This is a genomic window from Streptomyces sp. L500 (genome assembly GCF_054551825.1).
This window is the reverse complement of the sequence record NZ_JBTOLC010000047.1, coordinates 1-43,178: the sequence shown is the minus strand read 5'-3', so window position 1 is coordinate 43,178 and position 43,178 is coordinate 1. Positions and strand designations below refer to the sequence as shown.

Annotated in this window: 39 protein-coding genes; 6 read left to right on the top strand and 33 right to left on the bottom strand. The window is 73.1% G+C overall.

Annotated elements, in window-relative coordinates:
- Window positions 1–20 precede the first annotated feature (20 nt).
- The 6 genes from ACX9I7_RS28155 to purD all read right to left on the bottom strand — a co-directional run bounded on the left by ACX9I7_RS28155 (window position 21) and on the right by purD (window position 8,134).
- Window positions 21–1,400 carry a sensor histidine kinase gene (locus ACX9I7_RS28155; RefSeq protein WP_459388900.1) on the bottom strand — a complete coding sequence of 460 codons (1,380 nt, stop codon included), beginning with the start codon at window positions 1,398–1,400 and terminating at the stop codon, window positions 21–23.
- On the bottom strand, window positions 1,397–2,095 hold the full coding sequence (locus ACX9I7_RS28150) for a response regulator transcription factor (protein WP_387577755.1): 699 nt from the start codon (window positions 2,093–2,095) through the stop codon (window positions 1,397–1,399). Before ACX9I7_RS28150 ends, ACX9I7_RS28155 begins: the two co-directional genes overlap by 4 nt.
- A 184-nt stretch (window positions 2,096–2,279) precedes the next feature.
- Entirely contained in the window at window positions 2,280–3,182 is a 903-nt protein-coding gene (locus ACX9I7_RS28145) for a phosphoribosylaminoimidazolesuccinocarboxamide synthase (protein ID WP_387577757.1), read from the bottom strand.
- A 69-nt stretch (window positions 3,183–3,251) separates the two neighbouring features.
- A complete protein-coding gene (locus ACX9I7_RS28140; protein ID WP_387577759.1) occupies window positions 3,252–4,730 on the bottom strand; it encodes a N,N-dimethylformamidase beta subunit family domain-containing protein in 1,479 nt (492 codons plus the stop codon).
- 174 nt (window positions 4,731–4,904) lie between these two features.
- Entirely contained in the window at window positions 4,905–6,575 is a 1,671-nt protein-coding gene (locus ACX9I7_RS28135; RefSeq protein WP_459388902.1) for a hypothetical protein, read from the bottom strand.
- A gap of 311 nt (window positions 6,576–6,886) precedes the next feature.
- The gene (gene purD, locus ACX9I7_RS28130; protein ID WP_387577761.1) at window positions 6,887–8,134 is read right to left on the bottom strand and encodes a phosphoribosylamine--glycine ligase; all 1,248 of its coding nucleotides are present in this window, start codon (window positions 8,132–8,134) and stop codon (window positions 6,887–6,889) included.
- A 317-nt stretch (window positions 8,135–8,451) separates the two neighbouring features.
- On the opposite strand from purD, the gene ACX9I7_RS28125 reads away from it, so the two are divergent.
- On the top strand, window positions 8,452–9,177 hold the full coding sequence (locus ACX9I7_RS28125) for an SLATT domain-containing protein (protein WP_189455853.1): 726 nt from the start codon (window positions 8,452–8,454) through the stop codon (window positions 9,175–9,177).
- 112 nt (window positions 9,178–9,289) lie between these two features.
- Here the strand turns inward: ACX9I7_RS28125 and ACX9I7_RS28120 are convergent, their stop codons facing one another.
- The 4 genes from ACX9I7_RS28120 to ACX9I7_RS28105 form a co-directional block, all read right to left on the bottom strand.
- A complete protein-coding gene (locus ACX9I7_RS28120) occupies window positions 9,290–9,940 on the bottom strand; it encodes a hypothetical protein (protein WP_189455770.1) in 651 nt (216 codons plus the stop codon).
- A 165-nt stretch (window positions 9,941–10,105) separates the two neighbouring features.
- Window positions 10,106–12,583: a dolichyl-phosphate beta-glucosyltransferase gene (locus tag ACX9I7_RS28115; RefSeq protein WP_459388899.1), complete on the bottom strand. Its 2,478-nt coding sequence runs from the start codon at window positions 12,581–12,583 to the stop codon at window positions 10,106–10,108.
- A gap of 135 nt (window positions 12,584–12,718) precedes the next feature.
- Window positions 12,719–13,387 carry a GntR family transcriptional regulator gene (locus ACX9I7_RS28110; protein ID WP_387577765.1) on the bottom strand — a complete coding sequence of 223 codons (669 nt, stop codon included), beginning with the start codon at window positions 13,385–13,387 and terminating at the stop codon, window positions 12,719–12,721.
- A 182-nt stretch (window positions 13,388–13,569) separates the two neighbouring features.
- Window positions 13,570–14,925 carry an aspartate aminotransferase family protein gene (locus ACX9I7_RS28105; RefSeq protein ID WP_387577767.1) on the bottom strand — a complete coding sequence of 452 codons (1,356 nt, stop codon included), beginning with the start codon at window positions 14,923–14,925 and terminating at the stop codon, window positions 13,570–13,572.
- A gap of 322 nt (window positions 14,926–15,247) precedes the next feature.
- Between ACX9I7_RS28105 and ACX9I7_RS28100 the strand changes: the two genes are divergently transcribed.
- Window positions 15,248–15,451 carry a cold-shock protein gene (locus ACX9I7_RS28100; RefSeq protein ID WP_189455764.1) on the top strand — a complete coding sequence of 68 codons (204 nt, stop codon included), beginning with the start codon at window positions 15,248–15,250 and terminating at the stop codon, window positions 15,449–15,451.
- A gap of 135 nt (window positions 15,452–15,586) precedes the next feature.
- Complete coding sequence (locus ACX9I7_RS28095) at window positions 15,587–17,362, top strand: serine/threonine-protein kinase (RefSeq protein WP_459388901.1); 1,776 nt, start codon at window positions 15,587–15,589, stop codon at window positions 17,360–17,362.
- A gap of 46 nt (window positions 17,363–17,408) precedes the next feature.
- On the opposite strand, the gene ACX9I7_RS28090 is transcribed toward ACX9I7_RS28095, so the two are convergent.
- The 7 genes from ACX9I7_RS28090 to ACX9I7_RS28060 form a co-directional block, all read right to left on the bottom strand.
- Entirely contained in the window at window positions 17,409–17,636 is a 228-nt protein-coding gene (locus tag ACX9I7_RS28090; protein ID WP_126914900.1) for a type II toxin-antitoxin system HicB family antitoxin, read from the bottom strand.
- A gap of 11 nt (window positions 17,637–17,647) precedes the next feature.
- Entirely contained in the window at window positions 17,648–18,199 is a 552-nt protein-coding gene (locus ACX9I7_RS28085) for a Uma2 family endonuclease (RefSeq protein WP_387577772.1), read from the bottom strand.
- A 145-nt stretch (window positions 18,200–18,344) separates the two neighbouring features.
- Window positions 18,345–18,596 carry a hypothetical protein gene (locus tag ACX9I7_RS28080; RefSeq protein WP_358237771.1) on the bottom strand — a complete coding sequence of 84 codons (252 nt, stop codon included), beginning with the start codon at window positions 18,594–18,596 and terminating at the stop codon, window positions 18,345–18,347.
- Window positions 18,596–19,015, bottom strand: coding sequence for a hypothetical protein (locus ACX9I7_RS28075; RefSeq protein WP_459388898.1), 420 nt, complete (start codon window positions 19,013–19,015; stop codon window positions 18,596–18,598). Before ACX9I7_RS28075 ends, ACX9I7_RS28080 begins: the two co-directional genes overlap by 1 nt.
- 247 nt (window positions 19,016–19,262) lie before the next feature.
- Complete coding sequence (locus ACX9I7_RS28070; protein WP_358237773.1) at window positions 19,263–19,457, bottom strand: DUF397 domain-containing protein; 195 nt, start codon at window positions 19,455–19,457, stop codon at window positions 19,263–19,265.
- Window positions 19,454–20,305 carry a helix-turn-helix domain-containing protein gene (locus ACX9I7_RS28065; protein WP_459388897.1) on the bottom strand — a complete coding sequence of 284 codons (852 nt, stop codon included), beginning with the start codon at window positions 20,303–20,305 and terminating at the stop codon, window positions 19,454–19,456. The genes ACX9I7_RS28070 and ACX9I7_RS28065 overlap by 4 nt, the downstream gene beginning before the upstream one ends.
- 103 nt (window positions 20,306–20,408) lie before the next feature.
- Window positions 20,409–21,695 carry an adenylosuccinate synthase gene (locus tag ACX9I7_RS28060; protein WP_189455752.1) on the bottom strand — a complete coding sequence of 429 codons (1,287 nt, stop codon included), beginning with the start codon at window positions 21,693–21,695 and terminating at the stop codon, window positions 20,409–20,411.
- A gap of 177 nt (window positions 21,696–21,872) precedes the next feature.
- On the opposite strand from ACX9I7_RS28060, the gene ACX9I7_RS28055 reads away from it, so the two are divergent.
- Window positions 21,873–22,823, top strand: coding sequence for a diacylglycerol kinase (locus ACX9I7_RS28055; protein ID WP_459388896.1), 951 nt, complete (start codon window positions 21,873–21,875; stop codon window positions 22,821–22,823).
- Between the two features lie 21 nt (window positions 22,824–22,844).
- On the opposite strand, the gene ACX9I7_RS28050 is transcribed toward ACX9I7_RS28055, so the two are convergent.
- The 11 genes from ACX9I7_RS28050 to ACX9I7_RS28000 all read right to left on the bottom strand — a co-directional run bounded on the left by ACX9I7_RS28050 (window position 22,845) and on the right by ACX9I7_RS28000 (window position 33,494).
- Window positions 22,845–23,504, bottom strand: coding sequence for a response regulator (locus ACX9I7_RS28050; protein WP_387577782.1), 660 nt, complete (start codon window positions 23,502–23,504; stop codon window positions 22,845–22,847).
- Window positions 23,501–24,775, bottom strand: coding sequence for a sensor histidine kinase (locus tag ACX9I7_RS28045; protein WP_387577832.1), 1,275 nt, complete (start codon window positions 24,773–24,775; stop codon window positions 23,501–23,503). The genes ACX9I7_RS28050 and ACX9I7_RS28045 overlap by 4 nt, the downstream gene beginning before the upstream one ends.
- A 112-nt stretch (window positions 24,776–24,887) precedes the next feature.
- On the bottom strand, window positions 24,888–26,126 hold the full coding sequence (gene kynU / locus ACX9I7_RS28040; protein ID WP_459388895.1) for a kynureninase: 1,239 nt from the start codon (window positions 26,124–26,126) through the stop codon (window positions 24,888–24,890).
- On the bottom strand, window positions 26,119–26,940 hold the full coding sequence (locus ACX9I7_RS28035) for a tryptophan 2,3-dioxygenase family protein (protein WP_459388894.1): 822 nt from the start codon (window positions 26,938–26,940) through the stop codon (window positions 26,119–26,121). Before ACX9I7_RS28035 ends, kynU begins: the two co-directional genes overlap by 8 nt.
- A 166-nt stretch (window positions 26,941–27,106) precedes the next feature.
- Complete coding sequence (locus tag ACX9I7_RS28030; RefSeq protein WP_358623943.1) at window positions 27,107–27,520, bottom strand: DUF3151 domain-containing protein; 414 nt, start codon at window positions 27,518–27,520, stop codon at window positions 27,107–27,109.
- A 78-nt stretch (window positions 27,521–27,598) separates the two neighbouring features.
- A complete protein-coding gene (locus tag ACX9I7_RS28025) occupies window positions 27,599–29,152 on the bottom strand; it encodes an MFS transporter (protein WP_387577788.1) in 1,554 nt (517 codons plus the stop codon).
- Window positions 29,153–29,290: 138 nt separating this feature from the next.
- Window positions 29,291–30,313, bottom strand: coding sequence for a class II fructose-bisphosphate aldolase (gene fbaA, locus ACX9I7_RS28020; RefSeq protein ID WP_189455738.1), 1,023 nt, complete (start codon window positions 30,311–30,313; stop codon window positions 29,291–29,293).
- A 197-nt stretch (window positions 30,314–30,510) separates the two neighbouring features.
- Window positions 30,511–31,059 (bottom strand): orotate phosphoribosyltransferase, encoded by a 549-nt coding sequence (gene pyrE / locus ACX9I7_RS28015; protein WP_126914911.1) that lies wholly within the window; start codon window positions 31,057–31,059, stop codon window positions 30,511–30,513.
- 10 nt (window positions 31,060–31,069) lie between these two features.
- The gene (locus tag ACX9I7_RS28010; protein ID WP_387577793.1) at window positions 31,070–31,867 is read right to left on the bottom strand and encodes an aldose epimerase family protein; all 798 of its coding nucleotides are present in this window, start codon (window positions 31,865–31,867) and stop codon (window positions 31,070–31,072) included.
- 116 nt (window positions 31,868–31,983) lie between these two features.
- Window positions 31,984–32,754: an SRPBCC domain-containing protein gene (locus tag ACX9I7_RS28005; protein ID WP_387577795.1), complete on the bottom strand. Its 771-nt coding sequence runs from the start codon at window positions 32,752–32,754 to the stop codon at window positions 31,984–31,986.
- A gap of 89 nt (window positions 32,755–32,843) precedes the next feature.
- Complete coding sequence (locus ACX9I7_RS28000) at window positions 32,844–33,494, bottom strand: NAD(P)-dependent oxidoreductase (RefSeq protein ID WP_459388893.1); 651 nt, start codon at window positions 33,492–33,494, stop codon at window positions 32,844–32,846.
- 130 nt (window positions 33,495–33,624) lie between these two features.
- Between ACX9I7_RS28000 and ACX9I7_RS27995 the strand changes: the two genes are divergently transcribed.
- Window positions 33,625–34,536, top strand: coding sequence for a helix-turn-helix domain-containing protein (locus ACX9I7_RS27995; protein ID WP_387577799.1), 912 nt, complete (start codon window positions 33,625–33,627; stop codon window positions 34,534–34,536).
- On the opposite strand, the gene ACX9I7_RS27990 is transcribed toward ACX9I7_RS27995, so the two are convergent.
- The 3 genes from ACX9I7_RS27990 to ACX9I7_RS27980 form a co-directional block, all read right to left on the bottom strand.
- Window positions 34,524–36,086 carry a polyamine aminopropyltransferase gene (locus ACX9I7_RS27990; protein WP_387577801.1) on the bottom strand — a complete coding sequence of 521 codons (1,563 nt, stop codon included), beginning with the start codon at window positions 36,084–36,086 and terminating at the stop codon, window positions 34,524–34,526. The two genes, ACX9I7_RS27995 and ACX9I7_RS27990, sit on opposite strands and share 13 nt — an antisense overlap.
- A gap of 85 nt (window positions 36,087–36,171) precedes the next feature.
- A complete protein-coding gene (locus ACX9I7_RS27985) occupies window positions 36,172–36,690 on the bottom strand; it encodes a DUF2617 family protein (RefSeq protein WP_358623920.1) in 519 nt (172 codons plus the stop codon).
- A gap of 368 nt (window positions 36,691–37,058) precedes the next feature.
- On the bottom strand, window positions 37,059–38,267 hold the full coding sequence (locus ACX9I7_RS27980; RefSeq protein WP_459388892.1) for an aminotransferase class I/II-fold pyridoxal phosphate-dependent enzyme: 1,209 nt from the start codon (window positions 38,265–38,267) through the stop codon (window positions 37,059–37,061).
- A 299-nt stretch (window positions 38,268–38,566) separates the two neighbouring features.
- On the opposite strand from ACX9I7_RS27980, the gene ACX9I7_RS27975 reads away from it, so the two are divergent.
- The gene (locus ACX9I7_RS27975) at window positions 38,567–39,793 is read left to right on the top strand and encodes a hypothetical protein (RefSeq protein WP_459388891.1); all 1,227 of its coding nucleotides are present in this window, start codon (window positions 38,567–38,569) and stop codon (window positions 39,791–39,793) included.
- Between the two features lie 32 nt (window positions 39,794–39,825).
- Here ACX9I7_RS27975 and ACX9I7_RS27970 read toward each other — a convergent pair whose 3' ends face one another.
- Entirely contained in the window at window positions 39,826–40,359 is a 534-nt protein-coding gene (locus tag ACX9I7_RS27970) for a YbjN domain-containing protein (protein WP_240667365.1), read from the bottom strand.
- Between the two features lie 78 nt (window positions 40,360–40,437).
- Entirely contained in the window at window positions 40,438–43,098 is a 2,661-nt protein-coding gene (gene clpB / locus ACX9I7_RS27965) for an ATP-dependent chaperone ClpB (RefSeq protein WP_459388890.1), read from the bottom strand.
- Window positions 43,099–43,178: the final 80 nt, after the last annotated feature.

Below are 43,178 nucleotides of genomic sequence, written 5' to 3'. Positions count from 1 at the left end.
CCGACCGGGCCTTCGTCGTTTCACCCCTCCGGGGCGGGGAAGCGCAGGCGGAAGCACGCGCCGCCCCCGGGGGCCTGTTCGGCGGAGAGCTCGGCGCCATGGGCGCGGGCGATCTGGCGGGCCATGGCGAGCCCGAGGCCGGAGCCGGGCAGGGCGCGGGCCTGCCGGGAGCGGTAGAAGCGGTCGAAGACGTGCGGCAGGTCCTCGGCGGAGATCCCGGGCCCGTGATCGCGGACGGTGAGGTCGAGCGTTCCGCCGGCGCGCGCGAGACGGACCTCGACCACGGCACCGGGCGGGCTGAACTTGGCCGCGTTGTCGAGCAGGTTGGACAGCAGCCGGGCCAGCCGGGCCGGTACGCCCGGGACCGTCGCCTCGGCGAGGTCCGTCGTGAAGACCGCGCCCGGCCAGTGGCCGCGCGCTACGGCCGCGCAGCGCTCGGCGAGGAGGTCGAGGCGGACCTGTTCGACGAGCGGGCGCGGCTCCTCGTCGCGGGCGAGCTCGATGAGGTCGTTGACCATGCCGGTCACCTCGCGCATCTGGCGGCCCAGGGCCTCGGCGGCCCGTTCCCGCTGGGCGGGCGAGAGCCGCTCGGCGCGGGCGAGGAGCTCGGCGTTGGTGCGCAGCGCGGTGAGCGGGGTGCGCAGTTCGTGGGAGGCGTCGGCCACGAGGCGGCGCTGGGCGGCGACGGCCTCCTCCAGTTCGCCGAGCATGGTGTTGAAGCTGGCGGCGAGGCGGGTGATCTCGTCCTCGCGGCGGGCCTGATGCGGGGGAAGTTCGATGCGGTGGGCCGGGTCGCGGGTGGCGGCGATGCGTTCGGCGGTGGCGGTGAGCCGGGTCACGGGCCGCAGCGAGGTCCGTGAGACCACATAGCCGAGCGCGGCGGCGAGCAGCACCCCGGCGCCGCCGACCCAGCCGAGGTACCAGCCGGCCTGGCGTACGCCCTGGTCGACGGCGTCGGAGCGGGCGGCCACCTGCAGGGCGTGGCCTTCGCGGCCCGGCAGGGGCGTGGTCAGCATCCGCATGGGCCGGCCGTCGTGGGTGATGTCGCTGTAGTACGCGCCGAGGGTGCCGGCGGCGACGCGGCGGGTGGCCCCGGTGACGGGCAGCGCGAGGCCCCGCTGGCCTGGGGCGGCGGGGTCGGCGCGGACGATCTGGGCGCAGGCGGGGGCGGCGCGCCAGGCGCACTGGTCGTACAGGACGCCGCTGTCGGCGCCGCCGCGGCTCTGCTGGGAGATCAGGCCGGCCTGCTGCTTGAGCTGGAGGTCGAGCTGGCGGACGAGTTCGTAGCGGATGACGACGTAGGCCGCGCCCAGGACGCCGAGCGCGACGAGCGCGACGGCGGCGGAGGTGACGAGGGCGAGGCGGGCGCGCAGGGTGCGGCCGCGGAGCGGGGTGATCATCGCTCTGCCAGCCGGTAGCCGATGCCGTGCACGGTGTGGACGAGGCGGGAGGCGCCGCCGGCCTCCAGCTTGCGGCGCAGGTAGCCGATGTAGACGGCGAGGGAGTTGGACTCCGGACCGAAGTCGGCGCCCCACACCCGCTCCTGGATCACCTCGCGCGGCAGTACCTGCCCGGGGTGGCGCAGGAACACTTCCAGCAGCGCGAATTCGGTGCGGGTGAACTCCAGGGCGGTCCCGGCGCGTTCGCCGGTGCGGGTGAGGGGGTCGACGGTGAGGTCGGCGAAGGCCAGCTCCGGCGGGGCGTCGGCGGTGCCGGGGGCCGGGGTGGCCCGGCGCAGCAGGGCCCGGAGGCGGGCCAGGAGCTCGTCGAGGGCGAAGGGTTTGACGAGGTAGTCGTCGGCCCCGGCGTCCAGGCCGGCGACGCGGTCGGAGACGGCGTCGCGGGCGGTCAGGACGAGGACGGGGGTGCGGTCGCCGAGCTCGCGGAGGCGGCGGCAGACGGCGAGGCCGTCGAGGACGGGCATGGCGAGGTCGAGCACGATGGCCCCCGGCGGGGTGGCGGCGACGGCGGAGAGCGCGGCGAGGCCGTCGGCGGCGACGCGGACCGCGTAGCCCTCGACGGCCAGGCCGTCGGCCACGGCGGCCCGGACGTCGGGGTCGTCGTCGACGACGAGGACGGACGTCGGCTCGGACACGGCGCGCCTCCGGCGGGGTGCGTACGGGATCTTGTGCGGTCCCCCACGATGGCACGCGCTGTCTGAGAGGGCTCTTAGGGGCGGGGGCGGGCCCGCGCTGACGCGCGTCGTCCTCAAACGCCGGACGGGCTGAATTCAGCCCGTCCGGCGTTTGAGGACCGGGGGCCCGGGGGCGGAGCCCCCGTCAGGACCACTTCGTGCCGGTCAGCCGCTCGTACGCCTCCACGTACTTCTCGCGCGTCCGCTCCACCACGTTCTCCGGGAGCGGGGGCGGGGGGAGTTCGCCCGTGCGGTCCCAGCCGGAGGCCGGGGAGGAGAGCCAGTCGCGGACGTACTGCTTGTCGAAGGAGGGCTGGGGGCGGCCCGGGGACCAGGTCTCGGTGGGCCAGAAGCGGGAGGAGTCCGGGGTGAGGACCTCGTCGGCGATGACGAGCGCGCCCTGGTCGTCGAAGCCGAACTCGAACTTCGTGTCGGCCAGGATGATGCCCCGGTCACGGGCGATGTCGCGCGCGCGGCTGTAGACGGCGAGCGTCGCCTGGCGCAGGACGGCCGCGGTCTCGGCGCCGACCTGGCGGGCGACCTCCTCGTAGGAGACGTTCTCGTCGTGCTCGCCGACCGCCGCCTTGGTGGCGGGGGTGAAGATCGGGGAGGGCAGCTCGGAGCCGTCGTCCAGGCCCTCGGGGAGGGCGAGGCCGCAGACGGTGCGGCTCTCGCGGTACTCGGCGAGGCCGGAGCCGGTGAGGTAGCCGCGGGCCACGCACTCGACGGGGAGCATGTCCAGGGAGCGGCAGATCAGGGTGCGGCCGGCCCAGTCGGCGGGGGCGCCGGCCGGGAGGTCCGTGGAGAGGACGTGGTGGGGCACCAGGTCGGCCAGGCGGTCGAACCACCACAGGGAGAGCCGGGTGAGGATGCGGCCCTTGTCGGGGATCTCGGTGGGCAGCACCCAGTCGTAGGCGGACATGCGGTCGCTGGCGACCATCACCAGACGGCCCGCCTCGTCGCGGTACAGGTCGCGGACCTTGCCCGTGTGGAGGTGCGTCAGCCCCGGCACCTCGACGGGCTTGGGCTTCTCGACGAATCCGGACACGCGGCCTCCTGTTGGTTTGTCCAAACACCTCGATTCTGCCGTACGCCACTGACGGACGGCCGGGAGGGGTCAGCCTCGTTTGCAGATGCGGTCCAGGAGATTGGCCGTGGCCCGCTGGATCCGGGGGTCCGTGTGGCCGGGGCGGTCGAGGGCGGGCGACCAGGCGAAGGTGCCGGAGGCGAAGACGATGGCGCCGCTGGGGGCCCGGTAGACCGAGGTCTCCTGGTGGCGCTTGGCGCCCTCGCCGTCCAGGTAGGGCGAGTGGGCGAGGAGGATGCGGCGGGTGTGCTCGGGCAGGGCCGTACGGGGGAAGTAGCGGTCGGCCTCGCCGGCGACGAGGCCGGGCAGCTCGTCGCCCTCGCCGGCGCCGGTGGCCTCCCAGAGCCAGTGGCCGGCGTTGCGCACGACCATCGGGGCGGGCTCGGGGACGCGGCCCGCGTACTGGATGCCCAGCAGTTGCTGTTCGGGGGACGCCATGTCGCGCCAGAGGGCGGAGCGGCCGGGGCCGCGGCGTTTTCGGCAGGTGAGCAGCTGGTGGGGGCCGGCGGGCGAGGGGGCGAGCTCGACCTGCCAGTACATGGTGTTGGCGGAGAGGAAGACCAGCGACGTGCCGCAGTCGCGGGCGTTCTCGACGGTGCGGCGCATCTCGGCCGACCAGTACTCGTCGTGGCCGGGGAAGACGACGCCCCGGTAGCGTGCCGGATCGATTCGTCCCGCGTGGAGATCGCGGGTCTCGGCGTAGGCGAGGTCGTAGCCGTAGCGCTCGGCCCAGCGGATGAAGTCGTAGGCGTGGCCCACGTGCAGCGGGAGGCCGGCCCCCGCGAAGGGGCGGTCGAAGGAGACCGTGGTGGCGGCGGCGTCCTCGCCGAGGAGCCGGCCCTCCTCGTCCCAGGCGTGGTAGAGGCTGGCGCCGGTGCGGCCGTCCTCGGGGTAGAGGTTGTAGGCCTGCCAGGTGACGTCCGGGAGGACCAGCAGGAGATCCGAGGGATTGCCGTCGCGAACGGTGAAGGGGATGTGGCTGCGGTAGCCGTCGGCGGTGGTGAGCACGGCGACGTACGCGCCGGTGCTCCAGAAGGACGGGATCTGCAGCCGCCAGGAGAGCCACCAGTGGTGGCAGGAGACCGTGCGGTCGACGGTGAGCGGCGGGGGCTGGACGATGCCCGACAGCCGGGGACTGGTGGTGATCTTGGCGGCGCCGACGCCCCCGTAGTGGCCGATGCGGTAGACGTCGACGGCGAACTGCTGCGGCGGGTCCACGGTGATCCGCAGGTCGATGGCCTCGCCGGGGGCGACGGCGCTGGCGGTGGCGAAGCCCTTGATCTGGCAGTGGACGTCGTCGGCCGCGCGGGGGCCGGGCCTGCGGGGCGGCGGCACCCGGGAGCCGGCCGGGGCCGTCACCGGGTCGACGTACCAGGGGATGATCTTCCCGGTGCCGTCGAAGTAGAACTCGCCGCCGCGCAGCCAGGGCAGCGGGCCCTGCCCGAAGGGGTCCGAGACGGCGTGCGCGAGTGCCCCGGACTCCCAGCGGCGGATCTGGTCCATCCCCATGTGCGCTCCCTCCCCTGGGCCTCCGGATACCTTTTCGGATTCCCGGCGGACTCCCAGCAGATCACATGACGCATCCGGACCGTCACCGTTCGTCGGGAAATTCCCCGGAAGTGATGGCTCGGCCTCTACGCAGCGTTACGTCATCACGGAGGGTCACCCGCCCGCCGGGCGCCCTCACATCAGTCTGACGGGCTTCTCCATCCGGACCCCGACCTCGCCGAGCCAGGCCCGCAGCGGCTCGGCGTCGCCGTCCTCCAGCAGGGTCAGGACCGTGCGGGACAGACCGGCGCGGCGGGTGCCGCCGACGAGCAGGGCGGGGCCGTCCAGCCAGTCCAGGCCGGGGACGGCCCCGGCGGTGTCCACGGCGGCGCAGCACACCATGGCGGTCACGTGGTCGGCGAGCAGCTCGCGGCCGCTGCGCGGCGGCTGGAGGGGGAACAGCGGGGCGAGGCCGCCGGCCCAGGAGCCGGAGACCGTGCCGAAGGCGCCGCGCCGGGCGGCGGCCTCCTCGCGGGCGGCGTCCCGCTCCACCTCGGCGCTCAGCCGCAGCTCCAGCTCCTCGCCGATCCCGCTGCCGCCCGGGCCGCCGAGCCGGTCCAGGACGCGGGCGACCGTGGGCGCGCCGGGCGGCACGTCCGGCCGGGGCCGGACGGCCGGCTCCGGGGCGCCCCGGCCGCCGCAGGCGGCGATGTCGTCGAGGACGCGGTGCAGGCGGGCGGCCTCCAGGCGCCAGGTGCGGTCGACGACCTCCTCCGGGTACTGGCTCCAGGCGACGGGCCGCCAGGTGGGGCCGGGCTCGGCCGGGCCGCCGTGGAAGAGCCGGGCGGCCAGCAGGGAGGCGGCCTCGTCGATCAGGCCGGGCTCCTCCAGGAGGTCGCAGGCGGGCCGCTCGCCCAGCCGGGAGGCGAAGCCCTCGGCCAGCCGGTCGCGGCGGGAGAGCTCGGTGAGCGCGGAGACCACGCCCGCGTCCAGCCGGGAGGGCCAGCGGCCCATCCGCCAGGCGGGCAGGGCGACGCGGTTGAGCAGCCGGTCCCAGCCGGCGTAGGCGAGGCCGACCTGCTCCTGGGCGACGATGCGCAGGCCGTAGTCGACCGCCTGGGCGCGCTCGGAGGCGGCGGCGGCCACCCCGCGCTCCATCTCGGCCGCGTGCTCGCGGCAGGACCGCAGCAGCAACCGGGCCACCCAGCCGACGAACGCGAGGTGCGGCCGGCCCGCCGATACGGCGACGGCGGCGTCCAGCCCCCGGACGAAGCGGCGGGCGGCGGCTATGTCGGGGTGGGCGGCGGGGCCCGTGCCCGCGACGACCGGCGCCAGCAGGGCGCGCAGCTCGGCGACCCGCATCCACCACAGGAACGGCGAGCCGATCACCAGGACCGGCGCTGCCACGGTCCGCGCCCGGACGAGGGCGAATCCGCGTGGAGGGCCGTGCGCCGGGTGCGTACGGTCCTCCAGCCAGCTGTCGCAGTCGGGCGTGAGGGCTATCGCGGAGGGCACCGGGACGCCCAGCCGGTCGGCGAGGTCGCGCACCAGGCGGTAGAGGTCCGGGGCCGTCTCCTCGGGGATCGGGACCGTGGGGCTCAGGGCCGGACGGGCCCGGGCCACCACGGTGGCCACCAGAGCGGCCAGCGCCAGCGCCAGCACGGCGGCGGCGGTGACGGCCGGAAGGGCGGCCGCCGGCGCGGAGCCGTCGGCGATGTGCCCCGTCGCCGAGCCGACCGCCAGCACCACGGCGACCGCCGCCGGCAACAGGGCCACGGCCAGCGCCGCGCCGCGTACCCGCAGCACGGCAAGGGCTCTGGTGCGCGCGGTCGACGCGCCTGCTTCGGGACCTGCCACGGGACCGATCACCCCCAGTTGCCGGTAGTGCTCTGCCGAGGTGCGTTGCTTACCTCCCCCACTGTGGCACCGGCCTCTGACATCGCAATGCCGGTGGGCCGGTCGGGCCGCCGAGTCAGCCACCCGGCAGCCGGCCTGCGCCGCACCCTAGTTGGGGGTGGGGCGTGCGTCAGCCGCTTGGACAAGCGCTCACCCGATGGAATGGCGTCGGGCGGTGGCGGCACGGGCGGACGCGTCGCTTCTGCCCGTTTTCTCCACCCGCCCTCGCCGCCGGTCCGTCACCGGCCCGGCGCCGTTCCCCGCCGGTCGTCGGGCCGTCGTCAGGCCGACGCGGCCTTCTCCGCGATGTCCGTGCGGTGGTGGGAGCCGTCCAGCCGGATGCGGGAGACGGCCTCGTAGGCGCGGGTCCGCGCGTCGGCCAGGTCCTCGCCCGTGGCCGTGACCGACAGCACCCGGCCGCCCGCGCTCACCACGCGGCCAGCCTCGTCCCGCCGGCTGCCCGCGTGGAGGACGTACGCCTTGTCGACCTCGGCGGCCTCCGCCAGTCCCTCGATCGGGTCACCCGTGCGCGGGGTGCCGGGGTAGTTGTGCGAGGCGATGACGACGGTCACGGCCGCGTCCTCGCTCCAGTTCAGCGGCGGCCGGGCGGCCAGGTCGCCGGTGGCCGCGCTCAGCAGGACGCCGGCCAGCGGCGTCTTCAGCCGGGCCAGGACGACCTGGGTCTCCGGGTCGCCGAAGCGCGCGTTGAACTCGATGACCCGCACCCCGCGCGAGGTGATCGCCAGCCCCGCGTAGAGCAGCCCGGAGAACGGCGTGCCCCGGCGGCGCAGCTCGTCCACGGTGGGCTGGAGCACGCTCTCCATGACCTCGTCGACCAGCTCGGGGCCGGCCCACGGCAGCGGGGAGTAGGCGCCCATGCCGCCGGTGTTCGGGCCCTCGTCGCCGTCCAGGGCCCGCTTGAAGTCCTGGGCGGGCGTCAGCGGCAGCACCGTCTCGCCGTCGGTGATCGCGAAGAGGGAGACCTCGGGGCCGTCCAGGTACTCCTCGATCACCACGCGGTCGCAGGCCAGCGCGTGCTCACGGGCGGCGGCCAGGTCGGAGGTGACGACGACCCCCTTGCCGGCGGCCAGGCCGTCGTCCTTGACCACGTACGGGGGGCCGAAGGCGTCCAGCGCCTCGTCGATCTCCTCCGGGGTGGTGCAGACGTAGGCGCGGGCGGTGGGCACGTTCGCCGAGGCCATGACGTCCTTGGCGAAGGCCTTGGAGCCCTCCAGCCGCGCTGCCTCGGCCGAGGGGCCGAAGACCGGGAAGCCGCGCTCGCGCAGGACGTCCGCGACGCCCGCGACCAGCGGCGCCTCCGGGCCGACGACCACGAGGTCGGCGCTCAGCGACGCGGCGAGCTCCGCGACGGCAGCGCCGTCCAGCGCGTCCACGGGGTGCGTCTCGGCGACCTCGGCGATCCCGGCGTTGCCGGGGGCGCAGTGCAGCGCGGTGACGTCGGGGTCGAGGGACAGGGAGCGGCACAGGGCGTGTTCGCGGGCGCCGCCGCCGATGACGAGGACCTTCACCCCCTCACCCTATTGCCTCGATTGTGGATCACTACGACTCGGGGTGGGCACGGCACTCGTAGGAACCTCTCGCGGGAGCCTGCGGCAGGAACCTTCCGTCGACACGTTTCGCCGCCCGTTCGGCGTCCACGCCTCGACCGGCGTGCACTCTTTCGGGTGAGTACCCCCGGCCTCCTATACCTGATGCCGGCCCACTTACGGACGGAAAAGGCCTGATCTTGCGCCCAACGCCAACCGTTCGGCGGTAGGAAGGAGGCTGCACATCACTGTGATCACGGCACACGGCGGAGAGGGAGTGCAGGGTGAGCCAGCCTGAGATGCAGCCCGAGGGGCTCCCGAGGGAGCAGGGGAACCCCCCAGCAGGGCAGCACCGGGGCGACCTGCGCGGCCGGACGTTCCCGCTCGGGGACTGGGGGGAACCCGCCGAGCGACTGGACGAGCTCTACAGATGGGTCGAGGGCGGCGCGCTGAACCTCGCCGACTGGTACCTCACCGACCGGGCGTGGAAACGCCGCTGGGCGCGCGGGCTGCGCCTGGCGGCGGCCTGCTGCGCGGTGGTGGGCGCGGCCCTGCCGCTGCTGGAGCTCACCAAGGTGCTGCGCACGGGTTCCGCGTGGGCGTTCCTGGCGCTGCTGGGCGCGGTGGCCTGTGTGGCCTGCGACCGGTACTTCGGGTTGACGTCCGGGTGGATGCGGGGCGTGGCCACGGCCCAGGCGGTGCAGCGGCGGCTGGAGGTGCTCCAGTTCGACTGGGCGTCGGAGTGCGTGCGGGAGGTGCTCGGGCCCACGGAGGGGACGGCGAGTGAGGCGGCCGAGCGCTGTCTGACCGTGCTGCGGAGGTTCTCCGAGGACGTCTCGGAGCTCGTCCGGGCCGAGACGGCGGACTGGATGGTGGAGTTCCGGGCGGGGCCGGCGCCGTTGCTGACGCAGTCGTTGGTGGCGTGGGGTCCTCGGACGGATTCCGGGCCTGTGGGGCGTTTCCCTATGCCACCGCATACGCGGCCCAATATGCCTCGGCAGCGGCCGCCCGAGTCGCCTCGGTAGCGGGTGCCGGCCCGGTGGGGGCGGGGTGGGGGTGATGCCCCGGTCCCGCCCTTTCACCGTTTCCCGGGGCTTCGCCCCGGACCCCGCTCCTCAAACGCCAGAGGGGCTGGAATTAGCTGAAGACGATCATCGAGCCCTGCCCCAGGCTTCGCGTCGCCGCCGCGTGGAGCCCCAGCCATACGTGGCGTTCCCGGGCGAACGGGCTGTCGTCGTGGGGGCCCGGGGCCGCGCGTTCCTCAAGGGTCGTGGGGTGGTCGGGCGCCGCCGGTGGGGCCGGTGGGTTGTCCGGGTCGATGCCCAGGACCGGTGCCACGGAGTGGAGTTCGCGCAGCAGGCCGTGGCTGGAACCCAGCGGCCCGCCGCCTTCGAGGAGTTCGTCGTTGGACAGCGGATGCGGGAAGTCCACCGGCACGTACGCACCCGCGTGGTCGTAGTGCCAGACCAGGTGCGACTGCTGCGCCGTGGCCTCGAACATCTCCAGCAACTGTTCGTAGTCACCGCCGAGTTCATCCACCGGGGTCACGGCGAGGCCACAGAGGTTCAGCAGATGGGCGCGGCGCAGGAAGTGCAGGGCGTCGTAGTCGAAGCCCGCGACGGGCGCCACGTCCCCGGAGAGTCCCGGCATATAGCCGAAGACGGGCACCGGGGGCAGCCCCGCCTCGCCGAGTGCCTTGTCGTAGGCGGCGATCTCGTCGGCGAAGGGGTTGTCGGGGCTGTGGCAGAGCACGTCGACTAGGGGCACCAGCCACAGGTCACAGGCCACGTGAGCTCACTCTCGTCATCGCCTTCCCGTCCGATGGTCGGGTGGTCGGGCCAGAGTAGTGCCGCTCAGCCGGTTGTCATACCGGGCGGACAGATGGAGACGCGCCGAATCCGCCCGGCTTCCGGCCGACTCGCGGTCGGCTCGCGGCCTGCTCGGGCCCCTGGGTCAACGGTCGACGCGCACGTCCCACACCCACGTGTCGCCGGTCCGCCGGGGCTCGTCGCCCGTCAGCCGGGTGACCGCCGTCCGCAGCGCGGCGGTGAACCGCTGGTCCGCGAGGACGAGCGCGTCGGCGTGCCAGAAGTCGAGGTCCTGGCGGAACTCCCGGCGCTGTTGCTCGCCTATGGCGGGCACCTCGCCGGTCTCGTGGACCTTGCGCAGCAGTTCGGAGGTCGGGCGCGGCGGGGCGCCGGCGAAGCCGTCCCGCTTGGGTCCCCAAGGGCCGTTGAAGTAGCCGCCGGGGAAGGGGAAGCCGAGGCCGGTGTCGATCTGCCAGCCGAGGGCCGCGGTCTCCGTGGGGCTGGGCACCGGTACGGGCACCAGGGCGTGGCCGGGGCGGACGTACTCCCGCCAGGTGCCGTCCGCGAAGAACGCGGGCGTCGGGGCGCGTTCGACGGTGCGGAAGGGGGTGGGCAGCAGCGGGAGGAGGGCGGCGGCGAGGGCGGCGACGCCGATGACGCGGCGGGAGCTCTCGCGTTCGCTGCGCACCCGCCGGACGGCGAGCCGGTCGCAGGCGAGGGCGAGGAGGATGCCGACGGCGGGGACGCAGACCATCGCCATCCGGGACTCGATGACGGATTCGTAGAGGGGTGCCTCCGCCAGGAGCCGCCACGGGCCGGGCAGCGTCTTGTCCGTGCCCGGCAGCGGGATGTTCTGGCCGAGGGAGAGGACGGCGGCGGCCAGCGCGGTGAAGCCGAGGGCGCGGACGGCCGGCCGGTCCCTCATGTGCACGACGAGGGCCACGGTGAGGGCGACGAGCGGCCAGCCGAAGAAGGCGTTCTCCTCGGTGGGGTTGAGGGAGAGCGAGGCGGCGATCGGCTGGTCCCCGGCCAGCGAGCGGGTGGCGAACTCCAGGAACGCCATGGGGTGGTTGCCGGTCTGGCCGTGGAGCACGCTGCGGTAGCTCTGCGGGCCGTAGAACTGCCAGGCCACGGGGCCGAGCACCAGCGGTACGGAGACGAGGGCGGCGATGCCGAGGCCGGTCAGCAGGGGCCGGGCGACGGCCGCGGCCACGTGCGGGGAGGCGGCCGCGTAGCCGAGGGTGAAGAGGAGGAGGCCGGTGACGGCCAGCAGCAGGGCCTCCTCGCCGAGGAAGACCTGGTAGGCGAGGAAGAGGCCGAGGACGACGCCGTCGCGCTTGGTCCGCCTGCCCTCGCACAGCCGCAGCAGCCGTTCGATGATCAGCGGGAACATGAACAGCACCGCGAAGTTGGGGTGGGCGTTGCCGTGCGAGATCATCGGCGGCGCGAAGGCGCAGAAGCCGCCGCCCAGCGCGGCGGCCCAGCGGGAGCGGGTGAAGCGTCTCGCCAGCAGCCGGTACCAGGCCCAGGCCGTCGCCGCGAGCCCGCCGGTGAGCACGACGGCCCAGGTGAACTGGGGGCCGAGCAGCAGGGTGAGCGGTGTGAGGGGGATGGACAGGCCCAGCATGGCGGTGTTCGCCATGAGGTTGACGCCGAGCGGGAAGTTCTGGAAGTCGCTGGAGAGCGGATTGCGCAGGTGCACGACGTTGTCGGCGGTGGCGGCGAAGAACCATTCCCACTGCTGCTGGTCGTGGTTGGAGTCGATCAGGTAGTGGCCGGCCGGGTCGCTCCACAGCCCGCCGTAGAGGAAGACGCCGATGAGGAGGAAGAGCGCGGGTATCGCGAACCGTGCCGGGCTCGCCGTCCGGCGGTAGGTGTGCCAGCGGACGCGCACGAGGTCGGCCAGGACGCGGGGGTAGGCGAGGGGGCGGACCTTCGAGCCGGGCTGGTGGGCCCAGCGCACGGGCACCTCGGCGACCTCCCAGCCCTGCTGCTGGAAGAACCGCAGTATCTCGACGTCGAAGGCCCAGCCGTCCAGCCGGGAGCCGGCGAAGGCGGTGCGGGCCTTGTCGCCGTCGAAGAGCTTGAAGCCGCACTGGGTGTCGCGGATGCCGGGGACGGCGGCGGCGCGGATCAGCCCGCCGCCGAGCCGGCCCATGACCTCGCGCAGCGCGTGCTGCCGGACGGCTATCCGGGAGCCGGGCAGGGCGCGGGAGCCGACGGCGGCGGGGACGCCCTCGTCCATCCGGCGCTCCAGGAGCGCCAGTTCCTCGATGGGCGTGGCCAGGTCGGCGTCGGTGATCAGGACGCGGTGGCCGCGCGAGGCGAGGACGCCGGTGCGTACGGCGTGGCCCTTGCCCCGGTTGGCGGGGGTGCGCAGCAGACGGATGCGGGGTTCCTCGTCGGCGGCGGCCTCGACGAGGGCCGCCGTGCCGTCGGTCGATCCGTCGTCGACGACGATCAACTCCCACGCGGCCGGGCCGTCCTGGAGGTGGGCGCGGATCGCCTTGAGCGTGGGCGCGAGCCGGTCCTCCTCGTTGTACGCCGGGACGATCACCGACAGCCCGATGGCGCCGCGGTCCTCCTCGTCGGCCGTGGTGGACGCGACCGGCGTCATCTTCATTTCGAATCACATTCCGTTTGTCGACGACTGTTGGCGGATCTTGACTCTATGCGTACTGCATCGATCAGTCATCGAACGGAATTACCGGATCCAAGGGATTCAACGGATCCATCGGACATACCGGTCTTATGACGCTTACGTCAGGGCGTCGATCAGTTCCAGCGTGTGCCGGTTGTAGGCGACGACGATCCGCTGGGCGCGTTCGACGTCGCGGCAGGCTATGGCTTCCGCGAGCTCGGAGTGGCGGTGCCACAGCCGGCCCCGGAGGTCGCCGAGGCGGCGCAGCAGGGGGACGGTGAAGATCCAGCTCTGCACCCGGAGCCGGTCCAGGAAGTCGGATATATAGGGGTTCGCCACGAGTCCGGCCATCTCCCGCCAGAAGCGGAGGTCGTAGCCGATGAGGATGTCGAGGTCGCCCGCGAGGGCCGCCCGCGCGGCCTCGTCGGCCCGTCGGCGCACGGAGGCCAGCGCCTCCGGGCTGGCCGCGGCCAGCGCCCGCTCGGCGGAGCGCCGGAACATGCCCTCGACGACGAGCGTGCGGGCCTCGATCATGTCGCGGAAGTCGGCGTGCGAGAACTCGCGCACCCGGTAGCCCTTGTGGAGCTCGACGTCGAGCAGCCCCTGCGAGCAGAGGTCGAGCAGCGCCTCGCGCACGGGCGTGGCCGAGACCCCGTACTGCTCGGCGATCTCCTTGACGGTGAACTGCCGCCCTGACGGGAGCCGCCCCGCGATGACCTCGTCGCGCAGGGCTTCGGCGATCTGTGAGCGCAGCGTCGTGCGCTTGACAGCCTCGCTGCCTGGCATTGGTCCTTCGTCTCCCTTTCCGTGGCCGCACGCCTGGCATGCGAACGGCCCTCGCAACCATAGGCGAGGGCCGACGTCGGGCGGTATGACCGGGCGCACGGGACGGTGAACGGTACCTGATGCTGTGCGCGCGCTGTGGGAGTGGGTACCGGCGGTACGGGCCCGCCGGGGGCCGCCGGGGCTCAGGCCGCGTAGCGGTCGGCGACCGTGAGGGCGTGGTCCAGGGCGGCCAGGCCCGCCTTGGCCTCCGCCTCCGTGATCGTGCACGGCGGCACCACGTGCACGCGGTTCATGTTCACGAACGGCCAGACGCCCGCCTCCTTGATCGCCGCCGTGACGGCCGCCATCGGCGCGTTCGCCCCGCCCGTCGCCGCGTACGGCACCAGCGGCTCGCGGGTGCGGCGGTCGCGGACGAGCTCGACGGCCCAGAAGACGCCGAGGCCCCGGACGTCGCCGATGGACGGGTGGCGCCCGGCGAGCTCGCGCAGGCCGGGGCCGAGGACGTCCTCGCCGATGCGCGCCGCGTTCTCGACGATCCCCTCCTCGGCCATCGCGTTGATCGTCGCCACGGCGGAGGCGCAGGCCAGCGGGTGGCCGGAGTAGGTGAGCCCGCCCGGGTAGGGCCGCTCCTCGAACGTGGCGGCGATCTCCGCCGAGATGGCGACGCCTCCGAGCGGGACGTAGCCGGAGTTGACGCCCTTGGCGAAGGTCAGCAGATCGGGGACGACCCCGAAGTGGTCGGCGGCGAACCAGCGGCCCGTCCGCCCGAAGCCGGCCATGACCTCGTCGAGGATCAGGACGATGCCGTACCGGTCGCACAGCGCCCGGACGCCCGGGAGGTAGCCGGGCGGCGGGACCATGATCCCGGCGGTGCCGGGCACGGTCTCCAGGATGACCGCGGCGATCGTGGCCGGGCCCTCGAAGACGATGGTGTCCTCCAGGTGCCGCAGCGCGCGCTCGCACTCCTGCTCCTCGGTCTCCGCGTGGAACGGCGAGCGGTAGCGGAACGGGCCCCAGAAGCGCACGACGCCGGCCGAGGCCGTGTCGGAGGGCCAACGGCGCGGGTCGCCGGTCAGGTTGATCGCGGCGGCCGTGGCGCCGTGGTACGAGCGGTAGGCGCTGAGCACCTTGGGGCGGCCGGTGTGCAGCCGGGCCATCCGGACGGCGTTCTCGACCGCCTCCGCGCCGCCGTTGGTGAAGAAGATCTTGTCGAGGTCTCCGGGGGTCCGCCCGGCGATCAGCCGCGCGGCCTCGGACCGCACGTCCACGGCGAAGCCCGGCGCGATCGTGCACAGCCGGGCCGCCTGCTCCTGGATCGCGGCGACGACCTTGGGGTGCTGGTGGCCGATGTTGGTGTTGACGAGCTGGGAGGAGAAGTCGAGGTGGCGGTTGCCGTCGTGGTCCCAGAAGTACGAGCCCTCGGCGCCCGCGACGACGAACGGGTCGATGAGGCCCTGCGCGGACCAGGAGTGGAAGACGTGGGCGCGGTCGGCGGCCTTGACCGCCGCGGCGTCGGTGGGAACAGGCTGTGTGCTCAACTGCGTGACCTCTGATCGGTTGCTCGACCGGCGCTGTCGGGCCGAGCCTAGGGAGCCGGGCCGGGCCCCGGTACCGGCACTGTGTCGGCCGCCGGGCGCCCCCGTGGACACAGTGCCGAGTGGCGTGCCGGGCCGCCGACGCCCGTGCGAATCGCCGTGCGGGAAATCCCCGTTCGGTGCTTTTCTCCTGCTACGGTCTTTCGCGGTCGCTGTATTGACCCCATTTGTCATGTGCGCCTGAAGGTCCGTGACCTCGGGCGCTCTTGCGTTTTCCTGGAGTACGGAATTCCGCCGTGCGCCCCCATTAAGGAGATCGATCAGCTTGGCTACCGGCACCGTGAAGTGGTTCAACTCGGAAAAGGGGTTCGGTTTCATCCAGCAGGACGGCGGCGGCGCCGACGTCTTCGCCCACTACTCCAACATCGCGACCCAGGGCTATCGGGAGCTCCAGCAGGGGCAGAAGGTCACCTTCGAGATCAGCCAGGGTCAGAAGGGCCCGCAGGCGGAGAACATCCTCCCCGCCTGACGGCGCGCCCGGCCCGATCGCGCGCCCCCGGAACGGGCCGGGTATCCGTGTTTTCGCCGTGCGGATACCCGGCCCTTTGCCGTGCCGCTATTCTCCGCCGTGGAACATGGGGGAAGGAGTGCCGGCATGGACGGCATCGAAGGTCTGTCGCCGGAGGATCCGCGCACACTCGGCTCGTACCGGCTGCTGGGCCGGCTGGGCGAGGGCGGAATGGGCCGGGTCTATCTCGCCCGTTCCGACCGGGGCCGCACGGTGGCGGTGAAAGTGGTCCGCCCGGAGCTGGCGGGTCAGGAGGAGTTCCGTCGCCGGTTCGCGCAGGAAGTGCGGTCGGCACGGCGCGTCGGCGGCGAGTGGACCGCGCCGGTGCTCGACGCGGAGACCGAGGCGGCCGTGCCCTGGGTGGCCACCGGCTATATCGCCGGGCCCTCGCTGGGCCGGGTCGTCGACCGTGACTTCGGGCCGCTGCCGGAGCGGTCCGTCCGGATCCTGGGCGCGGGGCTCGCCCGGGCCCTCCAGTCGGTCCACGCCGCCGGGATCGTCCACCGCGACCTCAAGCCGTCCAATGTGCTGATCACCCTGGACGGGCCGCGCGTCATCGACTTCGGCATCGCCCGGGCCCTGGAGACCGTCACCGGAGCCGGGCTCACCCGCACCGGCGCGACCGTCGGCTCGCCCGGCTTCATGGCGCCCGAGCAGGTGCGCGGCGACGCGGTCACGCCCGCGAGCGACGTCTTCTGCCTCGGCTCGGTCCTGGCGTACGCGGCCGGCGGCCGGATGCCCTTCGGGGCGGCCGACAGCGCGGTGCACGCCGTGATGTTCCGGATCGTCCACGAGGAGCCGGACCTCGCCGAGGTGCCGGACGGGCTGCGGCCGCTGATCGAGGCGTGCCTCGCCAAGGCGCCCGGCGACCGGCCGACGCCCGCGGAGGTCCTGGCCCGCACCGGGGTCCAGGACCAGCTGGAGGACCTGCGGTCCACCGAGCCCTGGCTGCCCGGCGGCCTCGTCGCCCAGCTGGGCCGGCACGCGATCAGCCTCCTGGAGGTCGAGGAGCCGGCGCGTCCCGCCACGGGGCATCCGGCCACGGTCGCCGACCCCATACCCCCGGCGGCCGAGCCGCCCACCCGGGTCGGGCCGCCGCCGGGCGCGGCGCAGCCGGACCCGACCACGCTCACCGCGCCCGCCGGGGCGCACCACCAGCCGCTGCCGCCGTACGCGCATGGGATGCCGGGCACGCCGGGCACGCCGGGGACGCCGCCGGGCTCGTACGGCCCGTACCACCACCCCCCGACCGTGCACGTCGGGCCCGCGGCGCCGCCGTCGCATTCGAAGACGCCCTACCTCGTGGCCCTGGTCGTGGCCGCCGGGCTGCTGGCGGGCGGCGGGATGGTCTACCTGCTCAACCGGGACACCGGGACCCCGAACGCGGGTCCCAGCACATCGGCCTCCGGCCAGCCGGCGCCCGGTCCCGCGACGCCCGACTCGCCCTCCGCGCGGAGCACTCCCCCGCCGCCGAAGCCCACGCCGCCCGGCGTCGACCCGACCACCCAGGACCCCACCCGGGCCGCGGCGCCCACGGGCTACTTCGGCACCTGGCAGACCACCTTCGACAGCGGCGCGGGCCCCAACTACCGGACGATCACCGTCTCGGAGTCGGGCGACGTCACCATCCAGGGCAGCGGCACCCTCGCCGACGGCACGTCCTACACCTGCGGGTGGCACGCGACGAGGACCGGCGGTGGCGGAGGCTCCATGCGCCTGGGCCCGTCGGCCGTCACCCAGGCGAACCCCACGTCCGCCTGCCAGCCCGGCTCCCCGTCCGACCTGACCCTGCTCCCGGACGGACGGATGCGGCGCTCCTTCACGGACTCCGGGAACAAGGACGCTTCGCTGGTCTACAGCAGGACGGGGTGAGGGGCGGCGCGCATGGCCCCGCGCCGCGGGGCCGTGACCCTCTGGGTCACATCGACGCCGTCGGACCAGGAGTCGGCCCGCCGGGCAGCGCTTTCCTCCACGGCGGCACGAGAAAAACCTCGACGAAGTACGACTCGAGAGCCTCGGTGATCATCGCTCTTGCCTCGGCATGGTCGCTGCCCCAGCTCGTCGTACCGGTGACCGGCTCCAGAGCGTTGTAACCGCCTTCGTCCGGCGTGTAGAGGATGCGAAACCTGGCGCGATATTCGGGCATTGCCGGGGGCGTCAGCGGACGTAGTTCTTCAAAGGCTCCGTGTCGAGAGTGATGTTCACCGGGTCGGGGAGAGTGACTTGTTCCCCGAAGGGGGCGCGGTGGATGTCGAGGTATCCGCGTTCCGGGTCGGGGTTGGTGTGTACCGCCACGACACCGGCGTCCCGGTCGACCAGAACGTGGACGGGGATGCCGGCGGCGGCGTAGGCGGCCGGTTTCTCCCGCCGGTCGCGGCGGTCGGTGTCCCCGTCGTACGAGGTGACCTCGACGGTCATCAGCACACCGTCGGGGTCGGCCCACTCGCCGTGCCCGGCGAAGTGATCCACGGGCACAAGCGCGCCGTCCGGGCGGGCCCTGCCTTTGCGGTACTCCCCGACCTTCAGGCCGCGGGTCGTGTAGAGATCGAGCTCGGGGCGCGTCTGCATGCAGCGCCTGAGCAGCCACATGATGATCGCGTTGTGATCCCCGTCGGCCACCGGCTTCTCGTGGATCCGTCCATTGACGAATTCCAGCGTGACGGTCTCGGGCGCGGCGACGGCGATCTGCTCGAACTCCTCCACCAGCATGTGCGACGTGCGTTCCCTTCCAGGCGAAGGCCAGCTTCGCCGACCTTCGGCAGGCACCGACTCCCTTTTCCTGCCGCTCCCCCGGACGGGTGACGGCGTGGGGCCCGGCCCCGCGCCGGAGCGCGGGGCCTGGCGGGCGGGCCGCCTACGGCTGGTGCGTTCCCCCGCCGTCGAGGGCGCGGCAGAGCTGCGCGTGCAGGTGTTCCGCCTCGGCGGCGGAGAGCCGGAGGACGAGATCGGCGTGGAAACTGCCGTGGTGTTCCAGCCACAGGGGGACGGCGATGCCGCCGTCGGCCTCCCGGCGGACCGGCTTGCCGGGGACACGGCTGACCCGCAGCCCGTGGCGCGGAGGAATCGGGGGAAGCGGGGGCAGCGGCACGGGGTTCGGGGTGATCATCACGCGGCCACCGCCTGGGGAGCGAGCGCGGCGGCGGGGGTGCCGATACGGTGGCCGTGGATGGCCCAGGGGCCGACGTCGATGCCGTCGAGGGCGAGCGCGAGGGCGGTACGGCGCCGCCGCTGTTCGTGGGTGAGGCGGTAGGGGCGGAAGTAGGGGGTGAGGTCGGCGCGGGCGACGTGTCGGTCCGGTGTTCCGGGCAGCCGGGGCGGTGTGAGGGCCCGGACGAGGAGGCGGAGGCCGGATGCGGTTCGGGGGCGCGGGGCGGTGGGGTTGGCGGTTCCGGTACCGCTGCGGCACGAGTCGTACGGCTCGTACGGCGCCGCGGCAGCGCGGCGGCGCGCTCCCGTGGCCGGGAACAGCAGGTTCAGGACGAGGGCGAGTGTTCGTTGCAGAACGAGCCCGATACGGTGGGGCATGCTGACGCTCCTATGCGGCGTTGGCCGGCCCCGGGACGCGCACACGTCGCCGGGGCGCCTTGTTTCCACGCTGCGCAACCGACTGTGCACAGCGAGGAGTTGAGACCGTAGCCCCACAGGCCGCGAGCCATCAACATTTATGAGGCACTAACGACGAAACGGCATATGCCAGTTCTCGCCATGGCCACAAAGAAGCCCCTCACCGCGCGGGCAAGGGGCTCGAAAAGCGCCGAACAGGGCCGAGTCGTCAGGAGAGCTGGCCGGTCTTGACCCTCGTGAGAAGCGCACGCAGCCCCGGCGGGGTGATCCTTATGGCCACGCCCGGGTCGTCACTTTCCCGTATGAGAACGCCGCCGCCGGACGGGGCCAGTTCGAGACAGTTGTCACCCTGCTCGGAGAACGACGCCTTTTGCCACTGTGTATTCACTGTCCCCGCTTTCATAGGTCGCGCGACACCTCACGGATGAAGTCCCGTGAGCGGTCCGGTGGGAGGGAACGGGCTTCCATCCGTTCCAACACGGCCCGGTAGTTCTCAAGATGGGTCTCCGCGTGGAGGAACGTCGACCCCGTGGGGACGTCCAGCTGCACGGTGTCGAGCTGCGGCACTCGCCCGCAGGCGTAGAGAGTGGAACTTCCCGCGCTGGGAAAGCCGCCCGCGGCGAAGGGGATGACGCGCACCAGCACGTTCTCCCGCTCCGACTGCTCCAGGAGGTGGTCCAGCTGGTTGCCGACCATCTTCCGGCTGCCGAACCGCATGCGGAGAGCGGCCTCATGGACGAGGAACGTGCACTCCGGCGGCTCGGGCCCGTCCAGGACGACGCGGCGCCCTATCCTGAACGCCACCTTGTGCTCCAGCCCTTCAGGCGTCAGCGCGGGCACCGCCTCCTGGAAGACGGCGCGCACATAGTCCTCGTGCTGCAGAAGCCCGGGCATGTGCGTGATCTGCACGTTCCGGAGTGCGATCGCGTGGTGTTCCAGCTCCGCGAGATCAAGCGCCGTCGCGGGCATCGTGTCGCGGTGCTCGTCCCACCAGTGCCTCCCGCGTTCCCGTGCCATGTCGGCGAGAGTGTCGATGTACGCGCGGTCGGAGCAGCGGTAGTTGGCGGCCCAGACGCGGACGCGGTCAGCACTCACACCGAAGCGGGCGGATTCCGTGTTGCTGATCGTGGTCTTGTTCACGCGGTGCAGTGCGGCGGCATCGGTCAGCGACAGCCCGACGCGTTCCCGCATCTTGCGGAGCTCCGCGCCGAGCCGGCATTGCCGCTCCGTCGGCGGCCGTCTGAACGACATGGGTTCCCCCTCGCACCACAGTGTGGACCGCACACTGTCGCACAAACGACGGCGCCCCGGCGGTCGTCGACCACCGGGGCGCCGTCACGCTGTCGCGTGCCGCCTACGACAGGAACGAGTTGATCTCGATCGTCTCGTCGCGGCCCGGGCCGACGCCGATCGCGGAGATCGGCGCGCCCGACATCTCCTCCAGCGCCTTGACGTACGCCTGGGCGTTCTTCGGCAGGTCGGAGAACGTCTTGGCCTTGGAGATGTCCTCGGTCCAGCCCGGCAGCATCTCGTAGATCGGCTTCGCGTGGTGGAAGTCGGTCTGGCTGTAGGGCAGCTCCTCGACGCGCTTGCCGTCGATCTCGTACGCGACGCAGACCGGGATCTGCTCCCAGCCGGTCAGCACGTCGAGCTTGGTGAGGAAGAAGTCCGTCAGGCCGTTGACGCGGGTGGCGTAGCGGGCGATGACCGCGTCGAACCAGCCGCAGCGACGGTCACGGCCGGTGGTGACACCGCGCTCGCCGCCGATCGTGCGCAGCGCCTCGCCGTCCTTGTCGAACAGCTCGGTCGGGAACGGGCCGGCGCCGACGCGCGTGGTGTACGCCTTCAGGATGCCGATCACGCGGTTGATCTTCGTCGGGCCCACGCCCGCGCCGGTGCAGGCGCCACCCGAGGTCGGGTTCGAGGAGGTGACGAAGGGGTACGTGCCGTGGTCGACGTCGAGCAGCGTGCCCTGGCCGCCCTCGAAGAGGACGACCTTGCCCTCGTCGATGGCGTTGTTCAGGATCAGCGTGGTGTCGGCGACGAACGGCTTGATCTGGTCGGCGTAGGCCAGCAGCCCGTCGACGATCTCCGCGGAGCCGATGGCGCGACGGTTGTAGAGCTTCGCCAGGAGCTGGTTCTTCAGCTCCAGGGCCGCCTCGACCTTCTGGGTCAGGATCGACTCGTCGTAGAGGTCCTGAACCCGGATGCCCACGCGGTTGATCTTGTCGGCGTAGGTCGGGCCGATGCCCCGGCCGGTGGTGCCGATCTTGCGCTTGCCGAGGAAGCGCTCGCCCACCTTGTCGAGGGTGACGTTGTAGGGCGTGATCAGGTGCGCGTTACCGCTGATCAGCAGCTTGGACGTGTCGACGCCACGCTCGTTCAGCCCGCTCAGCTCGGAGAGCAGGACCGCCGGGTCGACGACGACACCGTTGCCGATGACCGGGGTGCACCCCGGCGAGAGGATTCCGGAAGGGAGAAGGTGGAGCGCGTATTTCTGGTCACCCACGACGACCGTGTGGCCGGCGTTGTTGCCACCTTGGTAGCGCACCACATAGTCGACGGATCCACCGAGCAGGTCGGTGGCCTTTCCCTTGCCCTCGTCACCCCACTGAGCACCGAGCAGCACAAGTGCGGGCACAGGCGTACACCCCTTCCGGGCGGGGCATGTCCAACGTGCACAGGTGGCCTGTCGCCCGAGTGATACGGGCGCTCACCACCGCTAGAGCCGTCGAACCGGTGCCCCGGATAGACGAAGCCCCTGGCGCAACAGCGACAGGGGCTCTTGCACCGAGAGATTACCTGAGGAAGGACGAAGGTGTCGGCTCCAGACCCGAGCGGAGCGCAGCTGCTCGTCGTCATCGACCCGGTCGCCAGGCGCGTGGACGGCGAGTCCACGCGGATCGCGAGGGATGTGCTGTGCGCCGGAGCGGTGGCCAAAATCTGTCTCCCGGGCGGTCCGGAGGAGGTGGCGCGCGCGGTCGCCCGGCGCGGACGGCGGCGGATCGTCGTGATCGGCGACGACCGGGCCCTGCTGCGCGTCGTGGGCCTGCTGCACCGCCGCCGCGAGCTGGCCGACGCGCCGCTGGCGTGGGTGCCCGTGGGGGCGCTCCCGGCGGTGTCGGTGGCCCGGGTGCTCGGCGTCCCGCTGGGGACCGTCGCGGCCGCCAGGGCGGTACTGGACGGCGCGGAGCGGCGGCTGGGGCTGCTGGCCGACGAGAGCGACGGCGTGGTGCTGGGCGGCCTGTGGGCGCCGGCGGGGGCCGTGCGGCGGGCTCCGGGGCCGCCCCGGGGGGCCGGGAGCCCGGCGCAGGCCGCGGCGGCGGTGCCGGCGCCGGGTGGCGGGCCGGAGGGCGGCCCGGGTGGTTCCGGCGGCCACGGCGGCCCCAGCGGTCCCGGTGGTCACCAGGCGTGGTGGACGCCGGCCGCCCGGACCGCCCGTACGGCCCTGACGCTGCTGTCCGGGCCGTCGGGGCGGCATCCGCTGCCGTCGGCGACGCGGCTGCGGGTGGAGGCGGACGGGGAGCTGCTGGCCGATCTCGACCGGCCGGTCGCGCGGGTCGCGGTGACGGCGGCGGGCGGCCTGGCCGAGGTCGTCGTCCACACGGGCGGCCCGGCGGACGCCCCGCTCCGCGTCCTGGCCCACACGGTCACCGTCTCCGGCCCGGACTTCCGCTACCGCGCCGACAACCGCGTCCGGGGCCCGGTACGGACGCGGACGTGGACAGCGGTCGGGGACGCGTGGGGGCTGACGCTGCCGCGCGAGTAGCGCGGCGGGGTCCGCCCCGGGTCACCCTCCCGGGCGGACCAGCCCCGCCTCGTACGCGAAGACCGCCGCCTGCGTCCGGTCCCGGAGGCCGAGCTTGACCAGGATGCGGCTGACGTGGGTCTTCACCGTCGACTCCGCCACCACCAGACCCTCCGCGATCTCCGCGTTGGAGCGCCCCTGGGCGACCAGCACCAGCACCTCCGTCTCCCGCTCCGTGAGGTCGCCGACGCGCTCCGGCGTGGGCGTCCTGGACGTGCCCAGGCGGGAGAACTCCTGGATCAGCCGCTTGGTGACCGTCGGCGCCAGCAGCGCCTCGCCGTCGGCGACGACGCGCACGCCGTCCGCGAGCTGGCGGGCGGAGGCGTCCTTGAGCAGGAAGCCGCTCGCCCCGGAACGCAGCGCCTGGTAGACGTATTCGTCCAGGTCGAAGGTGGTGAGCACGAGCACCTTCGCGCCCGCGTCGGCGGCGACGATCTCGCGGGTCGCCTCCAGGCCGTTCATGCGGGGCATGCGGATGTCCATGAGCACCACGTCCGGGCGCAGCTCGGCGACCTTGCGGAGGGCGTCGAGGCCGTCCACGGCCTCGCCGACCACCTCGATGTCGGGCTGGGCGCCCAGCAGGACGGAGAAGCCCTCGCGGACCATCATCTGGTCGTCGACGATCAGCACGCGGATGGTCATGCGGCGGCCTCGCCCGGTGCGGCGGCCGGTGCGGCGGGGAGGAAGGCGACGACCTCGTAGCCGCCGTCCTCCGTGGGCTCCGCCGTCATCTCGCCGCCGAGCATCGTGACGCGCTCGCGCATGCCGAGCACGCCGTGGCCGGCGCCCGGCGAGGGCTTGGCGAGGCGGTCGGGGCGGCCGTTGACGATCCGCAGGCCGAGCCCGCCGAGGACGTAGGACAGCTCGACGCGCGCCGTGGCGCCGGGCGCGTGGCGCAGGACGTTGCTGAGCGCCTCCTGGACGATGCGGTACGCGGACAGCTCCACGCCCTGCGGCAGCGGCCGCACCGAGCCCGTCGTGATCCGCTCGGCGGTGAGCCCGGCGGAGCGGACGTTGGCCAGCAGCGCGTCGAGGTCGGCGAGGGTGGGCTGCGGGGCCTCGGGGGCGGCGAAGGCGTCCGGGTTCTCGGACCGTACGACGCCGAGGACGCGGCGCAGCTCGGTGAGGGCGGCCACGGCGTTCTCCCGGATCGTGGCGAAGGCGGCGGCCAGCTCGGGCGGGGTGTCCTGGACGCGGTAGGGCGCGGCCTCGGCCTGGATGGCGACCACGGACATGTGGTGGGCGACGACGTCGTGGAGCTCGCGGGCGATGGTGGTGCGCTCCTCCAGCACGGTGCGGCGCGACCGTTCCACCTGGGTGACGGCGACCTGCTGGGCGACCTGCCGCTTGGACTCGCGCATGGCGCGCACGGCGGCCACGGCGAAGAGCAGCATGCCGGAGATGACGGACATCTCGAAGACGTCGCGGGGGAGGCCGTAGCCGCGGCCGAAGGTCACGAACACCTGGAAGGCCCCGGTGATCAGCCACATCTCGACGGCCAGCCGGGGGCGGGTGCGGAGGGTGACGATCGCCATGACGGCGAGGTGGGAGACGTATCCGCTGGGTGTCCAGGGGTTGGCGCCGAAGGCCACGGCGGAGACGAAGGCGGCGCCGAGCGACAGCCACCAGGCGCCGATGGGCCGCAGCATCGTGGCCAGCAGGGGGACGCCCGCGAACAGCGCGAGGACCAGGCCGGACATGCTCGGCTGCTCCGCCAGGGTCGCCAGCATGACGAGCGCGGCGAACCCCGCGACGATCGTGTGCGGCAGCCAGCGCGTGTAGCGGCCCAGTCCCCAGGGGGCCCGGCGGACCAGCGCGTGGCCGTCGCCGAGCGGCGGCAGCGGCCGGAAGGCGAAGGCGTCGGTGAACAGGTCCTTGCGTATCTCTTCGGTCGCGCTCTCGAGAATGCGCATCTCACCGCGCAGGCCGTTCGTCTCATGCGTCTTGGTCACACAACAACCGTAGGCAACGCGAGCGGGTGCGTCGTCCGCTTACCAGCGGATCTCCGGGGGTCCGTCTCAAGTACTACGCGAGGACGTCCCCCAGCACCCGCGCCGCCCGCTCCACCTCCCCGAACGTCGTGTACAGCGGGGCGAAGCCGAAGCGCAGCAGGTCCGGGGGGCGGTGGTCGCCCACCACACCGCGCCGGACGAGCTCCGCCGCCGTCCGCGCGGCGGTCTCGGCCCGGGCGACCTTCAGGGCCACCTGGCTCCCCCGTTCCGCGTGGGCGGCCGGCGTGACGGACGTGGCCCGGCCGGCCGGTACGTACGCCTCCGCGCAGCGGAGGAAGAAGTCGGTGAGGGCGAGGCTCTTGGCGCGCACGGCGGCGAGGTCGACGTCCTCCCACACGTCCAGCGCCGCCTCCAGCGCGAGCAGGGAGAGGATGTCCGGCGTGCCGACGCGGCCGCGCGGCGCGCCGCCGGCGGGGGTGTGGTCGGGGGCCATGCCGAAGGGGTCGGCGTGGGAGTTCCAGCCGGGCAGCGGGGAGTCGAAGCGGGGCTGGAGGTCGCGCCGGACGTAGAGGAAGGCGGGCGCGCCGGGGCCGCCGTTGAGGTACTTGTACGTGCAGCCGACGGCGAGGTCCACGCCGTCGGCGTCCAGGCCGATGGGCAGCGCGCCCGCGCTGTGGCACAGGTCCCAGACGATCCGCGCCCCGGTGGCGTGCACGGCGGCCGTGAGGGCGGGCAGGTCGTGGAGGCGGCCGGTGCGGTAGTCGACGTGGTTGACGACGGCGACGGCGGTGCGGGGGCCGGCCGCGGCGGCGAGGTCGCCGACGGGGACGGCCCGGATCCGGCAGCCGGTCAGCCGGGCGGCGGAGGCGGCGATGTAGCCGTCCGTGGGGAACGTCGCCGCGTCGACGAGGATCTCGTCCCGGGCCCGGCCCCCCGTTCCCGAACCCATGCGGACGGCCGCGACGACGGCCTTGAAGACGTTGACGCTGGTGGAGTCGCCCACGACGGTCTGGCCGGGCGCGGCGCCGACGAGCCGCCCGATCCGGTCGCCGACCCGCTCGGGCGCGGTCCACCAGCCGGACTCGCTCCACGACCGGACGCGCAGCCGCCCCCACTCGCGCCCGACGACGTCGGCCAGGCGGGCGGGGACGGCGCGCGGGAGGGCGCCGAGGGAGTTGCCGTCGAGGTAGACGGTGTCGTCGTCGAGGACGAACTCCGCGCGCTTGGCGCGCAGCGCGTCGGCGGCGTCGAGGGCGGCGGCCTCGGCGCGTAGTCCTCCGCCTGGTCCTCCGGCGCCCCCGGGGTCAGACACGGCTGCGCGCCGTCCACAGTTCGGGGAAGACGTGCTTCCCCGCGCGCTTCTCCAGCCAGGCGACGCCGGCCGAGCCGCCCGAGCCCACCTTGGCGCCCATCGCCCGTCTCGTGGCGACGAGATGGTCGTTGCGCCAGCGCCACACCAGCTCCGCGACCTCCGTGAGGGCCTCGCCGAGCCGGCACTCCTCCGCGTTCTGGTCGCCCGCGTAGACGCGGTGCCAGACGTCCTCGACGGCCGGGTCGCCCGCGTAGCGCGTGGCCAGGTCGCGGTCGAGGACGGCGGCGGGTATCGCGTGGCCGCGCCGGGCCAGCCAGGCCAGCGCCTCGTCGTAGAGGCCGGGCGCGTGGAGGGCCTTCTCCAGCTCCGCGTGGACGCGCGGCGCGCCCCGGTAGGGGACGAGCATCGCGGGTGACTTCTCGCCGAGCAGGAACTCCAGACGGCGGTAGGTCGCCGACTGGAAGCCGGACGCCTCGCCCAAGGCGGCGCGGTAGGAGTTGAACTGCGCGGGCGTCAGGTGGGCGAGCGGTTCCCAGGAGGAGTTGAGCGCCGCCAGTTCGTACGTGGACCGCTTGAGCGCGGCCAGCGCGACGGGCAGTTCGTCCTCGCGCAGGGCGCGCGCGGCGGTCTCCCACTCGTGGACGACGACCGTGAACCACAGCTCCATGACCTGGGTGGTCACGAGGAAGACCATCTCGCCGGGGTCGTCGGAGAGCGGCTTCTGAAGGTTCGTGAGGACCTCGGCGCGGACGTAGTCCTCGTACGGGGTCGTGCCCTCGAACTCGAGGGTGGGGGCCGTGGGGGCGTGCGTCATCGCGGACTCTCCTCGCAGAGTGCTCCCGGGTAGCGGTCCGCCCCTTCCCGTCGGCATCGGAGCCCCGGTCCCCTGTTCGCATCTTGCGTCGCGGACACCGCCCACGGCAAGGGCCGTGGGCGGTGTCCGTCCGCTCGGCGACGGGGCGCCGGGGACGTCCGGGACGTCAGCCCAGGGTGTCGGCGGCCAGCGGGGAGCTGTCGCGCAGGAACGTGCTGCAGCGCTCGTACTCCTCCTGCTCGCCGATCGCCTGCGCGGCGCGGGCGAGGGCGTGGAGGGCGCGCAGGAAGCCGCGGTTGGGCTCGTGCTCGAAGGGCACCGGGCCGTGGCCCTTCCAGCCGCTGCGGCGCAGCGCGTCGAGGCCGCGGTGGTAGCCGGTGCGGGCGTAGGCGTAGGACTCGACGGTCCGGCCGGCCTCGAACGCGTCGTCGGCGAGCTGCGCCCAGGCCAGCGAGGACGCCGGGTACTTGGCGGCGACCTCGGCGGGGGCCGCGCCGGAGGCGAGGAGCTCGCGCGGCTCGGGGTCGTCGGGCAGGTGGGTCGGGGGCGGTCCCCCGAGGAGGTTCTCGTGAATGGACATGCGGCCCAGTCTGCCGCAGCCGCGCGCCGTGCCGGAGCCTCGTCGGCCTTACGTGCCTGCGGGCCTACGCCTACGTGCCTACGGGCCCTGTCCCGCGTCCCCCGGGTCCAGGGGCGGCGCTGACACCCCGCAGTGGAATGCGCACTCCGGGTGGCAGGACGCCGGCTTCGGCTCGCGGATCGTCCACCAGGCCAGTCCGGCGCCGACGACCAGCGCTCCGGCGCAGTAGACCATGGCCAGGTCGAACGCGCCGGAGAAGGCCGCCGGGTCCCGGTAGGCGTCCGGTCCCATGCCCGCCGCCAGGGGCAGCGCGGCCACGGCGATCAGTCCGGCGGCGCGGGCGGCGGCGTTGTTGATGCCGCTGGCCAGTCCGGCCCGGGCCACGTCGACGGAGGCCAGGACGGTGGCGGTGAGCGGCGCGACCAGCGTGACCATGCCCAGGCCCAGGACGACGAGCGGGGGCAGCACGTCCCGCCAGTAGGAGGCGCCGTGCCCGACGCGCGTCATCAGCAGCATGCCCGCCGCGCACAGCAGCGGCCCGACCGTGAGCGGGACGCGCGGCCCGACGCGCTGGGCGATCCGGCCGGAGCGGGAGGACAGCAGCAGCATCAGCACGGTCGTGGGCAGCAGGGCCGTGCCGGCCACCAGGGCGGACCAGCCCACGACGACCTGGAGCTGGAGGACGGAGAGGAAGAAGAAGCCGCTGAAGGCCGCGTAGACGAAGAACGTGACGACGTTGACGGCCGAGAACAGCCGGACGCGGAAGATCTCGAGCGGCAGCATCGGATCGGGCCGTCGTCGCTCGGTGCGGATGAAGGCCGCGCCGAGCAGGACGCCCGCGACCGCGGGGACGATCACCCAGGCCGAGAGGCCCTTGTCGGGCGCGGCGATCAGCGCGTACGTCACGGCGGCGAGGGTGAGGGCGCCCAGCGCGGCGCCGGCGGCGTCGAAGCGGCCGTGGGCCGTGGGGTCCCGGGTCTCGGGGACGTGCCGCCGGGCGACGAGGACGCACAGGGCGGCGGGCGGGAGGTTGATCAGGAACACCCAGCGCCAGCCGGGCCCGTCCACCAGCCAGCCGCCGACGAACGGTCCGACGGCCGCGGCGACCCCGCCCAGTCCCGACCAGGCGCCCACGGCGGCCGCCCGGTCGTCGGGGTGGAAGACGGCCTGGAGCAGCGCGAGCGAGCCCGGGGTGAGCAGCGCGCCGCCGACGCCCTGGAGGGCCCGGGCGGCGATGAGGACCCCGGCGTCGGGCGCGATGCCGCACAGCAGCGAGGCCAGGGCGAACCACACCACGCCGATCACGAACACCCGGCGGCGGCCGTAGCGGTCGCCCAGGGAGCCGCCGAGGAGGATCAGCCCGGCGAGGGTGAGCATGTAGGCGTTGACGGTCCACTGGAGGGCGGCGAGGTCGGCGCCCAGGTCACGGCCGATGTGGGGCAGCGCGACGTTGACGACGGTGCTGTCGAGCAGCGCCATGCCCGAGCCGAGGACGGCCGTCAGCACGACCCACCGCCCGGTGGGGGTGCCGAGGCGTACGGCGGCGGTGCCGGGCGGGCCGGCGCCCGGGCCGGCCTCCGGCTCCTCCGGCTGGGGGGACACCCGCCGGGGGTCCCGCGCGGAGTCGCTCATGCCCGGATCATCTCGCGCCTTGGCCGCCACGGCCACGCGAAAGGGCCCGGCACGGTCCGTACGTACGGACCGTGCCGGGCCCCTCGAAACCCGTGGTGGGTTGCTTCACCCGTGGTGGGTTGCTTCACCCGTGGTGGGTTACTTCAGCTTGGTGCCGGTGGAGCGCAGGTCGGCGCAGGCCTTGGTGACGCGCGCGGCCATGCTCGCCTCGGCGAGCTTGCCCCAGGTGCGCGGGTCGTAGGTCTTCTTGTCGCCGACCTCGCCGTCGACCTTCAGGACGCCGTCGTAGTTCTGGAACATGTGGGCCGCCACCGGGCGGGTGAAGGCGTACTGGGTGTCGGTGTCGAGGTTCATCTTCACGACGCCGTTCTCCAGCGCGGTGCGGATCTCCTCCTCGGTGGAGCCGGAGCCGCCGTGGAAGACGAAGTCGAACGGGTCGGCCTTGCCGTGCTTGGCGGCGATGCCGTCCTGGAGCTCACGGAGCAGCTCCGGGCGGAGGACGACGTTGCCCGGCTTGTAGACGCCGTGGACGTTGCCGAAGGAGGCGGCCAGCAGGTAGCGGCCCTTCTCGCCCAGGCCCAGCGCCTCGGCGGTGCGCTCCACGTCCGCGACGGTGGTGTAGAGGTCGTCGTTGATCTCGTGGGAGACGCCGTCCTCCTCGCCACCGGTCGGGGTGATCTCGACCTCAAGGATGATCTTCGCCTTCACGGCCTCGGCGAGCAGCTCCTTGGCGATGGCCAGGTTCTCGTCGAGCTTCTCGGCGGAGCCGTCCCACATGTGGGACTGGAAGAGCGGGTTCTGACCGGCGGCGACGCGCTCCTGGGAGATCGCGAGCAGCGGGCGGACATAGCCGTCCAGCTTGTCCTTCGGGCAGTGGTCGGTGTGCAGCGCGATGTTCACCGGGTACTTCTTGGCGACGACGTGCGCGAACTCGGCCAGGGCGACGGCGCCCGAGACCATGTCCTTGCTGTACTGGCCGCCCAGGAATTCCGCACCACCGGTGGAGATCTGGATGATGCCGTCGCTCTCCGCCTCGGCGAAGCCGCGCAGAGCGGCGTGCAGAGTCTGCGTCGAGGTCACATTGATGGCCGGGTAGGCGAACTTGCCTGCCTTCGCCCGGTCGAGCATCTCGTTGTAGACCTCGGGGGTTGCGATGGGCATCTGTCCGCTCCTTGTGATGTGCGGGTACGGGCGTTCTACGGGCCCTGACCTAGGGGGCGACGGTCATCGTCGGACCCATCTTCCCAGACTCGCGAAATTGCTCCACATGGTGATTGGCCGAAGGGCGCGGTGTTTCACGTGAAACACCGCGCCCTTCGGCCGCGCAACCTGAGAAAGGACAGGTCAGGCTCTATAGATCAGGCCAGGCCGAGCTCGTCGATCGCGTAGGCGTAGACATAGGGAACGCCGGCGGTCTCGCTGATCTTCTCGGCGGCACCGGTCGCCCGGTCCACGATCGTGGCGACCGCGACGACCTCGGCACCGGCCTCGCGCACGGCCTCGACGGCCGTCAGCGGCGAGCCACCGGTGGTGGAGGTGTCCTCGACCACCAGGACCCGGCGGCCCTTGATGTCGGCACCCTCGATGCGGCGCTGGAGACCGTGGGCCTTGGCCGCCTTCCGCACGACGAAGGCGTCCAGCGTCTTGCCGCGCGCGGCGGCGGCGTGCAGCATCGCGGTCGCCACCGGGTCGGCGCCCATGGTCAGGCCGCCCACGGCGTCGAAGTCGAACTCGGCCGTCGTGTCGAGCATGACCTGCCCGACCAGCGGCGCGGCCGTGCCGTCCAGGGTGACCCGGCGCAGGTCGATGTAGTAGTCGGCCTCCATGCCGGAGGAGAGGGTGACCTTGCCGTGGATCACGGCCTTGTCCTTGATCTGGCCCAGCAGTGCCTCGCGCGCTTCGCTCATGTCCATGAGCTTAGGCCAGGCCCAGGGAACGCCAGGTCCAGGTCGTGGCGATCTCCAGGGGGTCGATCGGCGTGACGAGGCGGGGGTGGGTGTTCAGCCCGTTGGGCGGGCCGGACTGCGGCTCCACGCACACCGCCTCGGTCTGCTCGTCGTAGACGACGACCCACTCGGCGCGGCTGGTGACCTTCAGCTCCAGGGCGCCGGGCCAGGTGAGGGTGACGTCGACGCCGTCGGGCATCCCGAAGCAGTCGTCCCAGGGGCCGGGCCGGGGCTCGATGCGCTGTCCGGTGGGGAGGTGGTCGTCGCCGCGCTCCTCCTGCCAGGACGGCTGGAAGCCGATCTCCACGTCCTTGCCGACGCCGAGGTTCCGCAGGAACCAGGGGTGCCAGCCGGCCTGTGCCGGGAAGGAGTCGTCATAGGTCTCGACGCCCATGGTGAGGGTGAGGGATTCCTCCGTCAGCTCCACCAGCTGGGTGACCCGGCCGCTGTAGGGCCAGGGCTCGGCGAGGTCGTAGGTGAACGCGGCGGACCGGTCGTCGGCGCGGGCGGTGCGCCAGGCGGTGTCGCGGCCGGTGCCGTGGATGGCGTGGGGAGGGGAGTTGACGGGCATCTGGTGGATCTCGCCGCCGTTGCGGAAGCGGCCTTCCGCGATGCGGCCGCACCACGGGACCATGGGGAAGGCGCCGTAGCGCGGTCCCTGGCGGAGCAGTTCGACTCCGCCGATCCTGAGGCCGGCGAGGCGGCAGCCATTGCCCGGATCCACGACCACTTCGGCGGCCCCGGCCGCCAACGTTACGTTTTGGCTCACGCCACCGACCCTAGGGCCTGCGGCCCACGCCGACCTGCCGGTTTGTGGGCAATCGTTCCGCTGGGGCGGAACAGGTGGGCACAAACCGGCCACCGGGCCGCACCCGGAAACGGCGCTCAGCGCCTGCGGCGAAACGCCCGGGTCACCACGACCGCGCCCGCCAGGGCGATCGCCGCCGCCGGCGCGGCCCACCGCAGCACGGCCGTGCCGGTGGCCGCCTCCGGCGCCGGCACCGGCGCGTAGCGCCCGCGCGGCGGCGCGTGGTCGACTTCCTCCGCACTGCGGCCGATCATCGTGCGGCGCGCGTGCGCCGCCTCCGCCGGCGGCTCGTCGTCGAGGACGTCGTCCTCGAAGCCACCCGACCCGCCGAGCGGCCCGTCGAGCACCTCATCCTCGTCGGCGGTCCCGCCGTCGCCCTCCTGCGCGCCGGACGGCGTGAGCGGCACCTCCGCCGCCTCTTCCTCCCGCAACTCCTCCGCCAGCGCCGCCCCGAACCGGTCGAGCAGCCGCCGCGCCACGGACTCCGCCGTCTTCGCGTCGAACTCCGCGAGCCGCCCCGCGCCGCCGACCGTTCCCGTGCAGCTCAGCCGGGTGCCGCCGGGCGTCTCCTCCGGCTGGGCGCTCAGCGTGAGCGTCACCGTGCCGGAGCCCCGGGCCTCGGTGCCCTCGCCGGAGAGCTCGTACGAACCGTCCCGCTCGGTCAGCCGCATCTCACCCCGGTAGGTGATCGTGGATCCGCCGATGCGCAGCCGGAGCCGCCCGGTGAGGGCGGCACCGGACGAGGCGTCCTGCTGGAGGCCGGGGACGCAGCGGGCGACGCGCGCGGGGTCGGAGAGGACCCGCCGCACCGCACCGACGGGAAACGGAACGAACACCTCATGCTCCATAGCTAGCGAGCCTACCCATCGGGCCCCGCACCAGGCCCGCCCCGGTCGAATACGAGTCGAATCCGATCGAACTTTCCGTCAGAAGACGGTCAGTCTCCGACAGTGAAGCGCTCTCCCACGTGCTTGGGCGTCTCGATCTCGTCGATGAGCGCCACCGCGTAGTCCTCGGTGGAGATCCGGCTCTTGCCCTCCGCGTTCACGACGAGGTCGTCGAGCGCGGTGCGGTAGGCGCCCGAGCGCTCGCCGGGCTCGATCAGGCCCGCCGGGGAGACGTTGGTCCAGCGGACGTCGGAGACCGTGCGGTAGAAGTCCAGCGCGTCGCCGTGGGCGTGCATGATCTGCAGCAGGAACTCCGGCAGCCCCTCCGCGTCCCAGACCAGCTTGCCGTCCGGGGTGCGCAGCGAGCCCGCGCCACCGACGGCGATCAGTCGGGGGGCCGCGTCGCCGAGCGTGCGCAGGCCGGCGACCAGGGACTCCGCCGCGGGCTTGATGGTGGCGAGGTGGCCGGGGCCGTCGCCGCCGCCGACGGCGCTGACGACGACGTCCTGGCCCTTGGCCACGGCGGCGACCGAGGCCGGGTCGAGGACGTCACCGGTGGTGACGGTGAGGTTCGGGTGCTGCTCGGTGAGCTTGGCGGGGTCGCGGACGACGGCCGTGACCTGGTGGCCCCGGTCCAGCGCCTCGCGCAGGACGCGGCTGCCGATGGTGCCGGTGGCTCCGAAGAGGGCGATCTTCGCCATGGGGGTGTCTCCTGTCGCACGGTTCAAGGACGTGTGGTGACGTGTAGGTGTGGGTGGTGCGTACGCGTGGTGCGCAATGACCACGCTAGGAGCGGCCGCCCCACCCGGCCAGGTAGGCTCGCGTCTCCCCATGGTGAAAAAGCGACACACTGACCCATGCGCGTCCGTCGGGAGCGACGGCGGCATCCTGGAGCTCGCCTACGAGCCCCCGCCCGGCGCCCCGCCCGGTCTGGAAGTGATGACCGTGGCCGAGCTGCGCGAGCGGGCGCGCGAGGGGCTGCTGTCCACGCCGCAGCGGCTGGACTTCCACCAGCTCGTCGCCGTCGACGCCGGCTCCGCCGTCCACACCGTCGACTTCCGCACCCACACCCTCGACGCGGGTTCGGTGCTGTGGGTCCGTCCCGGGCAGGTCCAGCAGTTCGGGGACGTCGACGCGATCGAGGGCACCGTCATCCTCGTCCAGCCGGGCTTCATGCCCCCGGGTACGGCCGTCTCCGACGCGGCGGACGACCCGTTCGGGCCGGTGCTGTGGCGGCCGGGCGGCGAGGACGGGGAGGCCGTCTTCTGCGCCGTGCGGCACCTGGCGACGGACTACCGCACCGGCGAGCGGCTGGCCCCCGCCATCCGCACGGAGGTGCTGCGTCATCTGTTCTCGGTGCTGGTGCTGCGGCTGACGCACGCCTCCGCGCCCGCAAGCGGCCTGCCCGCTCCCGGGGACGCCTTCATGCGGTTCCGCGCCGCCGTGGAGCGCGACTTCGCCGGCCGTCACCGCGTGGCCGACTACGCCCGGGACCTGGGCTACGCGCCCCGCACCCTGTCCCGGGCCACGCTGGCGGCGGCCGGGGTCGGGGCGAAGGAGTTCGTCGACCGCCGGGTGATGCTGGAGGCCAAACGGCTGCTGGCGCACAGCGACCTGCCCGCCGCGCGAATCGCCGAACGGCTCGGCTTCGCCGACGCCGCCAACTTCTCCAAGTTCTTCCAGCAGCGCGCGGGGGACACCCCCGGCGCCTTCCGGGCGGCCCTGCGAGGTCAGCCCGCGTAGCGCGGGTGCATCAGCGTGGACGGCAGCGCGCCCGCCTCCTTGCGGCGCTCGGCCGCCAGACCCTCGGCGCGCAGCCTCTCCGGGGTGAGGGACGGCAGGGGCGGCCGGGGCACGGGCAGCGCCAGCCGTACCGGCTCCCGCGCGGCCAGTACCAACCCCCAGTCCCGCTCGGGCGCCCCGCGCTCCCGGGTGACCGCCACGCGATAGGGCGCGGTGCACAGCCCCACGGAACGCAGCGTCGCCTCGACGGTCCAGAAGACGTGCGGCCGGGCGTCGAGGTCTCCCCCGTGCACGGCTATTCGGCCGCCTGGGGCGAGGACGCGCGCCACCAGCCCGTAGAACTCCTGGGAGTAGAGCTTGGTGCTGGGCGTGAGCCCGGGGTCGGGCAGGTCGGAGATGACCACGTCGTACGGGCCGGCGGCGGCCTCCCGGCCGTCGCGCAGCCAGTCGAAGGCGTCGGCGGTCACCACCCGTACCCGTCGATCGCGGTAGGCGCGGCGGTTGAGGCCGGCCAGGCCGGGGTCGGTCCGGGCCAGCCGCAGCACCTCGGGGTCGAGCTCGACGACGGTCACGGAACGGACGTCCGGGTAGCGCAGCACCTCGCGCACCGCGAGGCCGTCGCCGCCGCCGAGGACGAGGACGCGGCGGTGCTCCCCGGCCAGGGCGGGGTGGACGAGCGCCTCGTGATAGCGGGATTCGACATCCCCGCTGACGCTCAGCCGGCCGTCGAGGAAGAGGGAGAGCGGCCGCCCGCCGCCGTCCCCGCCGGCCAGCACCACCTCCTGGACCTCCGAGCGCACCGCGACCCTGACGTCCGTGCCGTAGACGGCCCGCCGGGCGGCCTGCTCGAAGGGGCCCGTGAGCACCGAGCACACCGCCAGCACCACCAGCACCAGGCCATTGGCGGTGAGCAGCGCCCAGCGGGCCCTCGGCGACAGATCCCGCCGGAAGAGCCAGAGCACCAGCGCCCCGCCCGCCACGGCGTTGACCGCGCCGGTGACCAGCGCGCCCGTCAACTGGCCCAGCACGGGCAGCAGGAGGAAGGGAAAGGCGAGCCCGCCGACCAGGGCGCCCACATAGTCGGCGGCGAAGAGATCGGCGACCGCGCAGCCCGCGTCCTGCCGGCGGATGCGCTGGATGAGCGTCATCAGCAGCGGCACCTCGGCGCCGATGAGCACCCCGATCATGAGCGAGAAGGCCACCATGGCGAGCCGGGCCTGCCCGTACCAGGCGAAGCAGGCGTAGAGCGCCATGGCGGAGAGGCCGCCGGTCAGCGCCAGCACCGCCTCGACGGCGGCGAAGCCGAGCGCCGCGCGGGCGCGCAGCCGCTTGGCGAGCAGCGAGCCGACACCCATGGCGAAGACCATGACGGACAGCACGACGGACGCCTGGGTGACGGAGTCGCCGAGCAGGTAGGAGGCGAGCGCGACCAGCTCCAGCTCGTAGACCAGCCCGCAGGCGGCACAGATGAAGACCGTGGTCAGCACGGCGAGACGGCCGAGCCCGGCCGGTACGGGCAGCCGCGCCGGTACCGGGCGGTGGAGGACCATGCGGTAACGCTACGTCACGAACCAGGGCCCCCTTGTCACCCACACGGGTTTAAGTTCACGCGCTTGGGCGACTCCCGAGCGGCTCTCACAGGGGTGCGGCCATCCGCACACCCACGCGGGTCCGGGTGGCCACCAGCCGCCCTTCCTGGGGATACGCGTGCCAGGTGCGCCAGCTGACCTGGCCGTCGCGGCGCTGGGCGAGCAGGGCGGTGAAGGCGTGGGGATCTCCGGGAAACGTTCCGGCCAGCCCCTGCGGGTGTTCGGCGACCAGCGCCAGGAGCTCCTGGGCGCGCCCCGCGAAGGAACATCGCGAGAGGGTCTCCACGCGCGCCGCGAACTCGTACTCCCAGGCGCCCACGCGCTTGGCGACGCCCAGGGGCAGCGGGGTCTGGCTGCCGGGTATGCAGGCGACCGTCTCCGAGCAGACTCCGTCCTCCTCTTCGAGTATGACCTGGTGCGAGGCGCCCAGCAGGCGCAACTGCACGGCCGCTCCGTCCAGTCGGAGGTCGAGCACCGCCAGCGCGGGCAGGGGGTCCTTCCCCAGACACCAGGCGAGATCGGCGGCGCGGGTATCGGTGTAGGTGGTCTTGAGGGTGGTGAGCATGGGTCGGCTCCGCGAGCAAGCAGTGGAGGGTGGGCCGGCCCGCCCCGAGGAGGACCACATTCCTGATCGAGTGCGCCGGCTCATGCCCACATCTGAGGTCCCGCGGACCGGTTCCGGCAGGGGCCATTCCGGTGTGCCGGGGATTTCCGGGGATTGTCTCAACGTGGCTCTGATCGAGGGAATCACGAATGAGCGGCGCCCACAGCGGTTTTACCCATGATCTGCAACTTTCCATCCACCCGAGGGCCATGCAGTTCAAATGTTCAACAGACCGGCGCACATAAGTTCAACACATCGGCGTCCGGCGGATACGGAAAATCCGCCGGACGCATATGCGGCTGGGCATGAGCCCCTTGCAAATCTCCCGATCAGGCGGCCGCGATCAGCTTCTCCACCGCCTCGACCACGGACTTCTCCCGCCGGCAGAAGGAGAAACGCACCAGATGGGAGGGGGCGTCCGGAGCGAGCAGGAAGGCGGAGGTGGGAATGGCCACCACCCCGGCGCGCAGCGGCAGTTCACGGCAGAATCGCACGCCGTCCGCGTGCCCCCACGCGCGGATGTCCGCCTGGAGGAAATAGCCCGCCTCCGCACGATAGGGGCGCAGACCGGCCCGGGTGAGCCCCTCGCTCAGCAGATCCCGGTTACGGCGCAGAGTCCGCCGGAGCTCCCCCGCCCACTCCTCCACGCCCCCCAATGCCCGCGCGAGCGCCTCCTGGTAGGGCGTGCCGGACGCATAGGTGAGGAATTGTTTCGCCGCCGCCACCGCCGCCACCAGCCGGGCCGGACCGCACACCCAGCCGACCTTCCACCCCGTGACGTTGAAGGTCTTGCCGGCCGAGGAGATGGTCAGGGTCCGCTCCCGCATCCCCGGCAGGGCGGCGATCGTCCGGTGCGTCGCGTCGTCGTAGACCAGGTGCTCGTAGACCTCGTCCGTCACCACCGCCAGATCGCGCTCCCGGCAGAGCTCCGCGATCGCCGCCAGCTCCGCCGCCGTGAACACCTTCCCGGTGGGGTTGTGCGGGGAGTTGAGGATCAGCACGCGGGTACGGCCGGTGACGGCGGCCCGCAGCGCGTCCAGATCCAGCGCGAAGCCCGGCGTACCCCCGGCGGTCTCCGCGGCGTTCTCCTCAGCCAGCGGAACGGGCACCAGCCGGGCCCCGGCGAAGCGGGCCACCGCTGGATAGGCGTCGTAGCAGGGGTCGAAGGCGAGCACCTCGTCGCCCGGGTCGCACAGCGCCATCAGCGCCGCCGCGATCGCCTCCGTGGCCCCCGTGGTCACCAGCACCTCGCCCTGCGGCGCGTACTCCAGCCCGTACCGCCGCCGCTGGTGCGCGGCGACCGCCTCGCGCAGCGCGGGGAAGCCATAGGCGGGCGGGTACTGGTTGGCGCCCGCCAGCACCGCCGCCGCGACCTCCTCCAGCAGCGGACGGGGCCCGTCCAGCTCCGGCACGCCCTGGCCCAGGTTGACCGCGCCGGTCCGCCGCGCCAGCTCGGTCATCTCCGTGAAGACCGACTCCCCCATGCCCCGCACCCGCTCCGCCGGGCTCCAGCCCGTCTCCCTGGCGTTCACGTTCATCCCCACTCCCGTTGTCCCATCGGGTCATTCCGGTCCGGACGATCGAGATCACGATAGGCGGGGCGCGCGACGCGGCCCAGCGCCCCCGAAGACCCGGCGCGGAAGACCCGGCACACCGGGACGCGCGGCCCGGCGGGCGGACCAGCACACCGGGCGGCCCCTCGGCACGCCGACACTCCGGGGTGCGCCCGAGCGGGTGGAAGGCACACCGCTTACGGGCGTTTCCCGGTCGCGCGCGCGAGGACCGCGCCGCATGGTCGGTATGCCTCGACCGTCCCGTCCCGCACCGGAGGTACCGCGTGTCCGCCGGCCCCGCAGTCCACCGCGACGCAGCGCCCGTCCGGGCCCCCGAACCGCGCCGCGCCCGCCAGGGCCGCCGCCGTCCCGGCCGTACCGACCGGATCCGCGCGGCGCTGCGCCGGGCCCTGCCCGCGCTCGGGCTCTACGCCGCCGTCCGGCTGACCGGGATGACGGCGATGGCCGCGTGGGCCTGGTGGATCGGCAAGCACCCACGCACCCTGCTCGGCCACCTGTGGGACGGCATCTGGTACGCGGGCATCGCCCGCCACGGCTACGGCCTGGTCGTCCCCTCGCCCACCAGCAAGGGCGTCTTCTACAACGACCTCGCCTTCTTCCCCCTCTACCCGGGGCTGGTCCGGGGCGTCGTGACCGTGCTGCCGGTCACCGTCGTCACGGCCGGGCTGCTGGTGGCCTGGGCGGCCGCCGGGGCCGCCGCCTGGGGCGTCTACGCGGTCGGCGAGCGGCTGCACGGCCGCCGCGTGGGGACCGTGCTGGTGCTGCTGTGGGGGCTGCTGCCGCACGCGATCGTGCAGACCATGGCGTACACCGAGTCCCTGATGACCGCGCTGGCCGCCTGGTCGCTCTACGCCCTGTACACCCGCCGCTGGCTGTGGGCCGGGTCGCTGGCCCTGCTCGCCGGGCTCTCCCGGCCGAACGCGATCGCCGTGTCCGCCGCGATCGCCGTCGCCGCCGTCGTCGCCCTGCGGCGCGATCCGGACGCCCGCCGGGACTGGCGGATCTGGGTGGGCACGGCCATGGCACCGCTGGGCTGGGCGGGCTACGTCGTCTGGGCCGGCTTCCGCTCCGGGGGCGGGCCGCTGGGCTACTTCAGGGTGCAGCGGCTGTGGGGCTCGCGCTTCGACTTCGGGCGCGACGCCTTCCTCTTCACCCGGCACCTGTTCACCGGCCGGGACTCCATGGCCTACTACGTCACCCTGGCGACCCTCGCCGTCGCCCTCGTCGCCCTCGTCTTCCTGGCGCTGGACCGGCCGCCCGCCGCGCTGCTGGCGTACGCGCTGGTGCTGGCCGTCATCGCCGTCGGCGGCTCCAGCTACTACGCCTCCAAGCCGAGGTTCCTGCTGCCGGCCTTTCCGCTGCTGCTGCCGGCCGCCGTGGCGATGGCGAGAGCCCGGCCCCGCACCGTCGTCGTGACGACCGGTGCGCTGGCCGGGCTCTCGTTCCTCTACGGGACCTATCTCCTGACCGTGGCCAGGGTCCCGATGTAGCCGCGCGGCGCGGCGGGTGACAGCGGAGAGGCTCAGGCCTCGTCGTCCGGCTTGTCGTCGCCGTCCTCGATGTCGGCCTCCAGGCCCAGCTGCTCGGCGAGCCACTTGTCGAACTCGATCGAGGCCCGCACCCAGCTGACCGTGCTGGAGACGAAGTGCTCCAGCGCCACACCGACGCCGATCAGCATCTGCGCCTCACCGATCAGACGGACGGTGCCGTCGTCGTGGGTGTGGGTGTAGACCTTGGGCCACAGCGTGCGGCGGTTCCAGTCGTCGATGGCCTCGAGCAGCTTGGCCTTGTCCTCGATGTCGTGCGGACGGTCGTAGAACGTGCGCACGGAGAAGACCTGCTGCTCCTCCTCACCACGGAACATGAAGTACGTGCGGAACTGCTCCCACGGCGCGGCGAGGTCACCCTCGTCGTCCACGACGTACTTCAGCTCCATCTGCTCCAGGAGCTGCTTGACCAGGTCCTGGTCGGGGATGACGGGGCCTGTCGGGCCCGCCTCAGGCTGCGGTTCGGGCTGGCCCCCGAAATTCGGAATCGAGGACGGGTCGATGCTCACCGTTTGCTTCCCTTCGTACGGTCTCCCGCCATCCTCCCCCATCGTGGGCGGGGCCTGGTAGCCCCGCCCCGCCGTATGTCACAGCGTTTTCGCGACCGCCTCTTCCCGAACGGGCGAAACGGTGAGCTCCTCGGCCCCGTCCGCCACGTCGACACGGACGGTGTCGCCGTCCCGTACGTCCCCGGCGAGGATCGCCCGGGCGAGCCGGTCGCCGATGGCCGTCTGCACCAGCCGGCGCAGCGGGCGGGCGCCGTAGGCCAGGTCGGGCTGGGCCGCACCTTCGGCCTCGGGGGTGTGGCCGAGCCAGGCGAGCCAGCGCAGGGCGTCGTCGCTGACGTCCAGGGTGAGGCGGCGGTCGGCGAGGCGGCGCTGGAGGTGGCCGATCTGGATGCGGGCGATCCGCTCCAGCTGGTCGGTGCCCAGCGGGTGGAAGACGACGGTGTCGTCGAGACGGTTGAGGAATTCGGGGCGGAAGGAGGCGCGGACGGTCTCCAGCACCTTCTCCTTCTTCTGCTCCTCCTTCAGCAGCGGGTCCATCAGGAAGGCCGAGCCGAGGTTGGAGGTGAGGATGAGGATGGTGTTGCGGAAATCCACCGTTCGGCCCTGGCCGTCGGTGAGCCGGCCGTCGTCGAGGACCTGCAGGAGGATGTCGAAGACCTCGTGGTGGGCCTTCTCCACCTCGTCCAGCAGCACCACCGTGTACGGGCGGCGGCGCACGGCCTCGGTGAGCTGGCCGCCCTCCTCGTAGCCGACGTAGCCGGGGGGCGCGCCGACCAGGCGGGCGACGGAGTGCTTCTCGCCGTACTCCGACATGTCGATGCGGACCATCGCCCGCTCGTCGTCGAAGAGGAAGTCGGCGAGCGCCTTGGCCAGCTCGGTCTTGCCGACGCCGGTGGGGCCGAGGAAGAGGAACGAGCCGGTCGGACGGTCGGGGTCGGCGATCCCGGCCCGCGAGCGACGCACGGCGTCGGAGACGGCGCGCACGGCCTCGGCCTGGCCGATCAGCCGCTTGCCCAGCTCCTCCTCCATGCGCAGCAGCTTCTGCGTCTCGCCCTCCAGCAGCCGGCCGGCGGGGATGCCGGTCCAGGAGGCGACGACGTCGGCGATGTCGTCCGGGCCGACGTCCTCCTTGACCATGAGGTCCTTGGCGGCGGCCTCCTGCTCGGCCTCCACCTCCGCCTTCGCGGCCTCCTCCAGCTCCCGCTCCACAGCGGGGATCTCCCCGTAGAGCAGCTTGGAAGCGGCGTCGAAATCGCCGTCGCGCTGGGCGCGCTCGGCCTGCACCCGCAGATCGTCCAGGCGCTCCTTGAGCTCACCGACGCGGTTGAGGGACTGCTTCTCCTTCTCCCAGCGGGCGGTCAGGCCGCGCAGCTCCTCCTCCTTGTCGGCCAGATCGCGGCGGAGCTTGGCCAGGCGCTCCTTGCTCGCCTCGTCGGACTCGTTCCGCAGCGCCAGCTCCTCCATCTTCAGCCGGTCGACGGCGCGCTGGAGCTCGTCGATCTCCACGGGCGAGGAGTCGATCTCCATGCGCAGCCGGGACGCGGCCTCGTCGACCAGGTCGATGGCCTTGTCCGGCAGGAAGCGGGAGGTGATGTACCGGTCGGAGAGGGTGGCGGCGGCCACCAGCGCGGAGTCGGCGATCTGCACCTTGTGGTGCGCCTCGTAGCGGCCCTTGAGGCCGCGCAGGATCGCGATGGTGTCCTCGACGGACGGCTCGGCCACCAGCACCTGCTGGAAGCGGCGCTCCAGCGCGGGGTCCTTCTCGATCCGCTCCCGGTACTCGTCCAGCGTCGTCGCCCCGACCATGCGGAGCTCGCCGCGCGCGAGCATGGGCTTGAGCATGTTGCCCGCGTCCATGGCGGAGTCCCCGCCCGCGCCGGCGCCCACGACGGTGTGGAGCTCGTCGATGAAGGTGATGATCTGGCCGTCACTGGCCTTGATCTCCGCCAGAACGGTCTTCAGCCGCTCCTCGAACTCACCCCGGTACTTCGCACCCGCGACCATCGCGCCCAGGTCGAGCGCGACCAGCCGCTTGTTCTTCAGCGACTCCGGAACGTCACCCTTCACTATCCGCTGCGCGAGCCCCTCGACGACGGCCGTCTTGCCGACGCCGGGCTCGCCGATGAGCACGGGGTTGTTCTTCGTGCGCCGCGACAGCACCTGCACCACGCGCCGGATCTCGTGATCCCGGCCGATGACGGGGTCGAGCTTGCCGTCACGGGCGGCGGCCGTGAAGTCCGTACCGAACTTCTCCAGCGCCTTGTACGTGCCCTCGGGGTCCGGCGTCGTCACCCGGCGCCCGCCCCGGGCCGCCTCGAACGCCTCCAGCAGCTTCTTGGCCGACGCGCCCTGATCCGCCAGCAGCTCACCCGCACGGCCACCGCGCGCGGCCAGGCCCATCAGCAGGTGCTCGGTCGAGATGTACTCGTCGCCCAGGTCACGGGCGCGGTCGGTGGCGTCCGCGAGGACGGCCATCAGCTCCCGGTCCGGCTGCGGCGGCGCCACCGTCGACCCCTGAACGCTCGGCATCCCCGCCAGCAGCCGCTCGGCCCCACCGCGCAGCGCGGCCGCGTCCGCGTCGACGGCGGCCAGCAGATCCATCACGTTCTCGTTCTCCCGGCCGGCCAGCAGGGCCAGCAGGAGGTGCGCCGGCGTCATGTCGGCATGCCCGGCCGACACGGCACGGTCACTGGCGGCGCTCAGCGCCTCCCGGCTCTTGTTCGTCAGCTCGGCATCCACGGCGACGGGCTCCTCCTCGCGCTCACAGGCTCATCGGGCTTGCCTGATGGAACGTGCAATAAGTTGAGTCTAGTCCACTC

Coding starts and splice junctions, on each gene's coding strand:
- ACX9I7_RS28155 (WP_459388900.1), bottom strand. CDS start 1,400: ATGATCACCCCGCTCCGCGGCCGCACCCTGCGCGCCCGCCTCGCCCTC.
- ACX9I7_RS28140 (WP_387577759.1), bottom strand. CDS start 4,730: ATGGGGATGGACCAGATCCGCCGCTGGGAGTCCGGGGCACTCGCGCAC.
- ACX9I7_RS28125 (WP_189455853.1), top strand. CDS start 8,452: ATGCAGCCCGAGGGGCTCCCGAGGGAGCAGGGGAACCCCCCAGCAGGG.
- ACX9I7_RS28115 (WP_459388899.1), bottom strand. CDS start 12,583: ATGAAGATGACGCCGGTCGCGTCCACCACGGCCGACGAGGAGGACCGC.
- ACX9I7_RS28110 (WP_387577765.1), bottom strand. CDS start 13,387: ATGCCAGGCAGCGAGGCTGTCAAGCGCACGACGCTGCGCTCACAGATC.
- ACX9I7_RS28090 (WP_126914900.1), bottom strand. CDS start 17,636: ATGCCCGAATATCGCGCCAGGTTTCGCATCCTCTACACGCCGGACGAA.
- ACX9I7_RS28085 (WP_387577772.1), bottom strand. CDS start 18,199: ATGCTGGTGGAGGAGTTCGAGCAGATCGCCGTCGCCGCGCCCGAGACC.
- ACX9I7_RS28080 (WP_358237771.1), bottom strand. CDS start 18,596: ATGATCACCCCGAACCCCGTGCCGCTGCCCCCGCTTCCCCCGATTCCT.
- ACX9I7_RS28075 (WP_459388898.1), bottom strand. CDS start 19,015: ATGCCCCACCGTATCGGGCTCGTTCTGCAACGAACACTCGCCCTCGTC.
- ACX9I7_RS28070 (WP_358237773.1), bottom strand. CDS start 19,457: ATGAAAGCGGGGACAGTGAATACACAGTGGCAAAAGGCGTCGTTCTCC.
- ACX9I7_RS28065 (WP_459388897.1), bottom strand. CDS start 20,305: ATGTCGTTCAGACGGCCGCCGACGGAGCGGCAATGCCGGCTCGGCGCG.
- ACX9I7_RS28050 (WP_387577782.1), bottom strand. CDS start 23,504: ATGACCATCCGCGTGCTGATCGTCGACGACCAGATGATGGTCCGCGAG.
- ACX9I7_RS28045 (WP_387577832.1), bottom strand. CDS start 24,775: ATGCGCATTCTCGAGAGCGCGACCGAAGAGATACGCAAGGACCTGTTC.
- ACX9I7_RS28035 (WP_459388894.1), bottom strand. CDS start 26,940: ATGACGCACGCCCCCACGGCCCCCACCCTCGAGTTCGAGGGCACGACC.
- ACX9I7_RS28030 (WP_358623943.1), bottom strand. CDS start 27,520: ATGTCCATTCACGAGAACCTCCTCGGGGGACCGCCCCCGACCCACCTG.
- ACX9I7_RS28025 (WP_387577788.1), bottom strand. CDS start 29,152: ATGAGCGACTCCGCGCGGGACCCCCGGCGGGTGTCCCCCCAGCCGGAG.
- fbaA (WP_189455738.1), bottom strand. CDS start 30,313: ATGCCCATCGCAACCCCCGAGGTCTACAACGAGATGCTCGACCGGGCG.
- pyrE (WP_126914911.1), bottom strand. CDS start 31,059: ATGAGCGAAGCGCGCGAGGCACTGCTGGGCCAGATCAAGGACAAGGCC.
- ACX9I7_RS28005 (WP_387577795.1), bottom strand. CDS start 32,754: ATGGAGCATGAGGTGTTCGTTCCGTTTCCCGTCGGTGCGGTGCGGCGG.
- ACX9I7_RS28000 (WP_459388893.1), bottom strand. CDS start 33,494: ATGGCGAAGATCGCCCTCTTCGGAGCCACCGGCACCATCGGCAGCCGC.
- ACX9I7_RS27995 (WP_387577799.1), top strand. CDS start 33,625: ATGGTGAAAAAGCGACACACTGACCCATGCGCGTCCGTCGGGAGCGAC.
- ACX9I7_RS27990 (WP_387577801.1), bottom strand. CDS start 36,086: ATGGTCCTCCACCGCCCGGTACCGGCGCGGCTGCCCGTACCGGCCGGG.
- ACX9I7_RS27985 (WP_358623920.1), bottom strand. CDS start 36,690: ATGCTCACCACCCTCAAGACCACCTACACCGATACCCGCGCCGCCGAT.
- ACX9I7_RS27980 (WP_459388892.1), bottom strand. CDS start 38,267: ATGAACGTGAACGCCAGGGAGACGGGCTGGAGCCCGGCGGAGCGGGTG.